This window comes from Achromobacter sp. (genome assembly GCF_050285585.1).
GTDB lineage: Bacteria > Pseudomonadota > Gammaproteobacteria > Burkholderiales > Burkholderiaceae_B > Achromobacter.
Genome location: NZ_JBLZXF010000022.1, coordinates 1 through 55,998 on the forward strand (window position 1 = coordinate 1; position 55,998 = coordinate 55,998).

49 protein-coding genes (1 of these 49 only partly in view) are annotated in these 55,998 nt (G+C 67.5%); 36 read left to right on the forward strand and 13 right to left on the reverse strand.

What is annotated here, in order from left to right; all coding sequences use genetic code 11:
* Positions 1-325: 325 nt before the first annotated feature.
* The 6 genes from ACN6PJ_RS22625 to ACN6PJ_RS22650 all read left to right on the forward strand — a co-directional run bounded on the left by ACN6PJ_RS22625 (position 326) and on the right by ACN6PJ_RS22650 (position 6,438).
* Positions 326-1,126, forward strand: coding sequence for an energy transducer TonB (locus ACN6PJ_RS22625; RefSeq protein ID WP_427998054.1), 801 nt, complete (start codon positions 326-328; stop codon positions 1,124-1,126).
* A 1-nt stretch (position 1,127) separates the two neighbouring features.
* Complete coding sequence (locus ACN6PJ_RS22630; protein ID WP_427998055.1) at positions 1,128-2,102, forward strand: MotA/TolQ/ExbB proton channel family protein; 975 nt, start codon at positions 1,128-1,130, stop codon at positions 2,100-2,102.
* Positions 2,102-2,587 (forward strand): ExbD/TolR family protein, encoded by a 486-nt coding sequence (locus ACN6PJ_RS22635; RefSeq protein ID WP_427998056.1) that lies wholly within the window; start codon positions 2,102-2,104, stop codon positions 2,585-2,587. Before ACN6PJ_RS22630 ends, ACN6PJ_RS22635 begins: the two co-directional genes overlap by 1 nt.
* A gap of 65 nt (positions 2,588-2,652) precedes the next feature.
* The gene (locus ACN6PJ_RS22640) at positions 2,653-3,324 is read left to right on the forward strand and encodes a response regulator transcription factor (protein ID WP_043544263.1); all 672 of its coding nucleotides are present in this window, start codon (positions 2,653-2,655) and stop codon (positions 3,322-3,324) included.
* 73 nt (positions 3,325-3,397) lie between these two features.
* Positions 3,398-4,513, forward strand: a complete 1,116-nt coding sequence (locus tag ACN6PJ_RS22645; RefSeq protein ID WP_427998057.1) for a sensor histidine kinase — start codon at positions 3,398-3,400, stop codon at positions 4,511-4,513.
* Positions 4,510-6,438: a potassium transporter Kup gene (locus tag ACN6PJ_RS22650; protein WP_427998058.1), complete on the forward strand. Its 1,929-nt coding sequence runs from the start codon at positions 4,510-4,512 to the stop codon at positions 6,436-6,438. The genes ACN6PJ_RS22645 and ACN6PJ_RS22650 overlap by 4 nt, the downstream gene beginning before the upstream one ends.
* A 267-nt stretch (positions 6,439-6,705) precedes the next feature.
* Here the strand turns inward: ACN6PJ_RS22650 and argG are convergent, their stop codons facing one another.
* Together argG and ACN6PJ_RS22660 are read right to left on the reverse strand one after the other, a co-directional pair.
* Positions 6,706-8,043 (reverse strand): argininosuccinate synthase, encoded by a 1,338-nt coding sequence (gene argG / locus ACN6PJ_RS22655; RefSeq protein WP_043544259.1) that lies wholly within the window; start codon positions 8,041-8,043, stop codon positions 6,706-6,708.
* An 82-nt stretch (positions 8,044-8,125) separates the two neighbouring features.
* On the reverse strand, positions 8,126-9,049 hold the full coding sequence (locus tag ACN6PJ_RS22660) for a LysR family transcriptional regulator (protein ID WP_427998059.1): 924 nt from the start codon (positions 9,047-9,049) through the stop codon (positions 8,126-8,128).
* 96 nt (positions 9,050-9,145) lie between these two features.
* Between ACN6PJ_RS22660 and ACN6PJ_RS22665 the strand changes: the two genes are divergently transcribed.
* The 4 genes from ACN6PJ_RS22665 (at position 9,146) to ACN6PJ_RS22680 (ending at position 12,144) form a co-directional block, all read left to right on the forward strand.
* A complete protein-coding gene (locus ACN6PJ_RS22665) occupies positions 9,146-10,012 on the forward strand; it encodes an amidohydrolase family protein (protein ID WP_427998122.1) in 867 nt (288 codons plus the stop codon).
* A gap of 70 nt (positions 10,013-10,082) precedes the next feature.
* Positions 10,083-11,036 (forward strand): Bug family tripartite tricarboxylate transporter substrate binding protein, encoded by a 954-nt coding sequence (locus ACN6PJ_RS22670; RefSeq protein WP_427998060.1) that lies wholly within the window; start codon positions 10,083-10,085, stop codon positions 11,034-11,036.
* A gap of 4 nt (positions 11,037-11,040) precedes the next feature.
* Complete coding sequence (locus ACN6PJ_RS22675; RefSeq protein WP_427998061.1) at positions 11,041-11,571, forward strand: carboxymuconolactone decarboxylase family protein; 531 nt, start codon at positions 11,041-11,043, stop codon at positions 11,569-11,571.
* A 12-nt stretch (positions 11,572-11,583) separates the two neighbouring features.
* Entirely contained in the window at positions 11,584-12,144 is a 561-nt protein-coding gene (locus tag ACN6PJ_RS22680) for a hypothetical protein (RefSeq protein ID WP_427998062.1), read from the forward strand.
* 181 nt (positions 12,145-12,325) lie between these two features.
* Here ACN6PJ_RS22680 and argF read toward each other — a convergent pair whose 3' ends face one another.
* The gene (gene argF / locus ACN6PJ_RS22685) at positions 12,326-13,264 is read right to left on the reverse strand and encodes an ornithine carbamoyltransferase (protein ID WP_427998123.1); all 939 of its coding nucleotides are present in this window, start codon (positions 13,262-13,264) and stop codon (positions 12,326-12,328) included.
* A 56-nt stretch (positions 13,265-13,320) separates the two neighbouring features.
* Positions 13,321-14,502, reverse strand: coding sequence for an aspartate aminotransferase family protein (locus tag ACN6PJ_RS22690; protein WP_427998063.1), 1,182 nt, complete (start codon positions 14,500-14,502; stop codon positions 13,321-13,323).
* Positions 14,503-14,700: 198 nt separating this feature from the next.
* Between ACN6PJ_RS22690 and ACN6PJ_RS22695 the strand changes: the two genes are divergently transcribed.
* Positions 14,701-14,991: a DUF3579 domain-containing protein gene (locus ACN6PJ_RS22695; protein WP_013392635.1), complete on the forward strand. Its 291-nt coding sequence runs from the start codon at positions 14,701-14,703 to the stop codon at positions 14,989-14,991.
* Positions 14,992-15,070: 79 nt separating this feature from the next.
* Here ACN6PJ_RS22695 and ACN6PJ_RS22700 read toward each other — a convergent pair whose 3' ends face one another.
* Positions 15,071-15,790, reverse strand: a complete 720-nt coding sequence (locus ACN6PJ_RS22700; RefSeq protein WP_427998064.1) for a GntR family transcriptional regulator — start codon at positions 15,788-15,790, stop codon at positions 15,071-15,073.
* 248 nt (positions 15,791-16,038) lie between these two features.
* On the opposite strand from ACN6PJ_RS22700, the gene ACN6PJ_RS22705 reads away from it, so the two are divergent.
* From ACN6PJ_RS22705 to ACN6PJ_RS22740, 8 genes are all read left to right on the forward strand, one after another.
* Complete coding sequence (locus tag ACN6PJ_RS22705; RefSeq protein ID WP_427998065.1) at positions 16,039-16,776, forward strand: aspartate/glutamate racemase family protein; 738 nt, start codon at positions 16,039-16,041, stop codon at positions 16,774-16,776.
* Positions 16,777-16,865: 89 nt separating this feature from the next.
* The gene (locus ACN6PJ_RS22710) at positions 16,866-18,443 is read left to right on the forward strand and encodes an ABC transporter substrate-binding protein (RefSeq protein WP_427998066.1); all 1,578 of its coding nucleotides are present in this window, start codon (positions 16,866-16,868) and stop codon (positions 18,441-18,443) included.
* 84 nt (positions 18,444-18,527) lie between these two features.
* Positions 18,528-19,520, forward strand: a complete 993-nt coding sequence (locus ACN6PJ_RS22715; RefSeq protein ID WP_427998067.1) for an ABC transporter permease — start codon at positions 18,528-18,530, stop codon at positions 19,518-19,520.
* A complete protein-coding gene (locus tag ACN6PJ_RS22720) occupies positions 19,510-20,451 on the forward strand; it encodes an ABC transporter permease (RefSeq protein ID WP_427998068.1) in 942 nt (313 codons plus the stop codon). Before ACN6PJ_RS22715 ends, ACN6PJ_RS22720 begins: the two co-directional genes overlap by 11 nt.
* Before the next feature lie 24 nt (positions 20,452-20,475).
* Positions 20,476-21,669, forward strand: coding sequence for an amidohydrolase family protein (locus tag ACN6PJ_RS22725; protein WP_427998069.1), 1,194 nt, complete (start codon positions 20,476-20,478; stop codon positions 21,667-21,669).
* Positions 21,669-23,156, forward strand: a complete 1,488-nt coding sequence (locus ACN6PJ_RS22730; RefSeq protein ID WP_427998070.1) for an amidohydrolase family protein — start codon at positions 21,669-21,671, stop codon at positions 23,154-23,156. Before ACN6PJ_RS22725 ends, ACN6PJ_RS22730 begins: the two co-directional genes overlap by 1 nt.
* Positions 23,153-24,193: an ABC transporter ATP-binding protein gene (locus tag ACN6PJ_RS22735; RefSeq protein ID WP_427998071.1), complete on the forward strand. Its 1,041-nt coding sequence runs from the start codon at positions 23,153-23,155 to the stop codon at positions 24,191-24,193. The genes ACN6PJ_RS22730 and ACN6PJ_RS22735 overlap by 4 nt, the downstream gene beginning before the upstream one ends.
* Entirely contained in the window at positions 24,183-25,169 is a 987-nt protein-coding gene (locus ACN6PJ_RS22740; RefSeq protein ID WP_427998072.1) for an ABC transporter ATP-binding protein, read from the forward strand. The genes ACN6PJ_RS22735 and ACN6PJ_RS22740 overlap by 11 nt, the downstream gene beginning before the upstream one ends.
* Positions 25,170-25,711: 542 nt before the next feature.
* On the opposite strand, the gene ACN6PJ_RS22745 is transcribed toward ACN6PJ_RS22740, so the two are convergent.
* The 3 genes from ACN6PJ_RS22745 to ACN6PJ_RS22755 form a co-directional block, all read right to left on the reverse strand.
* Positions 25,712-26,989, reverse strand: coding sequence for a TRAP transporter large permease (locus tag ACN6PJ_RS22745; protein ID WP_427998073.1), 1,278 nt, complete (start codon positions 26,987-26,989; stop codon positions 25,712-25,714).
* A 34-nt stretch (positions 26,990-27,023) separates the two neighbouring features.
* Entirely contained in the window at positions 27,024-27,524 is a 501-nt protein-coding gene (locus ACN6PJ_RS22750) for a TRAP transporter small permease (protein ID WP_427998074.1), read from the reverse strand.
* Positions 27,525-27,627: 103 nt separating this feature from the next.
* The gene (locus tag ACN6PJ_RS22755) at positions 27,628-28,602 is read right to left on the reverse strand and encodes a TRAP transporter substrate-binding protein (protein ID WP_427998075.1); all 975 of its coding nucleotides are present in this window, start codon (positions 28,600-28,602) and stop codon (positions 27,628-27,630) included.
* A gap of 107 nt (positions 28,603-28,709) precedes the next feature.
* On the opposite strand from ACN6PJ_RS22755, the gene ACN6PJ_RS22760 reads away from it, so the two are divergent.
* From ACN6PJ_RS22760 to ACN6PJ_RS22800, 9 genes are all read left to right on the forward strand, one after another.
* The gene (locus ACN6PJ_RS22760) at positions 28,710-31,241 is read left to right on the forward strand and encodes an ABC transporter permease (RefSeq protein WP_427998076.1); all 2,532 of its coding nucleotides are present in this window, start codon (positions 28,710-28,712) and stop codon (positions 31,239-31,241) included.
* Positions 31,241-31,663 carry a group II truncated hemoglobin gene (locus ACN6PJ_RS22765; RefSeq protein ID WP_427998077.1) on the forward strand — a complete coding sequence of 141 codons (423 nt, stop codon included), beginning with the start codon at positions 31,241-31,243 and terminating at the stop codon, positions 31,661-31,663. The genes ACN6PJ_RS22760 and ACN6PJ_RS22765 overlap by 1 nt, the downstream gene beginning before the upstream one ends.
* A 58-nt stretch (positions 31,664-31,721) precedes the next feature.
* Entirely contained in the window at positions 31,722-32,390 is a 669-nt protein-coding gene (locus ACN6PJ_RS22770) for a 3-deoxy-D-manno-octulosonic acid kinase (RefSeq protein WP_427998124.1), read from the forward strand.
* 123 nt (positions 32,391-32,513) lie between these two features.
* A complete protein-coding gene (locus ACN6PJ_RS22775; protein ID WP_427998078.1) occupies positions 32,514-33,617 on the forward strand; it encodes a polyamine ABC transporter substrate-binding protein in 1,104 nt (367 codons plus the stop codon).
* 5 nt (positions 33,618-33,622) lie between these two features.
* Complete coding sequence (locus ACN6PJ_RS22780; protein WP_043544232.1) at positions 33,623-34,750, forward strand: ABC transporter ATP-binding protein; 1,128 nt, start codon at positions 33,623-33,625, stop codon at positions 34,748-34,750.
* Entirely contained in the window at positions 34,747-35,667 is a 921-nt protein-coding gene (locus ACN6PJ_RS22785) for an ABC transporter permease subunit (protein WP_427998079.1), read from the forward strand. Before ACN6PJ_RS22780 ends, ACN6PJ_RS22785 begins: the two co-directional genes overlap by 4 nt.
* Positions 35,664-36,473 (forward strand): ABC transporter permease subunit, encoded by an 810-nt coding sequence (locus ACN6PJ_RS22790; protein WP_043544230.1) that lies wholly within the window; start codon positions 35,664-35,666, stop codon positions 36,471-36,473. Before ACN6PJ_RS22785 ends, ACN6PJ_RS22790 begins: the two co-directional genes overlap by 4 nt.
* Positions 36,470-36,826, forward strand: a complete 357-nt coding sequence (locus ACN6PJ_RS22795) for an arsenate reductase (RefSeq protein WP_427998080.1) — start codon at positions 36,470-36,472, stop codon at positions 36,824-36,826. The genes ACN6PJ_RS22790 and ACN6PJ_RS22795 overlap by 4 nt, the downstream gene beginning before the upstream one ends.
* A gap of 1 nt (position 36,827) precedes the next feature.
* Positions 36,828-37,556 carry a DNA-3-methyladenine glycosylase gene (locus tag ACN6PJ_RS22800; RefSeq protein ID WP_427998081.1) on the forward strand — a complete coding sequence of 243 codons (729 nt, stop codon included), beginning with the start codon at positions 36,828-36,830 and terminating at the stop codon, positions 37,554-37,556.
* On the opposite strand, the gene ACN6PJ_RS22805 is transcribed toward ACN6PJ_RS22800, so the two are convergent.
* Positions 37,553-38,251 (reverse strand): PhoP regulatory network YrbL family protein, encoded by a 699-nt coding sequence (locus tag ACN6PJ_RS22805; RefSeq protein ID WP_427998082.1) that lies wholly within the window; start codon positions 38,249-38,251, stop codon positions 37,553-37,555. The two genes, ACN6PJ_RS22800 and ACN6PJ_RS22805, sit on opposite strands and share 4 nt — an antisense overlap.
* A gap of 143 nt (positions 38,252-38,394) precedes the next feature.
* Here ACN6PJ_RS22805 and rmuC point away from each other — a divergent pair, with 143 nt between their 5' ends.
* The 5 genes from rmuC to phoU all read left to right on the forward strand — a co-directional run bounded on the left by rmuC (position 38,395) and on the right by phoU (position 44,752).
* Positions 38,395-39,756 (forward strand): DNA recombination protein RmuC, encoded by a 1,362-nt coding sequence (gene rmuC / locus ACN6PJ_RS22810; protein ID WP_427998083.1) that lies wholly within the window; start codon positions 38,395-38,397, stop codon positions 39,754-39,756.
* A gap of 119 nt (positions 39,757-39,875) precedes the next feature.
* Positions 39,876-41,405 (forward strand): amidase, encoded by a 1,530-nt coding sequence (locus ACN6PJ_RS22815; RefSeq protein ID WP_427998084.1) that lies wholly within the window; start codon positions 39,876-39,878, stop codon positions 41,403-41,405.
* Positions 41,406-41,468: 63 nt separating this feature from the next.
* The gene (locus ACN6PJ_RS22820; RefSeq protein WP_427998085.1) at positions 41,469-43,130 is read left to right on the forward strand and encodes an isovaleryl-CoA dehydrogenase; all 1,662 of its coding nucleotides are present in this window, start codon (positions 41,469-41,471) and stop codon (positions 43,128-43,130) included.
* 39 nt (positions 43,131-43,169) lie between these two features.
* The gene (gene rpiA / locus ACN6PJ_RS22825) at positions 43,170-43,850 is read left to right on the forward strand and encodes a ribose-5-phosphate isomerase RpiA (protein WP_427998086.1); all 681 of its coding nucleotides are present in this window, start codon (positions 43,170-43,172) and stop codon (positions 43,848-43,850) included.
* A gap of 170 nt (positions 43,851-44,020) precedes the next feature.
* Positions 44,021-44,752, forward strand: a complete 732-nt coding sequence (phoU, locus tag ACN6PJ_RS22830; RefSeq protein WP_427998087.1) for a phosphate signaling complex protein PhoU — start codon at positions 44,021-44,023, stop codon at positions 44,750-44,752.
* Between the two features lie 59 nt (positions 44,753-44,811).
* Here the strand turns inward: phoU and ACN6PJ_RS22835 are convergent, their stop codons facing one another.
* Both ACN6PJ_RS22835 and ACN6PJ_RS22840 read right to left on the reverse strand, forming a co-directional pair.
* Positions 44,812-46,767 carry a phosphocholine-specific phospholipase C gene (locus ACN6PJ_RS22835; RefSeq protein WP_427998088.1) on the reverse strand — a complete coding sequence of 652 codons (1,956 nt, stop codon included), beginning with the start codon at positions 46,765-46,767 and terminating at the stop codon, positions 44,812-44,814.
* Positions 46,768-46,823: 56 nt separating this feature from the next.
* The gene (locus ACN6PJ_RS22840) at positions 46,824-47,807 is read right to left on the reverse strand and encodes a LysR family transcriptional regulator (RefSeq protein WP_427998089.1); all 984 of its coding nucleotides are present in this window, start codon (positions 47,805-47,807) and stop codon (positions 46,824-46,826) included.
* 177 nt (positions 47,808-47,984) lie between these two features.
* Between ACN6PJ_RS22840 and ACN6PJ_RS22845 the strand changes: the two genes are divergently transcribed.
* Positions 47,985-49,304: an MFS transporter gene (locus ACN6PJ_RS22845; protein WP_427998090.1), complete on the forward strand. Its 1,320-nt coding sequence runs from the start codon at positions 47,985-47,987 to the stop codon at positions 49,302-49,304.
* 40 nt (positions 49,305-49,344) lie between these two features.
* Positions 49,345-50,649, forward strand: coding sequence for an ArgE/DapE family deacylase (locus ACN6PJ_RS22850; RefSeq protein WP_427998091.1), 1,305 nt, complete (start codon positions 49,345-49,347; stop codon positions 50,647-50,649).
* 27 nt (positions 50,650-50,676) lie between these two features.
* On the opposite strand, the gene ACN6PJ_RS22855 is transcribed toward ACN6PJ_RS22850, so the two are convergent.
* Both ACN6PJ_RS22855 and argA read right to left on the reverse strand, forming a co-directional pair.
* Positions 50,677-50,949, reverse strand: coding sequence for an oxidative damage protection protein (locus ACN6PJ_RS22855; protein ID WP_043544209.1), 273 nt, complete (start codon positions 50,947-50,949; stop codon positions 50,677-50,679).
* 104 nt (positions 50,950-51,053) lie between these two features.
* The gene (argA, locus tag ACN6PJ_RS22860; protein ID WP_427998092.1) at positions 51,054-52,412 is read right to left on the reverse strand and encodes an amino-acid N-acetyltransferase; all 1,359 of its coding nucleotides are present in this window, start codon (positions 52,410-52,412) and stop codon (positions 51,054-51,056) included.
* 218 nt (positions 52,413-52,630) lie between these two features.
* On the opposite strand from argA, the gene hrpA reads away from it, so the two are divergent.
* Positions 52,631-55,998, forward strand: the 5' portion of a protein-coding gene (gene hrpA, locus ACN6PJ_RS22865) for an ATP-dependent RNA helicase HrpA (RefSeq protein ID WP_427998093.1). The gene runs 562 nt beyond the window's last position; only the first 3,368 of its 3,930 coding nucleotides appear in the window; the start codon lies at positions 52,631-52,633; the stop codon falls past the right edge of the window.

Sequence of the window (55,998 nt, forward strand, 5' to 3'; positions counted from 1 at the left end):
GCTCAGTTGGTAGAGCGGCGCCCTTACAAGGCGTAGGTCACAGGTTCGACCCCTGTAGCACCCACCAAAAGCACCGCACTCCGCAGAAAACCCGCACACGGCGCCGTGGCGGGTTTTTTGTTTTGCGCGTCCCTTTTTTTCGGGCGACCCAGTTCGGTCTTGCTTGATCCCGATCAGCATTGCCGCGCTCTTCCAGACGAAATAGGACGTGCGAATCATTCGCATTTAAGATATTATTATTGGCTTGTACCGGCCAGCCGGCGCCGCCCTGGCGCGCGCGTCTTGTTCCCGCAGGCCGGATAAGTCAATGCATCCTGGCTGATTCATGCCTAGTCTTCAACGCGGTTGGAATTCTTCGCGGACTTCGTTCGGTATACGCGCAGCCGCCGGCTTCGCGGTTCTCGCGCTTCATGCAGCGGTGATCGGCGCCATCTTCATGGCGCCCGAGAGCCGTCCCGAGCTGGAAGAACCCGAGGCGATCATGGTGAGCGTGGTGGACGCGCCCATCCCCCAGATCGCCAAGGCGGAACCCGCTCCCGAAGTGCCGCAGCCCGTCACGGAAACGCCGCCCGAACCGGAACCCGAAGTCGAGCCCGAACCCGAGCCGGAACCCGAGCTCAAGCCGGAGCCTGAACCGGAACCCGAGCCCGTGGTTGAAAAGCCGCCGGAGCCGGCGCCCAAGCCCAAACCGAAACCCAAGCCGAAACCCAAGCCCAAGCCCAAGCAAGAGGTCAAGCAGGAGGTCAAGCCCGAAACGCCGCCTCAGCAAACGCCGCCCAGCGGCGCGCCGGAAGGCACTCAGGCGCCCCAGGGGCCGCAGCAGGGGCCGCCGCCCGATCAGCCTGTGCTGGTTTCCAGCATCGAATTCCAGGGCGCGCGCCCGATGCCGAATTACCCCATGGCTTCCCGCCGCATGCGCGAAGAAGGCAGGGTGGTGGTGCTGGTGGAGATCAATACGCAGGGCCTGGTCGAACGCGCAACCATCGATGCGTCCTCGGGCTTCTCGCGCCTGGACGAGTCGGCGCTGGCGGCCGCCCGCAAGGGCCGTTTCAAGCCTTATACCCGTAATGGCGTGGCCTATCCCGCCAAAGCCAAAATTCCGTTCGATTTCGTAATGAGGAACTGAGATGTCCAACGCACTGCATAGCGCCACCCTGGTGGCGCAGGCGACTACCAGCCCGGCCGCGCCGGCTGCCGCCGCTGCGCCCGCCGCCGCCGCGCCCGCGCTTCCGCAAGCCGCCTCGGCGGTCGGCGAAGCGACTCAACAGGCCGCCGGCGCGCTCCAGCAGTCGGCCGACGCGCTGCACAGCGCCGCCGCCGCGCTGCCCGCGGCGCCCACTCCTGTCGCGCCCATCGCCACGCCCGACATGGGCTTCCTGCACTTCGTCGCGCAGAGCGACTTCGTGGGCAAGACCCTGTTCGTCATCCTGATTCTGATGTCGCTGGTGACCTGGTACCTGATCCTGGTCAAGGCCGCCAGCAACGTCGCCATGCGCAAGCGCGCGGCGGACTTCCTGAACAAATTCTGGAATGCCAGCTCCCTCGAACAGGTCGAAAACGAAATCGTGACGCACGGCGCGCGCGATCCGTTCTCGCACCTGGCCAGCCATGCCATGCACGCCCAGGCCCACCACAACAAGTTCGGCGCCACCAAGCTGGAAGAGTCGGGCAGCAACGCCGACTTCGTTACCCGCACCATGCGCAAGGTCATCGACGAAGAAACGGCCAAGCTGGAAAACGGCCTGACCGTGCTGGCCTCCGTGGGCTCGACGGCGCCTTTCGTGGGTCTCTTCGGCACGGTCTGGGGCGTGTACCACGCGCTGGTCGGCATCGGCCTGTCCGACGGCGTGACGATCAACCGCATCGCCGGCCCCGTGGGCGAGGCGCTGATCATGACGGGCCTGGGCCTGGCCGTTGCCATTCCCGCGGTGCTGGCGTACAACACCTTCGTGCGCAACAACCGCGTATTCCTGTCGCGCCTGGATGCCTTCGCGCATGATCTCTTCGCGTTCCTGACCACCGGCCAGCAAGTCGCGCTGTCCGACGGCAAGGTGCGCGCCCTGCGCCGCCAGCATGGCGGCGCCCAACGCGGGAGCGAATAATGGCCTTTGGCAGCTTCGAGGGCAAGGGATCCGGAAGCCATGCGGTCTCCGAGATCAACATGGTGCCCCTGATCGACGTGATGCTGGTGCTGCTGGTGATCTTCATCATCACCGCGCCGCTGCTGGCGCATTCGATCAAGATCAACATGCCCCAGGTGGCCGCCGAGCAGATCGAGGAAGAGCCCAAGACGGTCGACCTGGCCATCGACGCCGGCGGCGCGCTGTTCTGGGATGAAAAACCGGTCAATATCGACGACCTTCCCAACCGGTTCAAATCGATCGCCGGCACCAAGCCGCAACCCGAGATCCGCATCCGCGCCGATCAGAACACCCGTTACGAAACGCTGGCCAAGGTCATGGCTTCCGCGCGCCGTTCGGGCATGACGCGCATCGGGTTCGTCACCACCCCGCCTTCGGGCGGCGCGCCCACGGGCGAGGCGGCTCCCGCCGCGGCCGGGCCCGCCCCGGCGCCGTCCGCGCGCTGAACGAATTCCGGCCGGGGGGCGCACTTCGCGCCCCCATTGCGCCGGGATCGCGCTAGAATCGCGGCATGCGAGTTCTGGTAATCGAAGACGACACCACCCTGGGCCATGCGCTCCAGGAATTCCTGGCCGACCAGGGTTATGCGGTCGACTGGCTGACCGAAGGCGACCGTGTCCTGGGCGCCCTGGCGGGCCAGCCGTATGACCTCCTGCTGCTCGACCTCAACCTGCCCGGCATGAGCGGACTGGACGTCCTGCGGCAATTGCGCCAGGACGGCAACCAGGTTCCCGTGCTCATCCTCACCGCCCGCGACGGCCTCGACGACCGCGTCGCCGGCCTGGACGCGGGCGCGGACGATTACGTTACCAAGCCTTTCGAACTGCCCGAGTTGGCGGCGCGGGTGCGCGCCTTCGGCCGCCGCCGCGCCGGGCAGGCGCAGCCGCTGATCGAGGTCGGCCCCCTGGTGTTCGACACCGTCGGGCGCGAAGTCCGCGCCAACGGCCAGCGCCTGTCGCTGTCGGTGCGCGAGCTCTCCGTGCTTGAAATGCTGATGGCCCGCGTGGGCCGCGTCGTGACCAAGCGCCAGATCGTGAACTCGCTGTCCGCCTGGGACGCCGATTTCAGCGAAAACGCCGTGGAAGTCTACGTCTATCGCTTGCGCAAGCGCCTGGAAGGCACGGGCGCCAGCATCCAGACCGTGCGCGGCTTCGGCTACATGCTGGATGTCGAAACGGCCTGACGGCTTGACGGCCAGGCGGCGGCCGCCCCATGCCGGCCGAGCGCATCCCATCGCCTGACAAGGGCATCGCGCCATGACGCAGGAACGCACTCCCAACGCTCCCCCGGCTTCACGCCCCTTGCTTCCCTCGCGTTCGCTTGCGCGGCATCTGGTCGTCCGGCTGATGCCGCCCATCCTGCTGCTCGTCCTGCTGGACCTGGCGGCGACCTGGGTCATCACGCACAAGATCGACATGTCGCTCTGGATGCTCGAAGACTTCTTCTGGCTGATGGTGGTGGGGCAGGTCGCGCTGATCGCGCTGTTCACCTGGGTGGTAGTGCAGGGCGTGCGTTCGGGCCTGCGGTCGGTGAATCATCTGTCCGAGGAGATCCGGCAGCGCTCCATCGACGACATGCAACCGCTGGAGGTGGCGGGCGTTCCGGTGGAGATCGAGCCGCTGGTGACCCACACCAATGACCTGCTGCTGCGCCTGGACGCCTCGCTGGCGGCCCAGCGGCGTTTCATCGGCCATGCGGCGCACCAGTTGCGCACCCCCTTGTCCGGCCTGCGGCTGGAGTCGGAACTGATGCTGGCCCGGCCGCTGCCCGACGACGTGCGCGCCAGGGCGGAGCGCATCAAGGCGGTGAGCGATCGCATGATCCGGCTGGGCCAGCAGCTGCTGGTTCTGGCCCGCGCCGATCCCAACGCCCGCCCGCAGGACAGTTTCGTGCGCATCGACCTGTGCGAATGGGTCCGGGCGCATGGCGCCGAATGGTTTCCCCGCGTGCGCGAAGCGCACTATGAGCTGGACCTGGTGGCGCCGGACGCGCCCATCTGGATCGACGCCGATCCCCTGCTGCTGGCGGAACTGCTGGGCAACCTGATCGACAACGCCCTGCGCTACGGCAACGAGACGGGCCGCATCACGCTGATCGTGGGGGCCAATCCGCCGTCCCTGACCGTCGAGGACGACGGCCCGGGAATACCGCCGGAAGAGCGCGACCGCGTGTTCGAGGCGTTCTACCGTTCGCCGACGGTCACGGCCGGCGGCTCGGGCCTGGGGCTGGCCATCGTGCGTGAAATCGCGCACGCACACGGCGCCTGGTGGAAGCTCACCAGCCGCCCCGATTTTTCCGGCACACGGCTGTCCGTTGTGTTTCCCGGCCCGCGCAAGGGGGCCCAACTCACTCGTCAAGAACCCACATCATGAGCCAGGATACCGTCGGCGCTCCCACCCCGGGCGGCGCCCACGCAGCAGGCGCGCATGCGCCATCGTCGCGGGCCGCGCTCATCCTGGGGGCCCTGGGCGTGGTCTACGGAGACATCGGGACCAGCCCCCTGTACACGCTGCGCGCCTGCCTCACCGGCCTGAGCGTGCACACCGACCTGGAGCCGCCGCACCTGCTGGGCGTGCTGTCCATCCTGTTCTGGATGCTGATGGTGGTGGTGTCGTTCAAGTATGTGACGCTGGTGCTGCGCGCCGACAACCGGGGCGAAGGCGGCACGCTGGCGCTGCTGGAGCTGGCGGTGCGCGCTCGCGAAGGCAAGCTGCGCTGGGTGCTGATCGTGCTGGGGATCTTCGGGGCCGCGCTGTTCTATGGCGACAGCATGATCACCCCGGCGATTTCCGTGCTGTCGGCCCTGGAAGGGATCGGCATCGTGTCGCACCAGCTCGACGACTGGGTCGTGCCGATCGCGCTGGTGGTGCTGGTGGCGCTGTTCGTGATCCAGTCGCACGGCACGGGCGCCATGGGCAAACTCTTCGGCCCGGTGATGCTGCTTTGGTTCGGCACGCTGGCCGCGCTGGGCGGCTGGCAGATCTGGCAGACGCCGGAGGTGCTGGCGGCGCTGAATCCGATGTGGGGGCTGCGCTTCATCGTCGAGTTCCCCTGGATCAGCTTCGTGCTGCTGGGCGCCGTTGTGCTGGCGCTGACGGGCGCCGAGGCCCTGTACGCGGACATGGGCCATTTCGGCCGCCCGGCGATCCGCCGGGCCTGGTTCAGCATGGTGCTGCCGGCGCTGACGCTGTGCTATTTCGGCCAGGGGGCGCTGTTGCTGCGCGATCCCGAAGCCATCCGCAATCCGTTCTTCATGATGGCTCCCGACTGGGGGCTGGCGCCCCTGGTGGCGCTGGCCACCATCGCGACGATCGTGGCGTCGCAGGCGGTCATCTCGGGCGCATACTCGGTGACCCGCCAGGCGGTGCAACTGGGCTTCTGGCCGCGCATGCAGATCCTGCACACCTCGGCCATCGAGAAAGGGCAGATCTACCTGCCGCAGGTCAACGCGCTGCTGCTGTGCGCGGTGCTGGTCCTGGTGCTGCTGTTCCGCAACTCCGACAACCTGGCCGCCGCCTACGGTTTCGCGGTGACGGGCACCATGCTGACGACCTCGGTGCTGGCTTTCGCGGTGCTGCCGCGAGGCAGCACGGGCGTGAAGCGGATGGTGTGGTTCCTGGTGCTGGGCCTGCTGCTGCTGTTCGACGTGCTGCTGTTCTCGGCCAACGTGTTCAAGATTCACGAAGGCGGCTGGCTGCCGCTGGTGGTGGCGATCGTGGTGTTCACGCTGATGATGACGTGGCGTCGCGGCCGCCGGCTGCTGTCCGAGATGCAGCAGCGCGACCGCCAGCCCCTCAAGGAATTCATGGCGCAGCTGGAAGCGTATCCGCCGTCCCGCGTGCCCGGCACGGCCATCTTCATGACGATGAATTCCGGGAACGTGCCGCCGGCGCTGCTGCACAACCTGAAGCACAACAAGGTGCTGCACGACCACGTGCTGTTCCTGACCATCCTGGTGGCGGACGTGCCCTATGTGTCGCCCGAAGAGCGCTTCACGGTGCAAAAGATCAGCGCTTCCAGTTGGCAGGCCACGGTCAACTACGGGTTCAAGGAAGATCCCGACGTGCCGGAAGCGCTGCGCCTGGTGGCCGAGGCCTATCCGGAAATCGACCTGGAGCCGATGCGCACGTCGTACTTCCTGTCGCGCCAGACCGTGGTGGCGGCCAAGAAACCCGCACTGTGGCGCTGGCGCCGCGCAGTGTTCTCCTTCATGGCGCGCAATTCCACCCGCAGCACCAAGTTCTTCAAGATCCCGGCGAACCGGGTCGTCGAAATGGGGATGCAGGTCGAACTGTAGGATGGGTGCAGCGCGAGAGTTCTCAAGCCAGAACACCGCCCTCCAGCGCGCGGAACCCATGCTGTTGCGAGCAGACGGTGGTTGATGGCGGCCTGAAAACAGTCTTTCGCAACAGCATGGGTTTCGCGCGTTGGAGGGCGGCATTTTTGTGCGGAGGATCTCGCGCTGCACCCATCCTACGTTCCGCGAAATGGCTTTATCTTGGAGCACCCCAAAAAAAGCCCTCCGGAGCGGAAAGCTCCGGAGGGCTTTTTTCGAGGGAAGCGATTACTTCTTGTTGGCGTCCTTCAGCTGGGGCAGCGAGGTGCCCGACGAGGCCAGCAGGCCCGTCTTCACGTAGGTGAACAGCTTCTCGCGCGTGTCGACGATGTCGAGGTTGCGCATGGTCAGCTGGCCGATGCGGTCCGCCGGGGTGAAGGGGGCGTTTTCCACCTTCTCCATGGACAGGCGCTCGGGCGCGTACGTGAGGTTGGGCGATTCGGTGTTCAGCAGCGAGTAGTCGTTGCCGCGGCGCAGTTCGATCGTGACTTCGCCGGTGATGGCGCGGGCCACCCAGCGCTGCGCGGTTTCGCGCAGCATGATGGCCTGCGGATCGAACCAGCGGCCCTGGTACAGCAGGCGGCCCAGCTTGCGGCCGCTTTCGCGGTACTGCTCGATCGTGTCTTCGTTGTGGATGCCGGTGACCAGGCGCTCGTAGGCGATGAAGAGCAGGGCCAGGCCCGGGGCTTCATAGATGCCGCGGCTCTTGGCTTCGATGATGCGGTTCTCGATCTGGTCGCTCATGCCCAGTCCGTGGCGGCCGCCAATGCGGTTGGCTTCGAGCATCAGCTCGACCGGGTCGCTGTATTCCACGCCGTTCAGCGCCACGGGCTGGCCTTCCTCGAAGCGGACGGTAACTTCCTCGGCCTTGACGGCAACGTCGTCGCGCCAGAACGCCACGCCCATGATCGGCTTGACGATGCGGATGCCGGAGTTCAGGTGCTCCAGGTCCTTGGCTTCGTGGGTCGCGCCCAGCAGGTTGGAGTCGGTGGAATAGGCCTTCTCGGCCGACATCTTGTAGTCGAAGCCGGCCTGACGCATGTATTCCGACATTTCCGAACGGCCGCCGAGCTCATCGATGAAGCGCTGGTCGAGCCAGGGCTTGTAGATCTTCAGGTCCGGGTTGGTCAGCAGGCCGTAGCGGTAGAAGCGCTCGATGTCGTTGCCCTTGAAGGTGCTGCCGTCGCCCCAGATGTTGACGTCGTCTTCCTTCATGGCGGCCACCAGCATCGTGCCGGTGACGGCGCGGCCGATGGGCGTGGTGTTGAAGTAGGTGATGCCGGCGGTCGAGATGTGGAACGCGCCCGATTGCAGGGCGGCGATGCCTTCGGCGACCAGTTGCGCGCGGCAGTCGATCAGGCGGGCCTTTTCGGCGCCGTAAGCCATGGCCTTGCGGGGAATCTCATCGTAGTCGGATTCGTCCGGCTGGCCGAGGTTGGCCGTGTAGGCGTAGGGGACGACGCCGTTGTTGCGCATCCACAGGAGCGCTGCGCTGGTGTCGAGGCCGCCGGAGAAGGCGATGCCGACCTTCTGGCCGGTCGGAAGGTTCGGGAGGATAGTGGTCATTGTTCGAGGTGAGACGCCAACAGGACTTTGACAGCAGACTTTGACTGCAGCTAGCCGCCAAACAAGAAAAATCGGCCCTATTTTAACCCTTTTGGGCTGCGGCCCGGGGCGCGAACAGCGCGGGCACGTCCAGCTGGCGTATCAGCTGCGCGGTCGCCGCGGCCAGGCGCGTGGAGGGCCGGTGGCGGGCGCTGGCCAGCACCAGGTCGTTGGTGATGGCCGGACCGTGGATGTCGCACAGGGACAGTTCGTGCTCCGCTGCCGGGCCGCGCGCCGCCGAACGCGGCAGGATCGCGTAGGCGTCGCCTTGGGCGGCCAGTTCGACGATGGTCTGGACGGCGTCCACTTCGACGGCGATCGTCAGCCGCACGCCCTGGGCGCGGCACACGCTTTCGACCAGGGTGCGGATGGCGTTGGGCAAGCTGGGCACCACCAGCGGATAGTCCCCCAATTGCGCCACGGCGATCCGCGCGGGCAGGGGCGGGCGGTGCCCGGCCGCCGCCACCAGCACCAGGTCCTCGCGAAACAGCGATTCGTAGGCCAGCTGGGGCGAGGGGGCGGGGTCGTAGAGCAGGGCCAGGTCGACCCGGCCCGCCAGCAGCCACTCGCGCACCTGCGCGCTCAGCCCCTCGGCCACCGCGATGGAGGCATCGGGAAAGCCATGGCGGAAGGCCTGGACGAGCGGCGGGGTCAGGACCCGCGCGATGCGGGGCGGCAGACCCACCACGACTTTCCCGGTCGGGGTTTCGCGCAGGCTTTGCAGGTCTTCCTTGGCGCGTTCGGCAAGGGTCAGCAGCGCGCGGGCATGCTCCAGGAAGCGCAGGCCGGCCTCGGTGGGCTCGGCCCCGCGGCCGTTGCGATACAGCAGGTGCTGGCCGAGTTCCAGTTCCAGCAGGCGGACCTGGCGGCTGAGCGTGGGCTGCGCCACGTCCAGCATTTCGGCGGCGCGGGAGAAGCTGCGCCGCTCCGCCACCCGCAGGAAGTATTCGATCTGCTTCAGGTCCACTGGATATTCATTATTTCTATATCTGAAATCAAAGATATAGCATTGTTGGGCGGCCCGCAATCCGGGACCATGACGCTTTCCCCTAAGGAAGCCGCCGTGCCCGATTGCCGTCCTCCGCTTGCATCGCCGTCCCGTCCCCGCCATACCCTGCCGCCCGGGGCGTGCGACGCGCATTGCCACGTGTTCGGCCCCGCTGACGTGTTTCCGTATGCCGAGGGCCGGTCCTACACGCCGCCGGACGCGCCCTACGCGGCCATGGCCGCGCTGCATGAACGCCTGGGCGTGGAGCGCGCGGTGCTGGTGCAGGCGAATTGCCACGGCTCGGACCACCGGGCCTTGCTGCACGCGCTGGCCGCAAGCGGCGGCCGCTATCGCGGCGTGGCGCTGCTGGGGGCGGATGCCACCGAGGCGGACGTCGGGAGGCTGCACGAGGGCGGTGTGCGGGGAGCCCGGTTCAATTTCGTGCCCCACCTGGGCGGCGCGCCCGATCCCGCCGTTTTCGATCATGTGGCGGCGCTGATCGCGCCGCTGGGCTGGCACCTGTGCCTGCATCTGGACGGCGCGATGCTGCCGGAACTGTTGCCCCGGCTGAAGGCGCTGCCCGTGCCATTCGTGGTCGACCACATGGGCCGGCTCAAGGCGGCGGAGGGCCTGGATTCCCCGGCGATGCGCGCCTTGCTCGGCCTGGCCGCGGTGCCGCGGGCCTGGGTCAAGGTATCGGGCATCGACCGCATCGCGTCCGGCCGCCGCCCGTACGCCGAGGGCCTGCCCTTCGTGCGCGCCCTGGCGGAGGCCTTGCCCGAGCGCTGTCTGTGGGGCACGGACTGGCCGCACCCGAATGTGTCGGGAGACATGCCCGACGACGGCGAATTGGTGGACCTTTTGTTCCAGGCCTGCCCGGATGCGGCGCTGCGCCAGCGGATCCTGGTGGACAACCCGGCGCGGCTGTACGGATTTCAGTAGGCGGCGGTCCGCGCGGCCGCCAGTCGGCGGCGCGCAAACGATAAGCGCATTCCATAAACGAGGAGACATCATGTTCAAGAAAATGCTGTCGGCCGGCCTGCTGAGCCTGGCCGTCCTGGGCGCCGCCCAAGCCGAGGGGCCGGTGCGCCTCATCATCGCTTTTCCGCCGGGCGGCCCGGTGGATCTGGTGGGCCGCGTGCTGGCCGAGCAGCTGGGCCGCGAGCTCAAGCAGCAGGTCATCGTGGAAAACAAGGCGGGCGCCAACGGCAACATCGCCGCGGCCTACGTGGCCAAGGCGCCCGCCGACGGCTCGGTGCTATTCCTGACCAGCGTGGGCGCGGTCGCCATCAGCCCGGCGCTGTACAAGGACCTGCCGTACGACCCGGCGCGCGATTTTGCGCCGGTGTCCAAGGTGGTGAACAACGCCACGGTGTTCGTGGTGAATCCGTCCAACCCGGCGGCCGACGCGGCGGACTTCGTCAAGAAGTCGCAGGCGGCCGCGCAGTCGGTGGCGATCGGCTCTTCGGGCATCGGAAGCATTCCGCACCTGACGCTGGAAATGTTCGCCGACGCCAGCAAGGCGAACGTCATGCACGTGCCGTACAAGGGCGCGGCGCCCGTCATCAACGACGTGATGGGCAACCAGGTCTCGGGCTTTTTCGGGGACGTGCCCGGCCTGATCGGCCATATCCAGGGCGGCAAGCTGAAGGCCCTGGGGATCGCCGCGCCGGTGCGCCATCCGCTGCTGCCGGAGGTCAAGACGCTGGCCGAGCAGGGCATTGCCGGCGTGGAGTCCAACAATTGGTACGGCATCGTGGCGCCCGCCGCCACGCCGCCGGCCACCATCGCCAAACTCAACCAGGCCGTGCGCGCCGCGCTGGAAACGGAGAGCGTGCGCGCCCGCCTGGAAAAGTTCGGCGCCCAGGCCGCGCCCGGCAGTCCGCAGGAGCTGGCTGCGCTGATCGCGTCCGACCGCCAGAAATGGACCGCGCTGATCCAGCGCAAGAACATCCGTCCGGAGTGAACGTATGAGCGCAAGCCGAGTCGCGCCCGTCGTGCCGGGCACCCGCGGTGAACTGGCCGTGCTGGAAGAACGCATCGCCGCCGCCCGGGGACGCATTTCGCCGCTGTACCGGGTGCTGCTGAACAGTCCCGCCGTGGTCGAGGGCTGGGAGGCCATGCTGACCGCCATCCGCCAGAAGACCTCGCTGCCGCCGCGCCTGCGCGAGCTGATCATCCTGCGCGTGGCCACCCTGAACCGGGCGCCCTACGAGTTCGAGGCGCACGTGCCGCACGCGCTGGCCGCCGGCATGCCGCCGGCGCTGCTGGAAGCGCTGCGCGCCGGTCCGGCTTCCTCCGAGGTGCGGGGGCTGGCGCCGGGCGAGGCCGAGGTGCTGGCGCTGACCGACGCCATGACCCGAGACATCGAGGTGCCCGATGAGGTGTTCGCGCCGCTGCGGGCCCGCTACGATGACACTCAACTGGTCGAACTGGCGGCGACGGTGGGCGCCTACAACATGGTGTCGCGCTTCCTGGTGGCGTTGCGCGTCGGGCATTGAAAGGAGAGGGCTGTGCAGGAAACGGTATTGCTGGTGTCGCTGGGCGAACGCTTCGACGAAACGCGGATGCGCGAGCTGGGAGAACGCCTGACGCAGGGGCTGGCGGGCGCGAGCGTGAGCGCGTTCGCCGCGCTGGACGTGGAGGACACCTATGTCTATGTGCGGGGCGAGGGGATCCTGCCCGAGATCCAGGCCCGCGTGGCCGAGCTGCTGCCGGGAGCGCATGCCCGGGTGCTGCACCGGACCCTGGACCTGCCCGGCGCGTCGGCGGGGCACGACGCGCCCTGGCACTACATCGTCGAGACCGACGTGCTGCCCGAGGCCGAGGCGGACCTGAACGCCTGGTACGACCAGGAACACCTGCCGGGGCTGGCGGCGGTGCCGGGCACGGTGCGGGCGCTGCGCTACGAATGCCGGGACGAGTCGCCGCGCTACCTGGCCTGCTACGACCTGCGAACCCGCGAAACCTTCGGCAGCCCGCCGTGGCTGGCGGTGCGCGCGACCGACTGGAGCAGCCGCGTGCGCCCGTCGTTCAGGAACACGCGCCGCACGATGTTCCGCAGAGTTTTGTAGGATGGGTGGAGCGCGAGAGTTCTTAAGCTAGAACAGCGCTCTCCAGCGCGCGAAACCCATGCGGCCGTGGGCAGACTGTTTTTTTTCGGCCGATGCCGGGCACACAGTCTCCCACGGCCGCATGGGTTTCGCGCGTTGAGCACGTGAGTTCTTGCCCAGGAACTGCCGCGCTCCACCCATCCTACACCTGGCCGAGCAGCAGGAACTCCATCAGCGCCTTCTGCACGTGCAGGCGGTTTTCCGCTTCGTCCCAGACGACGCTTTGCGGGCCGTCGATGACTTCGCCCGTGACTTCCTCGCCGCGGTGGGCGGGCAGGCAGTGCATGAACACCGCGTCGTCGGCGGCGGTGGCCATCATGTCCGCGTCCACGCACCAGTCGGCGAAGGCGGCGCGGCGTTCCTCGTTCTCGGCCTCATAGCCCATGCTGGTCCACACGTCGGTGGTGACGAGGTGGGCGCCCTTGCAGGCTTCCATGGGATCCTTGAACTGGCGCAGCACCTTGTCGGATGGCGTGCCGATGCGCGAGGCTTCGAGCTCGTAGCCGGCCGGCGTGGACACGTGCAGCGTGAACCCCAGCATTTCGGCGGCCTGCAGCCAGGTGTAGGCCATGTTGTTGGCGTCGCCCACCCAGGCCACGGTCTTGCCGGCGATGGAGCCGCGGTGCTCGATGTAGGTGAAGATGTCCGCCAGGATCTGGCAGGGGTGGAATTCGTTGGTCAGGCCGTTGATCACGGGCACGCGCGAATGCGACGCGAAGCGCTCGATGCGGGTCTGCTCGAACGTGCGGATCATGACGATGTCGACCATGCGCGAGATCACGCGCGCGGTGTCTTCGATGGGCTCGGAGCGGCCGAGCTGCGAGTCGTTGGACGTCAGGTTGATGACCGAGCCGCCCATCTGGTACATGCCGGCCTCGAACGACACGCGGGTGCGCGTGCTGGCCTTTTCGAACACCATTGCCAGCGTGCGGTCGTGCAGCGGCATGTGGGGCTCATAGCGTTTGAACTTTTCCTTGATCAGGCGCGCGCGGTCCAGCACGTAGGCGATCTCGGCGGACGAGAAGTCCTTGAACTGCAGGAAGTGCCGCAAGGGGCCGTTTTGAGTCGTGGGAGGAGTCATGGTGATGTCGCAGGTCATGGGGCCCGGCCAGGCTCGTGGCCCGGGCGGGGCGTTGATTATGGTTGTTCGGCCAGGAATTCCCGGATGAGGGGAACCAGGATGGCGACGATCTGGTCGGCCTCTTCCCGGTTGAGGATCAGCGGCGGCAGCATGCGGATGACGCGGTCGCGCGTGACGTTGATGAGCAGGCCGGCTTCCATGGCGCGCAGGGCCAGGATGCCGCAGGGGCGGGCGAGCTCGATGCCCAGCATCAGGCCGCGGCCGCGGATGTCGGCGACGCCGGGCGTGCCGGCCAGTTCCCTGGCCAGCGCATCTTTCAGGTGGGCGCCCACGGCATGGGCGTTGTCCAGCAGTTTTTCGGATTCCAGGGCGTCCAGCACCGCGAGCCCGGCCGCGCAGACCAGGGGGCCGCCGCCGAAGGTCGTGCCGTGGCTGCCCGGGGTGAGGACGCCGGCGGCGGGACCGGCGGCCAGCATGGCGCCGATCGGCACGCCGCCCGCCAGGCCCTTGGCCAGGGTCATCACGTCGGGGCGGATGTCCGCCCACTGGTGGGCAAACCATTTGCCGGTGCGGCCGATGCCGGACTGGACCTCGTCGATCATCAGCAGCCAGCCGCGCTCCGTGCACAGGCGGCGCAGCGCCTGGAGGTAGGCGATGTCGGAGGGACGGATGCCGCCTTCGCCCTGGAGCACCTCCAGCAGCACGCCGACCGTGCGCGGCTCGGCGTCTCCGGCGGCGCGCACGGCGTCCAGCTGGTTGTGGGGCACCTGGATGAAGCCCGAGGGCAGGGGTTCGAAGCCCTTGCGCGCCTTGTCGCTGCCCGTGGCCGCCAGCGTGGCCAGGGTGCGTCCGTGCCAGGACGAGTCCATGGTGATGATGTGGGCGTGCTTGTTGCCCCGCTGGTAGGCGTAGTAGCGGGCCAGCTTGATCGCGGCCTCGTTGGCTTCGGAACCGCTGTTGTTGAACGCGACCTCCTGCATGCCGGAGAGCTCGGTCAGGCGGGCGGCCAGCGCGGTCTGCTGGGGGACTTCGTAGATGTTCGAGGTATGGATGACGCGGGCGGCCTGCTCGCTGATGGCGGCCACCAGTTTCGGGTGCGCGTGGCCCAGGCAGGAGACGCCGATCCCGGCCAGCGCGTCCAGGTACTTGCGGCCCTCGGCGTCCCAGAGCCAGACGCCCTGGCCGTGCGTGAACGACACCGGCAGCCGGGCATAGATATTGGCCAGAGGCGAGCTCATCGCGGATCCTCCTGGGGGTATGGCGGGTCGAGCCGGGGCAGGCTCTCAACCGGACCCTCTCGCAGGCGCGCTTCCCAGGGGAAAGCGCTGTTTGAAAGAGAGCAAAGGATCAATCATATACAATTCGCGGCGCAGGGCGCATGTTTGATCACGCCGAAGATCCGGCTTTCGTGAAAGGCGCGCTGTAGTGAAGAACTCATGGCAACTCGCGTCAGACAATTCGTAATTCATGGCGTTACCGAAAGCGGTAGCCGCTTCCGCCCCAGCGATTGGGCGGAACGGCTCGCCGGCGTAATGGCACAGTTCCGGCCCGCCGGCTGTGCCGGTAACCACCTCACCTATTCGCCCTATGTGCTGCCCGTCGTGATCGATGGCGTGCGCGGGATCGTGGTCGATCTGCGCTTGCGCGACCTGGAACCGCTCGCCTACAAGTTCGTCGTGGATTTCGCCCGCGACAACAACCTCAAGACGGAAGAACGCGAAATCTAGGCCCCCAGAATGAAAAAGCGCCCCGACCGGGCGCTTTTTCATTGGCGGCCCGCGCTTGCACGCGCGCGTTCAGGCGCGTTCAGGTGCCGTAGCGGTCTAGGATCTTGCGGATATCGCGCACTCCCGACCCGTCCGCGGTCAGCAGCGCGCGGGCGGTAACCGCCTCCAGGTGGTGCTCGAGCAGGTGGAGCACGTGTGTTTCGTCGCGCGCGCGCAGGCCGGCGACGATCTCGCGGTGCTCGCTCACCGCGCATTCGCTGGAATGCGGCCGGCCGTAGAGGGCCAGGATCAGCGAGCAGCGCGACACGATCTCGTTCACATAGCGCGCATACACCGCATTGCCCGACAGTTCGGCCATCAGGATGTGGAATTCGCCCGAGAGGCGGATGGATTCATTCGCGCTGTTGCGCTGGCGCGCTTCCTCTTCCTGGGTCACGTGCTGCTCCAGCCTGGCCAGCCCCGCCTCGGTGACGTGCTGCAGCAGCCGGCGGGCGACGTCCCTTTCCAGGCAGCGCCGGGCCTCGAAGATATCGTGCGCTTCTTCCAGGCTGGGGCGCGCCACCGCCGCCCCGCGATTCGGGCGCAGATCCACCAGCCCCTCGCTGAACAGCCGCGTCAACACGCCGCGCACGATGGTGCGGCTGACCCCGAAACGCTCGCCGATGATGTCTTCGGGCAGCTTGTCGCCCGGCAGCAGGGCCTGCTCGATGATGGCCCTGCGCAAATTTTTGTATACGATTTCGTTGCGGTTCAGGTCTTTCCTGGCGGGCGCATCTGCCGGCGGGGCGGGGGATGTCATTGTCTTGTCGGCTCCTATGCCAGCGCGCTTTTTCTGTAGGTAGGAATTGTCCGGCTTTCGGCGCCGGCGCGCATTTCTCTCTGTGCTGGCAAGGATACTACAACGACCGGTAAGGGTTAGCGATAGCTTGCCGTTCAGGCTGCACGGGGTACATTGTCGCCATAAATCGTATACAAATATTTATACAAAAATGTGAATCGCCCCGGAATGGAGGCATCAGGTTTGTATACACGAACAGAGGTCCGACCATGTCCGCAGTCCCCCACGCCCTCGTCAGTCCGTTGCCCGCCCTCGCTCCCTATCGGCTGCTGGTGGTCAATGGCAACACCACCACGGCGCTGACCGGCAGCCTGGCTGCCCAGGCCGAAATCTTCTTCGGCGATGCCGCCCGGATTCATGCCGTGACCGCCGGCTTCGGCCCCGCCTACATCGCCAGCCGGGCGGAAGCGGCCATTTCCGCCCATGCCGTGCTCGAGCTCGTGGAACGGGAGGCGGGGCAGGCGAGCGCCCCGTTCGACGCCTGCCTGCTTGCCTGTTTCGGCGAGCCGGGCATCGGCGCGGTGCGCGAGCGCCTGGGCGTGCCCGTCGTGGGCATGGCGGAGGCTTCCATCATGACCGCCATGCAACGCGGGGACCGCTACGCCATCGTCACGGTGGGGCGGCGCTGGCCCGGCATGCTGCGCGAGCAGATCCGCCAATTGGGAGTGGCGTCGCGCTGCGCCGGCATCCTGGCCCTGCCGGGCAACGCGCTGGACTACGTTTCACGTTCGCCGGAATCGGTGCTGCAGGTCAGCCTGGCCCTGGATGCGGCGGTCGAGCAGGGCGCGGACGTCGTGATCGTGGCCGGCGCGGCGCTGGCCGGCTACCTGCCCAGCCTGCCGCGCCTGCCGGACGTTCCCATCATCGATTCCTACCGCGCCGCCCTGGCGCAGGTGTTGGCGCTGGCGTCCCTGGAGCGGGCGCAGCGGCTGAGCCTCATCCGCTGATCCGCGCCGTCCGGGTTTTTCCGCCGTACCCATCGAGCCGGGCCCGATCCCGGCGAGTTCAGACCGATACACAAGGGAGAGTTGCCGCCATGAAGACTTTGTTCAAATGGGCCGCCGGGGCCGTGATCGCGCTATCGGCGGTGGCGGGGGCATCCGCCGCCAATACGCTGAAGTGGGGCGCTGCCCGGGACCTGGATTCGCTGGACCCGTATTCCTATGGCAGTACGTTCAACCTGGCGTTCCTGAACCATGTGTACGAGGCGCTGATCCGCTACGACGACAAGTTCAACATTACGCCCGCGCTGGCCGAGTCCTGGGAGGCCACCTCGCCCACGGTTCTGCGCTTCCGCCTGCGCCACGGCGTGAAGTTCCACAACGGCGCGCCGTTCTCGGCGGATGACGTGGTGGCGTCGATGACGCGGGTGTCGGACGACGCGTCGCCGCTCAAGGGCAACCTGCCGGCGTTCAAGGCCGTGCGCAAGGTGGACGACTACACGGTCGATATCGAGATGACGCACCCGTACCCGCTGATGCTCAACGACCTGACCAATATCTTCATCTTCAACCGCCAGTGGCTGGTGGACAACAACAGCCTCAAGCCCACGGACGCCGCGAAGAAGATCGAAGGCTACGCCACGCACCATGCCAACGGCACCGGCCCGTTCAAGGTGGAGTCGTACCGCCCCGACACCCGCACCGTGCTGGTGGTGAATCCGGATTGGTGGGACAAGCCGCGCCACAACCTGGACCGCATCGAGTTCACGCCGATTGCCTCCGCGCCGACGCGCGTGGCGGCCCTGCTGTCGGGCGACATCAATTTCACCGAGAACGCGCCGCTGCAGGACCTGGACCGTCTGCGCGCGGCCCCCAACGTGAAGGTGCTGGCGAGCACGGAACTGCGCACGCTGTACTTCGGCTTCAATCTGGGCGACAGGCTGGTCGGCTCCGACGTGAAGGACAGGAATCCGCTGAAGGACCTGAAGGTGCGGCAGGCGCTCTACATGGCGCTGTCGCCCGACCTCATCCAGAAGCGGGTGATGCGGGGGCTGTCGCGCACCACGGGCGCGCTGGTGGCGCCGTCCATCCCGGGCTACGACGCGAAACAGGAGGAACGCCTGCCGTTCGACGCGGCGCGCGCCAAGAAGCTGCTGGCCGAGGCCGGTTATCCGGACGGCTTCACCGTGTCGCTGCTGTGCTCGAACGACATGTTCGTCAATGAGGAAGAGATCTGCCAGGCAGCCGCCTCCATGTGGGCGCGCATCGGCGTGAAGGCGACGCTGGCCAGCGGCCCGCGCTCGCTGCAGAACCCGAAGCGTTCGCGCGGCGAGTTCGACGTCACCATCCATGGCTGGGCCAATGAGCCGCAGATCGACGCGCTGTCCATCCTGCTGCAGGTGATGCATACGCGCACGGGCCCGGCCGGCGTCTTCAACTGGGGGCAGTGGGGCGACGCGGCGCTGGACGCCCGCATCGACGCGGCCGCCGCGGAGATGGACCGGCCCAAGCGCGTCCGGATGATGCAGGACGTGCTGCAGACCCTGCACGACGAGGCGCGCTTCCTGCCGCTGCACCAGCAGCCGATGGCCTGGGCGGTCGGCGACAAGGTGGGCGAGGTGCTGCAGATGCCGGACAACAAGGCGCGTTTGTGGACCGTGCGCATGCAGTAATGCCGGGAGGGCCCGCGCAGACCGCGGCGCCCGCCGCGGGCGGGGCGGGTCCGGGCCGGGAAGTGAATCCGATGGGAGGCGCACATGCTGGCGTTCATAGTTAGGCGGGTCTTCAACGCGGCTGGCGTCATGCTGGCGGTGGCGTTGCTGGCCTTCGTGATTTTCCGGTTCGTCGGCGATCCCGTCGACATGATGCTCAACGAGCAGGCCTCGCAGACGCAGCGCGACGAATTGCGCGAGCGCCTGGGGTTGAACGCGTCCGTGGGCATGCAGTTCGTGCACTTCGTGGCCAATGCGGCGCAGGGCGAGTTCGGCATTTCCTACCGCAACCAGCAGGACGTGTTCGCGCTGGTGGCCGAGCGTTTTCCGGCCACCTTCGAACTGGTGCTGATGGCGACGCTGCTGTCGCTCGTCATCGGCGTTCCGCTGGGCGTGCTGACCGCCATCCACCGCAAGTCGCGCGCGGCGCAGGCGCTGCAATTCGTTTCCATCCTGGGCATATCGCTGCCCAGCTTCGTCGTGGGGATCATGCTGATCCTGGTTTTCTCGGTCCAGCTGGGCTGGCTGCCCGGCTTCGGGCGCGGCGATACCGTGAAGATAGGCTGGTGGTCTACCGGGTTGCTCACGCCGTCGGGCCGCGCGGCGCTCGTGCTGCCGTCCATCACGCTGGCGCTGTTCCAGATCACGCTGATCATGCGGCTGGTGCGGGCGGAGATGCTGGAAACGCTGCGCACCGAGTTCATCAAATTCGCGCGCGCGCGTGGCCTGCCCGACCGCGTGGTGCATTTCCGGCTTGCGCTGCGCAACTGCCTGATGCCCGTGATTACGGTCACTGGCATGCAGATCGGCAACCTGATCGCCTTCGCGCTGATCACGGAAACGGTGTTCCAGTGGCCGGGCATGGGGCTGCTGTTCATTCAATCGGTCATGTTCGTGGACATTCCCGTCATGGCCGCCTATCTGGTGATCGTGTCCTTCATCTTCGTGGCGCTGAACACGCTGGTGGACATGATGTACGGCGTGGTGGATCCGCGCCTGCGCAGCCAGCACGTCAAGGGAGGCGCCAATGCTCACTAACCATCTGGCCGGGGCCGGCCGCGGCCGCTGCGCCCGCTTTCTGCAAAGCGACCTGTGGTGGAGCCTGAGGCAGGACTACGTGGCCATGGGGGCGGGCATCGTGCTCATCGCCGTGGTCCTGCTGGCCGTGTTCGCGCCGTGGATCGCGCCGCAGAACCCCTATGACCTGGCGCAGCTCGATCTGCTGAACGCGGAACTGCCGCCCGTGTGGGAGGAGGGATCGGACCCGCAGTTCCTGCTCGGGACGGACACTCAGGGCCGCGACGTATGGTCGGCCATCCTGTATGGCTCGCGCATGTCGCTCGTGATCGGCCTGGCCACGGTGGTGCTGTCGCTGGCGATCGGCCTGCTGGTCGGTCTGGCGGCGGGCTATTTCGGCGGCTGGATCGACAACGCGCTCATGCGCCTGGGCGACACGCTGCTGAGCATCCCGACCATCCTGGTGGCGATCCTGGTGACAGCGGTGTTCCGCCAGCTGCTGCCGCCCGGCCTGCGCGAGACCCTGTCGTCGGTGATCCTGATCCTGGCCATTTCCATGACCAACTGGGTGCAGTACGCGCGGACGGTGCGCGCCTCGGCCCTGGTGGAGCGCGGCAAGGAATACGTCCAGGCCGCGCGCCTGATCCGGGTGGGGCCGCTGCGCATCATGCTTACGCACATCCTGCCCAACACGCTGACGCCGGTCATGGTGACCGCCACCTTGAATCTCGGCCTGGCGATCCTGGTCGAGGCCACGCTGAGTTTCCTGGGCGTGGGCATGCCGCCCACGGAGCCCTCGCTGGGCACCTTGATCCGGCTGGGCAACCAGTTCCTGTTTTCGGGGCAGTGGTGGGTGGTGGTATTTCCCGCGCTCTACCTGAGCCTGATCGTGCTGGTGGTGAACCTGCTCGGCGACTGGCTGCGCGACGCCCTGAATCCCCGCCTGCGCTGAGCGCGGCCCTTCAAGAGTAGAACCATGGAAAACGCAACGCTGTATACCCGAGTCCGCCCCGCCGGCGGCGAGATGACTTCCGTACTGGTGCGTGACGGCCGCATCCAGGCGCTGGGCGTCCCGGCGCCCGAAGGCGTGCCGGTCGTGGATGGAGGCGGCGCGCTCCTGTTGCCGGGCCTGATCGATGCGCACGCGCACCTGGACAAGACCCTCTACGGCATGCCCTGGTACCGCAATGAGGTGGGGCCGCGCCTGATCGATAAGATCGAAAACGAACGGAACGCGAAGCGCGTGCTGGGCATCGACCCGTACCGGCAGTCGGCCCGCCAGCTCGTGATGTCGATCGCGGACGGCACCAGCCACATCCGTTCCCATGTGGACGTGGACACCGACATCGGCCTGGCGGCCATCGAAGGGGTGATGCGCGCGCGCGAGCAATACCGCGACGAGATCGACGTGGAGATCGTGGCCTTCCCGCAAAGCGGCCTGCTGATCCGCCCGGGGACGCTGGAACTCATGGACGAAGCGCTGCGCATGGGCGCCGAGGTGGTGGGCGGGCTGGACCCGGCGGGCATGGACCGCGATCCCAAGGGCCACCTGGACGCCATCTTCGGCCTGGCGCAAAAGCACGGCAAGCCCATCGACATCCACCTGCACGAAGCGGGCGAACTGGGCGCTTTCTCGATGCAGATGACCATAGAACGCGTGCTGGCGCTGGGCATGCAGGGCAAGGTCACGCTGTCGCATTCCTTCTGTTTGGGCATGCCCGACACGCAGGCGGTGCAGGGCCTGATCGACGGGCTGCTGGTAGCGGGCGTGCACATCATGACCACGGGTTCCGCGTCGCGGCCCGTGCCCAGCGTGGCGCGGCTGCATGCCGCCGGCGTCACCGTCTGCACGGGCAACGACGGCATGCGCGACACCTGGGGCCCCTACGGCAAGCCCGACATGCTGGAGCGCACCATGCTGGTGGGCCTGCGCAACAACTTCCGCCGCGACGATGAACTGGAACTGGCGCTGCGCGTGGCCACCTACGGCAATGCGCGGGTCATGGGGCTGCGCGACTACGGGCTGGCGCCGGGCTGCCACGCGGATTTCGTGCTGGTGGAGGCCGAGACCGTGGCCGAGGCCATCGTTTCGCGGCCGGTGCGCAAGCTGGTGGTCAAGCGCGGCCGGGTGGTCGCCCGCGACGGCCGCGCGCTGGCGGAGGCGCCGTGATGAGCGCCGTCCAGGGGCCCGTGCTGCTGACCGCCCGCTGGGTGGTCGGCCACGAGAACGGCCGCCATTGCCTGTATGAGAACGGCGAGGTGGTGTTCGAGGGTGACCGCATCGTCTACGTCGGCTACCGCTATCCGGGGCAGGTCGCGCAGCGCCGCGATTACGGCCGGGCGCTGATCGGCCCGGGTTTCGTGGACCTGGACGCGCTGTCCGACCTGGATACGACCATCCTGGGCTTCGACAACTCGCCCGCCTGGAAGAAAGGCCGCATCTGGCCCGAAAGCTATATGCGGCAGGGGCCGTACGAGATGTACACGGCGGCCGAGCTGGCTTTCCAGAAGCGCTATGCCTTCGCCCAGCTGATCAGGAACGGCATTACGACGGCGCTGCCGATCGCCTCGCTGTTCTATCGGGTGTGGGGCGAGACCCGCGACGAATTCCTGTCGGCCGCCAACGCCGCGGGCGAACTTGGCCTGCGCGTGTACCTGGGGCCGGCCTACCGCAGCGGCCACACCTACGTGGCGGCGGATGGCAGGATCCGCTGCCACTATGACGAGCCGCGCGGCATGGCGGGCCTGGCCGAAGCGCTGGCCTTCGGCGAGGAGATCGAAGGGCGGCATAACGGCCGGGTGCGCGCGATGCTGTCGCCCGACCGGATCGAAACCTGCACGCCGGCGCTGCTGCGCGCGTCCGCCGCCGCCGCGCGCGAGCGCAACATCCCGATCCGCCTGCATTGCTGCCAATCGCGCCTGGAATACGACCTGGTGCTGGCGCAGCACGGCATGAGCCCGCCGGAATGGCTGCAAAGCCTGGATTTCCTGTCCGAGCGCGCCTTGCTGCCGCACGGTACCTACGTATCGGGCTCGCGCCATATCGACCGGCCGGGGCGCGACCTGGAGATCATCCGCGATTCCGGCGCCAGCATCGTGCATTGCCCGCTGGTGTCGGGGCGCCACGGCGCCACGCTGGAATCGTTTGCGCGCTATCGCAAGCTGGGCATGAACATCGGCATGGGCACCGATACCTGGCCGCCCGACATGGTGCTCAACATGCAGGTGGGCATGATGCTGTGCCGCGTGGCTGACGCTTCGGCCGAAGCGGTGCGGTCCGAGGACTATTACGACGCCGCCACGGTGGGCGGTGCGGACGCGCTGGGGCGGCCCGACCTGGGCCGGCTGGCCGCGGGCGCCAAGGCGGACATCGTCGTCTTCGATTTTTCGCACGACCGCAACGGCCAGATGATCGACCCGATCCAGACGCTGATGGTGAGCGGCAGCGGGCGCGACGTGTCGCAGGTCATCATCGACGGCCGCTTCGTCATGGTGGACGGACGGATTCCCGGTTTCGACGCGCGCCTGGCGCAAGAGCAGGCGCAGACGCAATTCGACGGGCTGATCGCCCGCTATCCCGACCGCACCTGGGGACATCCCCCGGTGGATCGGATCTTTTCCTCCAGCTATCCGCGTCCCGCAAGGAGTCCGTCATGATGGCAGTCGTCCCCAGCACCGCGCCGCCGCCGGCCGCCTCTGGCGCCAGCGCCGCGCCGACCTTGTCCGTGCGCGGCGTGTCGGTCGAGTTCCCCACGCGCCACGGCGTCCTGGTCGCCACCCGCGACATCAGCTTCGACATTCTTCCGGGCGAAATCCTCGGCATGGTCGGCGAGTCCGGCGCCGGTAAATCGCTGACCGGCATGGCCGTGATCGGCCTGCTGGAGCCGCCCGGCCGGCTGGGCGGCGGAGAGATCCATCTGGCGGGCCGGCGCATCGATGATCTGCCGCCCAAGGCGCGGCAGCGCCTGCGCGGCAAGGAGATCGGCGCCATCTTCCAGGATCCGCTGACCAGCCTGCATCCGCTGTTCACGGTCGGCGACCAACTGGTCGAAACGATCCGCCACCACGACAAGGTATCGGCGGCGGCGGCGCGCGCGCGGGCGCTGGAGCTGTTGCTGGCCGTGGGCATTCCGGCGGCGGACCGGCGCATCGACCACTACCCGCACCAGTTCTCCGGCGGCATGCGCCAGCGCGTGGTGATCGCGCTGGCCCTGGCCGCCAGGCCCGCGCTCATCATCGCCGACGAACCCACGACCGCGCTGGACGTGTCCGTGCAGGCGCAGATCACCGCGCTGTTGCGCCGCCTCTGCCGCGAACAGGGCACCTCGGTGCTGCTGGTGACACACGACATGGGCGTGATCGCCGAGACCGCCGACCGGGTGGCGGTGATGTACGCGGGCCGCATCGTCGAGATCGGGCCGGTGCTGGACGTGCTGCGCCGGCCCGGCCACCCCTACACGCAGGGCCTGATGAACGCCATTCCCAGCCTGCGCCATCGCGCGGCCCGCTTGAACCAGATTGACGGCGCGATGCCGCGCCTGCACGCCATGCCGGAAGGCTGCGCCTTCCATCCGCGCTGCGCGATGGCGGGACCGCGCTGCGGACAGGCGCGGCCGCCGCTGGCCGCGTCCGCGGCAGGGGCCACCGTCAGCGCCTGCTGGCTGCACCAAGGAGGAGTCGCTCATGCCGCCTGACGACGATGTGCTGTTGAAGGCCGATGACCTGGCCTGCTGGTTCGACGTTTCCCCGCCCTGGCTGGAGCGCACGCTGTCGCGGCAGCCCGCGCAGACCCTGAAGGCGGTGGACGGCGTGTCGCTGTCCGTGCCGCGCGGCGCCACGCTGAGTATCGTCGGCGAATCGGGCTGCGGCAAGTCCACGCTGGCCAAGCTGCTGGTGGGCCTGGTGGCGCCAACGCGGGGAACCCTGCGCTACGGACGCGGCCGCAAGGGCGGGGTGCTGCATCCGCAAATGATCTTCCAGGACCCGTACGCCAGTCTGAACCCGCGCTGGCGCGTCGGCAATATCGTGGCCGAGCCCATTCGCACGCTGGGCCTGCGCGCCACGCCCGCCGAAACGCGGCGCCGGGTGGACGAGCTGCTGGAACTGGTGGGCCTGTCGGCCAGCGACGCCGGCCGCTACCCGCACGAGTTCTCCGGCGGCCAGCGCCAGCGCATCTCGATCGCGCGGGCGTTGGCGATGGAGGCGGAGTTCCTGGTATGCGACGAACCGACCTCCGCGCTGGACGTATCGGTGCAGGCGCAGATCCTGAACCTGATGGGCGATCTGCAGAAGGAGTTCGGGCTGACGTATGTGTTCATCAGCCACAACCTGTCGGTGGTGCGGCATGTGTCGGACAGCGTGGCGGTGATGTACCTGGGGCGGGTGGTTGAGCAGGCGCCGGCCGATCAACTGTTCGAATCGCCGCGGCATCCCTATACGCGGATGCTGCTGGATACGATTCCAGACCTGGACGATCCGCGGCGGGATCGGGAGCCGATGGGGGGAGAGGTGCCGAATCCGATTCAACCGCCGTCCGGGTGTACGTTTCATCCGCGTTGTCCGGTGGCGCGGGAGCAATGCAAGAAGGAGGCGCCGGCTGCCGTCAGCGTTGGAGGCGGGCGGCAAGTCCGTTGCCATGCCGTGACTTGGGAGGCGGCGCAGGCGGCATGAGGTTTTTGTCATGCCTAGGTGAGGGTTCTTAAGACGCCTGTCGCGGCGGGGGCCTGGGGTGCGGGGGTCAACGATTGCGGTCCGGAGCCTTCGCTCCGGACTTCCCCCTTGTCATCCTCGTCCTCGCCTGCGGCGACTCCTTCGGATTCCCTCGGGCTTATCGACTCCCCGCGCACCCCAGGCCCCCGCCGCGCCAGGCTCCAACGGCACCAATCTTCGGCCAGCGGGGAGGGCAGGGTTCTTGAGGTTCTTGCCGCCGGGGGTGAGGTGGTGGAGCATCTTGCGGGGCCCGCTCCCGGCCGGCCGCGCGGGCGGCCTCTGGGAGCTTACGCGGCGTCTTGCGTCGTGATGATGCCGCTCCCGCGCCCACCCCCACGCGTTGGCGGAGCCCATAGCAAACCACTCCCCACCTGCGCGCAACGGGCAGTGCCCCGACGCCCAGACGCACGTATGCCGATTCCGGCCTACGAAGCTACGAAACGACGCAGCAACGCAACCCGCCCCTCAGCACAAAGCAAAAATTACATAAGTGATAAACAAAACTACTTAGCGTAAACCAGATCACGTAACCCCAACGACAACCCGGGCCAATACGTAATCACGATCAAGCAAACAATCACCACCCCGACAAACGGAATCAACGGCTTGATCAACCTCTCCAGCGGCTGCTTGGCAACCGCGCATGCCGCGAAAAGATTCACCCCGAACGGCGGCGTGATCATCCCCAGCGCCAGGTTCACCACCATGATGATCCCGAAGTGCACCGGCTCCACGCCGAACTTCAGCGCCACCGGCAGCAGCAAGGGGGCCAGCACCACGATGGAGGCCGAGGTTTCGATGAACATGCCGATCACGAACAGCGCCGCGTTCACGCCCATCAGGAAGGTGAACTTGGTGTCGAAGATCTGCGACAGCCACACGCCCAGCGCATCCGGAATGCCCGCGCGGTTGAGCAGGAAGCTGAAGATGCCGGCGTTGGCGATCACGAACATGATGACCGCGGTGGAGACCACCGACTTGTGCAGCGTGTCGGACAATTGCTTGAAGGTCAGGCGGCGGTAGATGAACTTGCCCACGAACACCGCGTACATGACCGCGACCACCGAGGCTTCCGTCGGCGTGAAGATGCCGCCGTAGATGCCGCCCAGGATGATGACCGGCATCAGCAGCGCCAGCCAGGCGTTCTTGAACGCGGGCCACAGCGGCAGGCGGCCTTCGCCGTCGCGCTTGCCCAGGTGGTTGCGCTTGGCGTAGAGCCACACATACAGCATCAGCGCCGCGCCGATCAGAATGCCGGGCATGACGCCGGCGATGAACAGCTCGCCGGTCGAGGTGTCGGTGGACACGGCGAACAGAATCATCGGGATGGACGGCGGGATGATCACGCCCAGTTCGGCGGCGCTGGCCTGCAGCGAGGCGGCGAAGGGCGCGGGGTAGCCGTGCCGGACCATGGCGGGGATGAGGATCGCGCCGACGGCGAAGGTGGTCGCCACGCTGGATCCCGCGACGGCGGCGAAGATCATGCAGGTCAGCACGCAGGTGCAGGCCAGCCCGCCCTGGATGCCGCCCACCACGCTCTTGGCGAATTCCACCATGCGTTCGGAGATGCCGCCGGCCTCCATCAGGTTGCCGGCGAGGATGAAGAAAGGGATCGCGACGAGCGGGTACTTGTCCAGCGCGGCGAACAGCTGCTGGGCGACCACCAGCCAGGGCAGGCCGGCGGCGCCGACTCCCGCCAGGCTGGCCAGGCCGATCGACACGGCGACCGGCACGGACAGCCCGAAGAAAATCAGCATCGAGACAATCATTAGTTGTGACATGGCGATATCTGCTGCTTGTGTTCTATGGGGCGGCTCAGCCTTGCGCGTCGTTGCGCACCGGCACGTCTTCTTCCTCGCCGGCGCACCAGCGGGCCAGCACGGCGATGGCGGCCAGCGTGGCGCCCACGGGGATGGCGAGGTAGATCCAGGAAATCGAGATGTCCAGGCTGGGGACGGTCTGGAAGCGCACGCGATAGGTCATGTTGCCGCCGATCCAGGCCAGAAAGCCCAGGAAACCGGCGCAGATCAGGCCGATGACGGCCTCGAGCACGCGGCGGCGCGTGCCGCCCAGCAGATTGCGCAGCAGCTCCACGCTGATCATGGCGCCGTGGCGGAAGGCCAGCGCCACGCCCAGCAGCACGGTCCAGATCAGGAGGGCGCGGGTCAGCACTTCGCTCCAGTCGGCGGGCGAATGCAGCACGAAGCGGGCAATGACCTGGTAGAAGGCGGCGGCCGCGGCGGCCACCAGCAGGAGTTGGGCAAAGACCGAAACCAGCTTGAACAGGCCGCGGTCGAAGGCGCAGAGCAAACGCATGATGTATCCCGTTGGCGAGGTACGCGAAGGGTGGGGACGAAAAACGGCGGGACGTGAATCCCGCCGCGATGGGCGACGCGCCCCGGGTAGGGGCGGGACCCGCTTACTTGGTGTCGCGGATCGATTCGATCAGCTTCTTGTCGAACTTCTTGTAGTACTCGGGGTAGGCGGGCTCCACGGCGGCGGCGAAGGCGGCGCGGTCCACCTCGGACACCTGCATGCCTTCCTTCTTCAGCTGTTCGACGCCCGTCTTCTCGATGTTGTCCACATAGGCGCGCATGGCCTGGGCGGATTCTTTGCCGGCGCGGTCGAAGTTGGCCTTGTCCGCCGCGGACAGGCCTTCATAGACGTTGGCCGACATCAGCACCAGGGCCGGACCGTAGACGTGGCCGGTCAGGGACAGGTATTTCTGCATCTGCGACAGCTTGGCCGAGGTGATCACCGACAGGGGATTTTCCTGGCCGTCGATCGTGCCCTGCTGCAGGGCGGTGGCCACTTCAGGCCAGGCCATGGGCGTGGGCAGGATGCCGATCTGGCGGAAGGCCGTGATGTGGATGGGGTTTTCCGTGGTGCGGATCTTCAGGCCCTTGGCGTCGGCCGGGGTCTTCACCGGACGCACGTTATTGGTCAGGTGGCGGAAGCCCTGTTCGCCCCAGGCCAGCGCAATGATGCCGCGGCTGGGGAACTTGGCCAGCATGTCCTGGCCGATCTTGCTGTCCAGCACCTTGCGGGCGTGGTCCAGGTCGCGCAGCAGGAAGGGAATATCGAAAACCCCGGTTTCGGGAACAAAATTCAGGGTAGCCCCTGTCGAAACGATGGCCAGGTCGATCGTGCCGATCTGCAGGCCCTCGATCACCTCGCGCTCGCCGCCCAGCGCGCTGTTGGCGAATTGCTGTACCTTGTACTTGCCGTTGGTGGAAGCTTCGACGGATTTCGCCAGGGCGTCGGCGCCGGCGCCATAGTGCGACGACGTGGACAGGGCGTAGGCCATCTTCAGGGTGGTCTGGGCCACGGAGGGCAGGGAGGTTGCGGCCGCGCAGGCGGCCAGAATCGTGGCGGCAAGCCAGGATTTACGCATTGTCTTCTCCAGGGGTGTGAGTCTTGATCTGTTGGGCGGCATTGCCTCCCGCCCCGGGATGATATCGGGATTCGGCCCCTGTTTCGGCCGTTGGTTAACATTGTGGAATGATGGATTTCCCTGATATGTCACGGGCCGAGCGCCCCGGTTTCTGGTCCACCCTGCGCCTGGGCGCCAGGATGATGATGCGCGACGCCCGCGCCGGCGAGCTGCGGCTGCTGGTGCTGGCGCTCGTCGTGGCGGTGGCCGCGGTGACCAGCGTGGGCTTCCTGGCCGACCGGGTCGGCCGGGCGCTGGAGCGCGATGCGGGGCAGATGCTGGGCGCCGACCTGGTGCTGGACGCCGACGAGCCCGTGCCGCCGGCCTTCCTGGACCAGGCCCGCGAGCGCGGCCTGGCCGTCTCCAGCACCTGGCAGTTCCCCTCCATGGTGGGGGCGGGCGACGGCGCGCAGCTGGCCGCGCTGAAGGCCGTCGAGCCGGGCTATCCGCTGCGCGGCGCCCTGCGGGTGGCCGACGCGCCGTTCGCGCCCGATGCCGCCACCCGCGAGGTCCCGCCCGAGGGCGCGGTATGGGTGGACGGGCAACTGCTGTCCCTGCTGAACCTGAAGGTGGGCGACAGCCTGAACGTGGGCGACGCCCGCCTGCGCATCGACCGCGTGATCACCTATGAACCCGACCGCGGGATGCAGTTCGTCAACGTGGCGCCGCGGGTGCTGCTGCGGGCCAGCGATCTTCCCGCCACCGGCCTGATCGCGCCGGGCAGCCGCGTCGGCTATGCCTTGCTGGTCGCCGGCCAGCCCGACGCCGTGGCCGGTTACTCGGCCTGGCTCAAGCAGAATCTGAAACGGGGCCAGAAGGTGGCCACGCTGGAATCCGGCCGGCCGGAGGTGCGTCGCACCCTGGACCGCGCGCAGCGTTTCCTCTCGCTGGTCGCCTTGCTGGCCGTGCTGATTTCGGCCGTGGCCGTGGCGCTGGCGGCCGGCCGCTACATGGCGCGCCATCGCGACGGGGTGGCGGTCATGCGCTGCCTGGGCGCGGTGCAGTCGCAGGTGTCGCGCATGCTGACGCTGGAATTCACGCTGGTGGGCCTGTTCTCGTCGGCGGCGGGCTGCCTGCTGGGCTACGCGGTGCACCAGGTGCTGGTCATGCTCCTGGGCACGGTGATCGACACCGTCCTGCCCGCTCCGTCCGCGATTCCGGCCCTGCAGGGCCTCCTGACGGGCCTGCTGCTGTTGCTGGGCTTCGCCTTGCCCGCGCTGGCCCAGCTGCGCCACGTGCCTCCCGCCCGGGTGCTGCGGCGCGATGCGGACGCGCTGAGCGCGCGCAGCGCCTTCGGCTACGTGGTGGGCGCCACGGGGTTCGCCCTGCTGATATGGTGGTTCGCCGGGGACGCCAAGCTGGGCGCCGTCGTGGCGGGCGGGTTCCTCGGCGCCTTCGCGGTCTTCGCGCTGGTGGCCTGGCTGTGCATCCTGGGGCTGGCGCGCATCCGGAAGCTGGCCGCCGGCCTGCCCGCGCTGCGCTTTGCGCTGGCCGGCGTGGTGCGCCGGCGCGCGGCAACCATCACCCAGGTATGCGCGCTGGCCGTGGGCCTGATGGCGCTGCTGCTGCTGACGATGACGCGCACCGACCTGATCCAGGGCTGGCAGCGGACCCTGCCGCCCGACGCGCCCAACCGCTTCCTGATCAACGTTCAGCCCGACCAGCGCCAGGCGGTGACCGACGCGCTCACCCGCGAAGGGTTGGGCCGCATCGCGCTGTTCCCGATGGTGCGCGGCCGGCTCATCGCCATCAACGGCCGCGCCGTGGGCCCCGACGACTACGAGGAGCCCCGCGCCAAGCGCCTGGTGGACCGCGAGTTCAACCTGTCCTATGGGGACGAACTACCGTCCTCCAACCGGATCGAGCAAGGCCGCTGGCTGGCCCCCGGTTCGGCGGAGGTGTCGCTGGAGTCCGGCCTGGCCAAGACTCTGGGGATCAAGCTGGGCGACAACATGACGTTCGACGTGGCGGGCCAGCAGGTGGAGGTGACCGTGTCAGGCACCCGACGGGTGGACTGGGATACGATGCGGGTCAATTTTTTCGCCATCCTGACCCCCGCCTCGCTGGCCGACATGCCCCAAAGCTGGATCACCTCGTTCTACCTTCCTCCCGAAAAGGCGGGGGTGCTGCCTGCGCTGGTGCGGGAATTCCCCAACCTGACGGTCTTCGACGTGGGCGCCATCCTGCAACAGTTGCAGTCCGTGCTGAACGAGGTGGGCCGCGCGGTGCAGCTTCTGTTCCTGTTCACGCTGGCGGCTGGCGTGCTGGTGCTGTCGGCGGCGCTGACCGCCACGCGCGACGAGCGCTTGCGGGAGGCCGCGGTGCTGCGCGCGCTGGGCGCGACCCGCAGCCAGCTGGCCCGGGCGCAGCGCATCGAATTGTGGGCCGTGGGCGGCCTGGCCGGCCTGCTGGCCGCAGCGGGCGCCACGGCGATCGCTTGGGCTTTGTCAACCCAGGTCTTTGATTTCACGATTACTCTTAGCCTCTGGCCATGGCTGGCAGGCATCGGCGCGGGCATGCTCGGCGCCTGGGCGGGCGGCGCGCTCGCTTTGCGCGGCGTATTGCGCACGCCGCCCCTGGTCACCCTTCGAGAAACCTGATGACGTCCCGCGTCCATTCCATTACCGAACCCGTGGAAAACTCCCACAGCATTTTCGATCTGCTCGGCGGCGAGCCCGGCGTGCGCGCCCTCGTCGACCGTTTCTATGACCTGATGGACACGGAGCCCGACCTGAAGGAGCTGCGGGCCGCCCACGGCCCCAGCCTGGACTCGGCGCGCGACAAGCTGTTCTGGTTCCTGTGCGGCTATTTCGGCGGCCCGGACCACTATATAGAACGCTTCGGCCATCCCCGGCTGCGCGCAAGGCACCTGCCGTTCTCGATCGGCGAGGCCGAGCGCGACCAATGGGTGGCCTGCATCGGACGCGCCATGGAAGACCAGGAGATCGAACCGGCCCTGGTGGACCGGCTGCTGGAGTCGTTCTACGGCGTGGCCGACTGGATGCGCAACCGTGAAGGTTGAGGACGACCTGCGTTCGGGCGCGCGGCGCCAGGCATGGTCCGGCCCGTTGGCCGGGGCCATGCTGAGCGACGCCTCGCGGCTGCCCGAGGCCGGGCCGGAACTGTTCAATCCGGGCTACTACGGCGACGGCGCCCGCCCGGTGGACGCCGGCGGACGCCAGGCGGCCTGGTTCGTCCAGGGCCAGGGTTGGCAGGGCGTGCTGCGGCGCTACCGCCGCGGCGGGATGATCGCGCGCGTCAGCCGCGACGCCTATCTCTGGAACGGCGAAGACCGCACGCGCAGCTTCCGCGAATACCGGCTGCTGGCCGCCATGCGCGCCCAGGGCCTGGACGTGCCCGCGCCGCTGGCCGCCGCGTACTGGCGGCAGGGGCCGGTCTATCGCGCCGCCATCGTGGTCGAGCGCATCCCCGGCGTGCGGCCCCTGGCCCAGGCGCTGGCGGAACCGCTCTGGCAGGCGGCGGCCGAGGCCATCGTCCGCATGCACCGGGCGGGGGTGTGGCACGCGGACCTCAACGCGTTCAACATCCTGGTCGGCGGCGACGGCCGGATCTGGCTGATCGACTTCGACCGCGGCACGCAAGGCGCCTTGTCCGAACGGCAGCGCCAGGGCAACCTGGACCGCTTGCGCCGCTCGCTGCGCAAGGTGGCGGGAGACGACGGCGAACGTTTCTGGCTGCGTCTGCGCGACAGTTACTGGACGGGCTGGGGCGTCGGCATCCAGCCCTGACGGCCGCCAGGCCGTATTCGCGTCAACTACCCCCCAAAGTTGGGCAGGTCATCGCTAAAAAGCTTTATCATTTCGCCTTTTGGTACTCCTGTCACATACGGCATAACGCAAGGGGGGCTGGTAATGAAACTACGGGCGGGTATGCGCTGGGCGCTTGGGGCGATGTTGGCCGCGGCGGCGACATCGGCGGCGGTCGCGCAGAACAAGGTCGTCAACGTCTACAACTGGGCCGAATACACGGCGCCGGACACGATTCCCGGTTTTGAAAAGGAAACCGGCATCAAGGTCCGCTATGACGTCTACGACAGCAACGACACCCTGCAGGCCAAGCTGCTGGCCGGCAAATCGGGCTATGACGTCGTTGTCCCGTCCACGCATTACGCCTCGCGCCAGATCGAGGCCGGCCTGTTCCAGAAGCTGGACAAGTCCAAGATCCCGAACTGGAAATACCTGGATCCGGAGATCATGGCGCTGGTCGCTTCCGTCGATCCCGGCAACGAGTACGCCATCCCGTGGGGCTACGGCACCAACGGCCTGGGCTACAACGTCACCAAGGTCAAGCAGATCATGGGCGACGGCGTCGATCTCGCAAGCTGGGACATGATCTTCAAGCCCGAGAACGCCGCCAAGCTGAAGGAATGCGGCATCTCCATGCTGGACGAGGCCGCGCAGGTGTTTCCCGCCGTGCTGAAGTACCTGGGCAAGGATCCCAACAGCACCAACACGGACGACTACAAGGCCGCGCTGGACGTGCTGATGAAGATCCGCCCGTACATCCGCCAGTTCAGTTCGTCGGGCTATATCGATGAACTCGCCGTGGGCGACCTGTGCATGGTCTATGGCTTCTCGGGCGACGTGATGATCGCCCGCAAGCGCGCCCAGGAGGCCAAGAAGTCCTACGAAGTGAACTACTTCATTCCGAAGGGCGGCGCGCCCGCGTGGTTCGACCTGATGGTCATTCCCAAGGATGCCCCGCATCCCGAGGAAGCGCTGGCGTTCATCAACTACATCGAAACGCCGAAGGTGCACGCGGCCATCACCAACACGATGTTCTACCCCAACGCCAACAAAGAGGCGCGGCAGTACGTGGTGAAGGACGTGGCCGAGAACCCCATGATCTACCCGCCGGCGGAGGTCTCCAAGACCTTGTACGTGATCAAGGCGCTGCCCTTGAACATCCAGCGCCTGCAAAACCGGATGTGGTCCGAGCTGAAGTCTGGAAGATAGTCATCATGAGCGAAAGCCGTTACTCGGCGCAGCATTCGACGGATCCGGACGAGTTCGTCCGGATCTCCGATGTCGTAAAGATCTTCGGCGATGTGGTCGCCGTCCGTTCCGTCAATCTGTCGGTCAAGCGCAACGAGATCTTTGCCCTGCTGGGCAGCTCGGGCAGCGGCAAGTCCACGCTGCTGCGCATGCTGGCGGGGTTCGAAGAGGCCACCTCGGGCCAGATCCTGCTGGACGGCGAGGACATCACCCACGTGCCGCCGTACCGGCGGCCCGTGAACATGATGTTCCAGTCCTACGCGCTGTTTCCGCACATGACGGTCGAGGCCAACGTGGCTTTCGGCCTGAAGCAGGAAGGCGTGGACCGCGCCGAAATCCATGACCGCGTATTCGAGGCGCTGGACCTGGTCCAGATGGCCGGCTATTCGCGCCGCAAGCCCAGCCAGCTGTCGGGCGGCCAGCAGCAGCGCGTGGCCCTGGCGCGCAGCCTGGTCAAGCGTCCCAAGCTGCTGCTGCTGGACGAGCCCATGTCCGCGCTGGACAAGCAGATCCGCCAGAAAACGCAGATCGAGCTGGTGAAGATCCTGGAGCAGGTCGGCGTGACCTGCATCATGGTCACGCACGACCAGGAAGAGGCCATGACCATGGCGCACCGGCTGGCCGTCATGACCGAAGGCCAGATCGTCCAATGCGGCTCGCCGCAGGACGTCTATGCCTTCCCGAATTCCCGCTTCGTCGCCAGCTTCATCGGGTCGACCAATATGTTCACCGGCACCATCGTGGTCGATGAGCCCGACCACGTCGCGATCGAATGCGACGAGCTGACCCGGCCGCTCTTCGTCAACCATGGCGTCAGCGAACCGCTGGGAATGGAGGTGCACGTCTCCATCCGCCCCGAGCGGCTGGTCGTTTCGCGCGAGCAGCCCGAGGGCGAATACAACTGGGCGCACGGCATGGTCAGCCACATGGCGTGGATGGGCAGCTACGCGCTCTATCAGATCCGTCTCGATTCGGGCAAGACAGTGGAGGCCAGCGTGCCCAGCCAACTGCTCATCCAGATGGATGCGCCCGGCATCGATGAGGAAATCTTCGTCAGCTGGGACGCTGACAGCGCGACGGTGCTGGCGTCATGATCCGCATTTCGCCCCGTGACTGGCTGCCGTCGGGCCGGACGCTGGCGGTGGTTCCGCCGTTCGCCTGGCTGGTGCTGTTCCTGCTGGTGCCGTTCCTGCTGGTCTTCAAGATCAGCTTCGCCGAGCTCAAGTTCGGCATTCCGCCGTATACCTCGCTGGCGGAATTCAAGGACGAGGCGGTGCAGTTCAGCCTGCACCTGCGCGGCTACATCCTGCTGTTCACCGACAGCCTGTACTTCGCCACCTACCTGAACTCGGTGAAGATCGCCGCCGTCACCACGCTGTGCTGCGTGCTGATCGGCTATCCCATCGCCTACTACATCGCGCGTTCGTCGCCCTCGGTGCGCAACCTGCTGCTCCTGGGCGTGATCCTGCCGTTCTGGACCTCGCTGCTGCTGCGCGTGTACGCGTGGGTGGGCATCCTGCGCAACGACGGCCTGCTCAACAACCTGCTGCAGGGCCTGGGCATCATTTCCAGTCCGCTGGAAATCTACCGCACCGATGTCGCCGTCTATATCGGCATGGTCTATGCCTATCTGCCGTTCTTCATCCTGCCGCTCTACGCCACGCTGGTGAAGATGGACCTGCGCCTGCTGGAAGCCGCGTATGACCTGGGCGCCAAGCCCTGGCAGGCCTTTTGGCAGATCACCGTGCCGCTGTCGCGCCAGGGCGTGATCGCGGGTTCCATGCTGGTGTTCATCCCGGCTGTCGGTGAGTACGTGATTCCGGAAATGCTGGGCGGCGCCAACACACTCATGATGGGCCGCGTCATGTGGAACGAGTTCTTCAACAACGCCGACTGGCCCATGGCTTCGGCGGTGACCTGCGTGATGGTGCTGCTGTTGCTCGTGCCGCTGGTGTACTTCCAGTACAACCAGGTCAAGCAGCAGGAGCAGGCCGGCGGAGGGCGCAAATGAACGGGCCCAACAAGACATTGCGCGGCATCGTGCTGGGGCTGGGGTACTTCTTCCTGTACGTGCCCATCATCAGCCTGATGGTGTTCTCGTTCAACGAATCGCCCACCGTCACGTCCTGGACCGGGCTGTCGTTCCGCTGGTACCACTCGCTCTTCAATGATGACGCGCTGCTGCGCGCGGCGTGGCTGTCGTTCCGCATCGCCGCCATGACCGCCACGGCCGCGGTCATCATCGGCACCTGGGCGGGCTACGTGCTGGGGCGCATGGGCCGCTTCCGCGGCTTCGCGCTGTACGTGGGCATGCTAAGCGCGCCGCTGGTCATTCCGGAAGTGGTGCTGGGCATTTCCCTTTTGCTGATGTTCGTGGAACTGCGCGGCAGCCTGGGCTGGCCCGCCGAGAACGGCATTTTCACCATCTGGGTGGGCCACGTGACCCTCTGCATGGCCTTCGTCGCGGTCATCATCCAGACGCGCATCCGCGACCTGGACCGCTCGCTGGAAGAGGCCGCCCTGGACCTGGGCGCCACTCCCATCACCGTGTTCTTCAAGATTACGCTGCCTCTCATCGCTCCGGCGCTGGCATCGGCCTGGCTGCTGTCCTTTACGCTGTCGCTGGACGACGTCGTGCTGGCCTCGTTCCTGTCGGGCCCCAGCTCCAGCACGCTGCCGATGGAGGTTTTTTCGCGGGTGCGCCTGGGCCTGAAACCCGAGATCAACGCGCTGGCCACCCTGTTCATCCTGGCGGTGGGCACGTGCGTGATCCTGGCCAACCGCATGCAATGGCGCAAGGAGTCCGAACCCAAATGAAGCAAACCACCCTGTATGGCCTGACCAAGTGCAGCACCTGCGTCAAGGCGCGCGACTGGCTGGCCGGGCACGGCGTCGACCACGCCTTCGTGGACTACCGCGACAATCCCGTCCCTGCCGCCACCCTGAAGTCCTGGGCGGACAAGGTCGGCGGCTGGGAAAAGCTGGTCAACCGTACCTCCATGACCTGGCGCAACCTGCCTGAAGAGCGCAAGACGGCGCATACCGATGCCCAGTGGAGCCAGCTGATTGCCGAGTATCCGGCGCTGGTGCGCCGGCCGGTCACGGTGACCCCGGATGGCGAGGTGAGCGTTGGCTTCAGCGAAAAACGCTACGGCGAGCGCTTCGCCTGAAGTGGCGGCCGGCTCAGGCGCGGCCGGCCAGGCGCTGCCCGATGCGTTCTTCGACCGCGATGCGGCCCAGCTGGCGCGCGAATTGCTGGGCAAGGTCATCCGGCATCGCGTCGGGCGCCTGTGGCTGTCGGCCCGGATCATCGAAACGGAAGCCTATTACCTGGAAGAGAAGGGCAGCCACGCCTCGCTGGGCTATACCCACAAGCGCCGCGCGCTGTTCATGGATGGTGGCACCGTCTACATGTACTACGCCCGCGGCGGAGACTCGCTGAACTTCAGCGCGGCCGGCCCCGGCAACGCGGTGCTGATCAAATCCGGCTACCCCTGGACGGATGTGCTGTCCGGGCCGAAATCGCTGGCCCGCATGCAGGAATTGAATCCCGATGCGCAAGGGCGGCCGAGGCCGCCCGCCAGCCTGTGCGCCGGCCAGACGCTGCTGTGCAAGGCGTTGGGCCTGAAGGTGCCCGACTGGGACGCGCGCCGCTTCGATCCCCGCGCCCTCTATGTGGAAGACGTGGGGGAAGCGCCGGCCGCGCTGATCTGCACCACGCGCCTCGGCATTCCCCTGGGCCGGGACGAACACCTCAGCTACCGCTTCGTGGATCCTTCCTACGCCGCCTTCTGCACGCGCAATCCGCTGCGGCGCGGGCAGCGCGCGGGGCATGACTACGTGTGGGTGGACCGGCAGGGCATCGTGCTGCCCGAAGCGCCCGAGGCCGGCGCGCGCTAGGCGGCCGGCAGGCCGAAACGCTGGGCAAGCGATGCGCGCATCCTGGCATACTTGCGCTGGATGCGCCGGCGGTTCAGGCGCTTGCTCCAGGCATACAGCGGAATGAGCGGCAGCACCCCGAAGCCGTCGATCAGGTACAGGCCCTGCTTGCCGTCGGCATTGAGCCCACAGGCGACATTGCTGGCGGAAATGTCGTGCAGGACGACATGCGCATCGGCCAGGTCGTCGAAGAACTCGTCGAGCTGTTCGCTCAGCGCCGCGTCGAACCTGCCCTGCCGCGCCAGGTCGGCGACGGTGGGGGCGATATTGCCCGCCTCGTCGCAGATCTTCTCGACCACCAGCCCCAGGCCCAGCGTGGTTTGCGCCAGGCCCAGGATGCGCGCCATGGGCACCTGCCATACGCCGGAGGGCCGGGTGGTGGTGGTGACGTACTCCGAGATTTCGTTCAGATAGACCCGGTACGCGCTTTCGCGCTGGTACTGCTTGTACCAGCGCTTGAAGGGGCGCGCCTCCAGGTAGACGGCGCGAGCCTGCATGTCCATGACTTTGACGAGCAGGGACGGCATGTGGGGATGCTGGAAGATGTGTCGGTCGCCGCCGATGGCAAGCGGCACCTCGGCATCCAGGTTCAATGGGCCGAATACGGCCTGGAACGATGCCGCGGGCTTGCCGGAGGATGGATCAGCTGGGTTCAATGGGGGTGCGATGCCGGTTTGGATGGGCGAGAGTTTAATCCGCTTGTTTCCCGGCGGGCAGCCGGGCAACTCCGTAGCCGGCTTTTTTTCGGGGCGAAGGCCGGGGCCGGGGTCCTACAATCCAGGGTTTGGAGACGCATCCGTTGAACGATATTCTGCTTTGGGTCGCCGCCGGCGGCGCCGTCCTCGCTTTTCTGGCTGCATTGCTGGCCTGGCTGCGCCCGTCCGCCAGCGACTCACGCCTGGACGCGATGCTGGAGGGGCTGGAAAGAACCGAACGGGCCCTGCGCGCCGATATGGCGGAAGGCCAGCGCGGCCTGCGCAGCGAATTCGCGGAATCCGCGCGCGCCCTGCGGGCGGAATCGGCGCGGTCCCAGGACGAGCTGCGTGCCGGCCTGTCGCGCGACGCCCAGGCCGCGCGCGCCGAGTCGGCGGAGTCGCTGGCGCGTTTCGCCGCGGGTTTCGCGGAGCAACTGCAGGGCCTCATCCAGATCAATGAACGGCGCTTGATGGAAGTGCGCGCCACCGTGGACCAGCGCCTGCAATCGTTGCAAACCGACAACAGCGCCAAGCTGGATGAAATGCGGCGGACGGTGGACGAGAAACTGCACGCCACGCTGGAGCAGCGCCTGGGCGAATCCTTCAAGCTGGTGTCGGACCGTCTCGAGGCCGTGCACAAGGGACTGGGCGAAATGCAGGCCCTGGCCGCGGGCGTGGGCGACCTGAAGCGGGTGCTGACCAATGTGAAATCGCGCGGCACCTGGGGCGAGGTGCAGCTGGCCCGGCTGATCGAAGACAACATGACGCCGGACCAGTACGCCAGCAACATCAAGCCCGTGCCGGGCAGCGAGGCGGTGGTCGAGTTCGCCATCCGCCTGCCTGGGCGAGGCGACGGCGCCGGCCCCGTCTGGCTGCCCATCGACGCCAAGTTCCCCAAGGAGGAATACGAGCGCCTGATGGACGCGCAGGAGGCGGCGGACGCGGAAGGCGTCAGGAACGCCGGGGCCGCGCTGGGGCGGGCCGTCGAATTGCAGGCGCGTTCGATCGCGTCCAAGTACGTCGCGCCGCCGCACACGACCGACTTCGCCATCATGTTCCTGCCCACGGAAAGCCTGTACGCCGAGGTGCTGCGCCGGCCGGGCCTGCTCGACAAACTGCACGACCTGCGCGTCAACGTGGCGGGCCCCAGCAACCTCGCGGCGCTGCTGAACAGCCTGCAGATGGGTTTTCGCACCCTGGCTATCGAACAGCGCTCGTCCGAGGTCTGGCAGGTGCTGCGCGCCGTCAAGACGGAATTCGGCAAGTTCGGAGATGCGTTGGCCAGCGTCAAGAAGACGCTGGACACCGCCAGCAACAAGATCGGCCAGACCGAGGTGCGCACGCGCGCCATGCTGCGCAACCTGAAGGACGTGGAAGCGTTGCCCGAAGCCGATGCCAGGCTGCTGCTGGGCGAAGCCGGCGAGGATGCCGGCGAGCCGCCAGCGCCGCCTCCCGGCGCCGGCTGATCCGCGCGGCGGGGACGGAGCAGGGCGCCCGCGTTCCCGCCTGAGCTTGTTGCCCGGTCCGACAGCCGATATCCTGACGTTTGCGGCAATTCGCCGTCGATACCTGGAGCATCGCTAGCATGAGCACCGCTGAACGCCATGATTCCTCTCCCCTCGACGCGACGGCGCTGGGCGCCGACATCGCGCAAGGGGTCACTACCGCGCTTGCCGCAATGCAGCAGGCGGTGGACAGGGTGGAGGCGCGCAATCCCGCGATCAACGCGGCTTGCGGCATGCAGGCGGAGCTTGGCCTGCGCCTGGCGCAGGCGCTGGACGACGAGTTGGCCAAGCTGTCGCCCGAACAACGCCTGGCGCAACTGCAGCGGCGTCCGTTCCTGGGCGTGCCCACCTTGCTCAAGGACCTGGGCACCGCCGCGCTGGGCCTGCCCAGCGCCATGGGGTCCGTGCTTTATGGCCAGGTCGAATGGAATGTCGACGCCGAGATCGTCAAGCGGTACCGCCGAGCCGGCCTGATCCCGTTCGGCCGCACGACCAGCGCGGAACTCGGCCTGAGTCCCACCACGGAGTCGCCCGTCTATGGTCCGGCCACGCAGAACCCCTGGAAGGCCGGCCACAGCGCGGGCGGTTCCAGCGGAGGCGCCGGGGCGGCGCTGGCCAGCGGCATGGTGCGCATCGCGCACGGCAGCGATGGCGGCGGATCGATCCGTATCCCATCGTCCTGCTGCGGCGTGCTCGGCCTGAAGCCGTCGCGCGGCCTGATGCCGCTCGGCCCGCTCAAGGGCGAGGGCTGGGGCGGGCTGGCCACGGAACACATGATGACCCTGTCGGTGCGCGACTGCGCGGCGTCCCTGGACATCAGCGCCGGCGCCGACGTGGGCGCGCCCTACGCGGCCCCCGTCCAGCCGGCGGAGTCGTATCGCGGCGTCGTGGCGCGCGTGGCGGCCGATCCGCAGGCGGCGGCGCGCCGCCGCATCGCCTTCGTCAACACCACCTACGAGGGCGAGGCGATCCATCCGGAAGTCGCGGCCACGGTGGACGAGGCCGCCCGGTTCTTCGCTTCGCTTGGCCATGAGCTGGTGCCCGCCGCGCCGCCCGTGGGGTCCGAGGAAGTGTTGTCGCCCATGTTGCCGCTGATCGCCAGCGCGGCGGCCAACGCGATCGATTCCTTCGTCGGCGCGCGCGGCCGCCGTCTCGCCGCCGATGAGTTGCAGCCCACCACGCTGGGCGCGCGCGAATATGCCCGCGCGATTTCGGGCGCGCAGTACGTGGCCTGCGTGGACACCTGCCACGACATCACGCGCCGCATCGGCCGTTTCCTGGAGCGCGACGGCGCGCAGGGGCACGACCTGTTCCTGAGCCCGGTGCTGGCGCAGCCGCCGGCGGCCATTGGCCGCTACGCCATGGACAACGCCGACTATCTGGCCTACCGTCTGGGGAAGAAGGGCGTCATCGGCTACTCGCCCTTTGCGCCGCTGGCCAACCTGACCGGCATGCCCGCGATCTCCATTCCCTTCGGCATGTCGTCCGACGGCTTGCCCATCGGCATCCAGCTGATGGGGCCGCTGGGCAGCGAAGCCATGCTGCTGGAGTTGGCCGCGCAGGTCGAGGCGCTGCGGCCCTGGGTCCTGGTGGCGCCCATGGCGCGCTGAGGCGGCGGGGCCGATGCGCCGGACGGGCCGGCGGCGCATCAGTGGATGCATCAGGGAGTTGCCATGTCATCGTTTGAGACGCACACCGTGTTCAACCAGGTTCCGCCCCTGGAAGACTATTCCCTGTACGAGACCGATCCGGCGCTGCGTGACGCGGTAAGCCGGGAGGGCGCGCAGGCCTGGGCGGGCGAACTGGCCGCGCACGGCGCCTGGCTGGGCCGCGCGCAGACGCTGGAGGCCGGCGCGCAGGTCAATCGGTGCCTGCCGCGGCTGCTCAATTACGACCGCGTCGGCCACCGCATCGACCACATCGATTTTCATCCGTCCTGGAACCTGCTCATGGAGGGCATCGTGGCGCGCGGCCTGCACAGCCGCGCCTGGGCGCAGCCCGGACCGGGCGCGCAGGTGGCGCGCGCCGCCGCCTACGTGATGCAGGGCCAGGTCGAGGCCGGCACGCTGTGCCCCACGACCATGACCTTCGCCGCGGTGCCCCTGTTGCAGCGCGAGCCGGCTGGCGCCGTGGATTTCGCCGGCCAGTGGCTGACGGCGCTGTATTCGCGCGAATTCGACGGGGCGGATGCCCCGCTGTCGGCCAAGCGCGGGGCCCTGATCGGCATGGGGTTGACCGAAAAGCAGGGAGGCTCCGACCTGCGCGCGGTCAGCACGCGCGCCGTGCCGCTAGATGTCGCGGGCCGGGGCCATCCCTACCGCCTGGTGGGGCATAAATGGTTTCTCTCGGTGCCGCACGCGGACGCGCATCTGGTGCTGGCGCAGACGGACGAAGGGCTCGGCTGCTTCTTCGTGCCGCGCTGGATACCGGACGGCCCGCGCAATGCCGTCCGCCTGCGGCGGCTGAAGGACAAGCTGGGCAACTGCAGCAACGCCAGCGCCGAAGTCGAATTCGAGGATGCCTGGGGCGTCCTGCTGGGCGAGCCCGGCAGGGGGCTTGCGGCGCTGCTCGAAATGGCGGCGACCACCCGGCTGGACTGCGTGCTGGGCAGCACGGCGCTGTTGCGGCAGGCGCTGGTGCAATCGGTTCATCACGCGCGCCATCGGCATGCCTTCGGCAAGGCCTTGATCGAACAGCCGCTGATGCGCAACGTGCTGGCCGACCTGGCGCTGGAAAGCGAGGCCTCGATGGCACTGGCGCTGCGCCTGGCGCGCGCCGTGGACGAGCGCGCCGATGCGCAGGCCCGCGCCCTGGTCCGCGTGGGCACGCCCGCCGCCAAGCTCTGGGTGTGCAAGCGCGCCGTCGCCGCGGTGGCGGAGTGCATGGAAGTCTGGGGCGGCAATGGCTACGTGGAAGAAGGCCCGATGTCCAGGCTCTACCGCGAAACCCCGGTCAATTCCATCTGGGAGGGTTCGGGCAGCGTGATGGCGCTGGATGTGCTGAGGGCCTTGCAGCGCGAGCCCGAGGCGCTGCCCGCGTTGGAGCGCGAGTTCGCCCTGGCCAAGGGGCAGAACCGGGACTTCGACGATGCGCTGGCGCGTTGGCACGCACTGCTGGCCGATGGCGCGCAGGCCGAGTTCCAGGCGCGGCGCATCGCCGGCGGCCTGGCCCGGCTGTGGCAGGCGGCCTTGCTGATCCAGCATGCCCCGGACGCCGTGGGGCGGGCATTCGCCGCCAGCCGCTTGCGCGCGGACGGGGGCATCTTCGGCGAACTGGCCGCGGGGACGGATACCCAGGCCATCCTCGCCCGCGCCTGGCCCGCCGCCGCGTGCTAAATTTCCCGGCTCGACAAACCATTTCCGCATTTTCCCGCCATGCTCTCCCAGCAAGAACTCAAGCAGCAAGCCGCCGACGCGGCCCTGGAATTCGTTGAACAGGTCGCCGGCCCGGACGTCATCATCGGCGTGGGCACGGGTTCCACGGCCGACCTGTTCATCGATGGCCTCGCCCGTTTCAAGGGCCGTATCGGAGGCACGGTGGCCAGCTCGGAGCGCAGCGCCGCCCGGCTCGCCGGCCATGGGCTGAAGGTGCTGGACCTGAACGACGTCGCCACCATGCCGATCTACGTGGACGGCGCGGACGAGATCGACGCCAACCTGCACATGATCAAGGGCGGCGGCGGCGCGCTGACGCGGGAGAAGATCGTGGCCTCGGTGGCCGAACGCTTCATCTGCATCGCCGACGAATCCAAGCTGGTGCAGACCATGGGCAAGTTTCCGCTGCCGATCGAAGTCATTCCGATGGCCCGCGAATCGGTGGCGCGCGCCATGGCGGCGCTGGGCGGCCAGCCCCGGCTGCGCGAGGGTTTCGTGACCGACAACGGCAACATCATCCTGGACGTTTCGGGCCTGTCCATCACGGACGCCCGGGGCCTGGAAGCCCGCGTGAACAACCTGCCGGGCGTGGTCACCTGCGGCCTGTTCGCGCTTGCCGGCGCCGACGTCGCGCTGCTGGCCACCCAGAACGGCATCCGCCGCCTCGATCGCCAGGGCTGAGGCGCTTCCCGTGGCGCATTGCCCCTTGCCGGCCCGCCTTGCGGGCGGCAGGGGCCCGATTCATAATCCTGTCACACTTGGGTCATAACCTTGCGGGTTGTGCAGGCCCATCTCGTAACACTCTTTAATTTCGGGGCATTGCAATGAGATCAACCACGCAGGGAGCCCGGATGTCGGAGCACACAAACAAACAGTTCGACGCGGATCTGGAAAGCGTCCGTTCGCAGTTCTTGCAAATGGGCGGCTTGGTGGAAGCCATGATCCAGGAGGCCATCGATGCGTTGGCCAGCGGGGACCTGTCGCTGGTTGAGAAGGTTCGCGAGCGCGAAAAGGAAGTGAACCGCCACGAAGTCGAGATCGACGAGAGCATCAGCCGGATCCTGGCGCGGCACCAGCCCACCGCCATCGACTTGCGCATGCTGATGGCCGTGTCCAAGATGCTGACCGACATGGAGCGTTCCGGCGACGAGGCCGAGAAGGTCGCAACGGTTGCGCGGCGCATCCACGAGGCCGAACTGCGCCACATCCCGGTGATCGAGCTGCGCCACATGGCCGCCAATGTGCGCACCATGCTGCACCAGGCGCTGGACGCCTTCGCCCGCCTCGACCCCATCCTGGCCGCCGCCGTCGTGCGCAGCGACAAGGAAGTGGACAAGGAATGGAAGGGCGCGCTGCGTCACCTCATTACCTACATGATCGAAGACCCGCGAACCATCTCGCGCGCCATCGACATGATCTTCATCGCCCGCGCGCTCGAACGCATCGGCGATCACGCCAAGAATATGTCCGAACGCGTGATCTACATGGTCAAGGGCGCGGACGTGCGTCACACCGGCGTGAAGAACACCGAACGCCAGGCGCGCGGCGACGTGGACTCGGACGAGCCGCCGCAGGACCAGTAGTCCGCGGCGGGTATGTCGGGCGCCACTTCGGGGCGACGGCATACCCGCCCCTAAACCCCTCAGTTTTCGGGCAGCGTCGCTCCCGGATCCAGGCGCGGATCCGGCGTGCCCGGCGCGCCGGCGTCGATGCGGCCGGCAAGCCTGCGGCCGAAAGCCGGCAGGGCCGGGGAAACCAGATCCAGGTCGTACCAGCCCTCGCAACCCGCGTACTCGATGTCCAGCGCGCCGCCGGCCGGCACCTGCGTCGTGGCGCACCAGCCATCTCCCATGCGCGACGCCAGTTCCACGGGCAGCGCGGCGCGGCCGTTGTTGACCAGGCGTAGCCGCACTCCCGCCGCGGCCGGCGCCCGATGCGCCTCCAGGCATCCGGCGTCCCGGGCGTCGCCGCGGAACTGCCGGTGCAAGCCGTCGGGACCCAGCAGCCACAAATCATAGGCGCCGCCATCGGCCAGCCGCCAGCCGTCTTCCAGGCGGTCGCCGGCGCCCACCGTGTAGCGGCGGGGCGCCCGTTGCAGCGCAAGCCGGTCGTACACGTGCAGGACCGCGCCCGCCTTGCCGGGATTGCGCAACGTCAGCCGGTAGTGCAGGCCGTCCGCGGCCATTGCGCCTTCGGCCTCCAGCGCGTACGGCAGCGGGCACGCGCGGCGCTTGCCGGCTTCCGCCTGCGGCCCGCGACCCCCGGCGAAGTCGAAGGCGGAGGTCAGGTCTCCGGCGACCGCGCGCCGCCATGCGCTGATATTCGGTTCGGCCACGCCAAAACGGGCCTCCAGGAAGCGGATCACGGAGGTGTGATCGAACACTTGCGAGTTGACCCAGCCGCCGCGGCTCCAGGGCGAGACCACCAGCATCGGCACGCGCGGCCCCAGGCCGTAGCCGCGGCCGTGCAGGGCGGGGGGATCGTCCGGGGTGGAGGCGCTGGGGCCGCGCCGCGCATCGTGGTATTCGCCGTCCAGCTCGACGGTGGACAGTCCCCCCGACGTGCCGTCCTCGGTGCGCGCCGGCGGCGCGGGTGGCGGCATATGGTCGAAGAAGCAGTCGTTTTCGTCATAGGTGACGAAGAACACGCAGCGGCTCCAGGTGGCGGGGTCGCGCGTCAGGATGTCCAGCACGCGTTCGGTATAAGCGCCGCCCTGGCGGGGCGAAGAGACTTCCGGATGCTCCGAGTCGGCGGTGGGCGCGATGATCCACGACACTTGCGGCAGCGCGCCCTGGGCGATGTCGCGGGCCAGGTCGTCCAGCGTGTGCGTGGACAGGCCGCGATCGCGCAAGGGGGCGGATGCGCCGCCGTCGGCATGCTGCCGGCGATACTGTTTGAAGCCCGCCAGCGGGTTGTCGTGATAGTTGTCCGCCATGTCCTGGTAGATGCGCCAGTCCACGCCCGCGGCCTGCAGGCGTTCCGGATATGTAGTCCAGGCATAGCCTTCGGCGATGGGCCCCAGGCGGTCGAAGGTGTTGACGAGCGCGGGGCCGCCCGCCTGCCCCGAAGGATCGTTCGTCCCGGTCCACAGGAACAGGCGGTTCGGATTGGTGCCGGCATGTATCGAGCAATGATAGGCGTCGCACAGCGTGAAGGCGTTGGCCAGCGCCGTCTGGAACGGGATGTCGGCGCCATCGTAGGCGCCCATGCCCAGCCGGCTCTTGGCGGGCAGCCACTGATCCATGCGGCCATCGTTCCAGGCGCGCTGGGCGTCGTCCCAGGTGTGGGGCGTGATGTAGCCCACCGGCGTGCCGCTGGCGTATTCGGTCCGCAGGGCATAGGGCCGAACCCGCGCCTCGCCGTCCGCCTGGGTCAGCACGTCGCCCGTGGCGGTGGGCGCGGGCAGCGGATCCGCGAAGCCCCGTACCCCGGGCAGCGTGCCGAAATAATGATCGAAAGAGCGGTTTTCCTGCATCAGGATCACCACGTGACGCACGTCCTGCAGCGTGCCGGTCTGGCGGTCGGGCGCGATGGACAGGGCGCGTGCGATGGCGTCCGGAAGCCGGGCGGGGAAGGGCGGGCTCGATGCGTGGGTCATGACGGCTTTACGGTTGGCCGGCACGTTGCGGCCGGCGACAGGCGAATCTTAAGGCCTTACTGGGGCAGGGTCGCCAGCAGGCGCTGCGGCAAGGAGTAATTGTCGATGTGCTTGCGGAACGACGCAATGAACAGGTCCTCGGCCGCGCTGCGATGTGCGTCGCCGTGCCAAAGAAGATGGAGGTCGGCGGCGCACACGCCCTCGCCGGGCGGCAGGCGCCATAGCCTGCCCTCCGCGAGATCGGCCTGCACGCTGTGTTCCGGCAGGCAGCCTATGCCGAAACCGGCGACCAGCAGCCGTTTGACTTCGTCGTGCTGCGACGAGGTGGCGACGATTCTGCCCGAGAAACCGCGCTGGTCGCGGAAGATCGTCAAGGGCGACAGGCTGTCTCCCAGCGCATCGCTGGCGAAAGAGACGAAATCCTCTCCGAGCAGGTCCTCCATGCGGATGTCGGGGCGCCCGAACAAGGCGTGGTTCCTGCCGCAGAACAAGGCGTAGCGCTGTTGCAGGAACAGCTTGTGATCCAGGCGTTTCGGAATCTGCCGGCACAGCGCGATGCCTGCCGTGGCGCCCCGTTGCTGCACGACGCTGACGATCTCGCTGCTGGGAAGCACGTCCAGTTGCACTTCGATGCGCGGATGGGCGCGGTGAAAGCCCACCCAGAAGTCGTCGTAGACCGCCGAATGGATACGGCTGGCGACGAGCACGTGGATGCGTCCCACCGTCTGCTCTTCGGCCTGCGCCACGTCGTTGACGAGCTGGGACACGCTTCCATGGATGGCCTCGGCGGCCTGGCGCACTTCCTCGCCGGCCTGCGTGACCGCGAATCGGGCGTGATGCCGCTCGATCAGCCTGCGGTCGAGCTGCTGCTCCAGGCGGCGCAGGGCCTGGCTGACCGCGGACTGGGTGATATGAAGCTTGATAGCAGCTCCGCTAATGCTGCGCTCCTGAACGATCACCAGAAAGGTGCGCAACAGGTTCCAGTCCAGGCGGTCGATTTTGCGGGCCGTTGCCACGGGTGAAAGCGGATCTTGTTTCATAACGCGTTGATCGTTAAGAAGTATGCGGCAGGCCAGGCGTTGGCCGCAGGCAGGGGGCGTCTAACGTAACGACATTAATTTTACTTAACTTGGTGATTAGAAAACAGAAATTGACCGTATGTCGCGCGGCGGGCGATAAAGCGGCCATCAAAAGCAAAGACATCCCAAGGAGGAAATATGGCAGGCCCCGCCCATCCATCCGCCGCCAAGCAGCCGGTGCGCGCCGCCGCCGCCGCGTTCATCGGCACGACCATCGAGTGGTACGACTTCTACATCTATGCCACCGCGGCCGCGCTGGTCTTCGGCAAGGTCTTTTTCCCGGCGGCGGACCCCTTCGTCAGCACGATGGCGTCGTTCGGCACGTTCGCCGCCGGGTTCCTGGCCAGGCCCCTGGGCGGGTTGGTGTTCGGCCATCTGGGCGATCGGATCGGACGCAAGAATGCGTTGATGGCGACCTTGATCATCATGGGCGTGGCCACGGTGGGCATCGGCCTGCTTCCCGGCTACGAACAGGCCGGCCTGCTGGCGCCCGCGCTGCTGTTGCTGCTGCGCCTGGCGCAGGGCCTGGCGGTGGGCGGCGAATGGGGCGGAGCCGTGCTGATGGCGGGCGAGCACGCGTCGCAGCGCCGCCGCACGTTCGCGGCATCCTTCGCGCAGTTGGGCAGCCCCGCCGGGCTGATCCTCTCTTTGGTGGCCTTCCGCCTGATCACCACGCTGGACGAGGCCGATTTCCTGGCCTGGGGCTGGCGCATACCGTTCCTCGTGAGCGCCGTCCTGCTGGTGGTCGGCTATTTCATCAGGATCGGGGTGAGCGAATCGCCCGATTTCGCCAAGGTGCTCGCGCGCCAGGAGACGCTGGAGATCCCGGCCCGCGAAGTCATGCGCACGGCCTGGCGCACGGTGCTGCTGTGCATGGGGGTTTGCACCGTCGCCATCGGCGGCATCTACTTCACCAATACCTTCATGCTGGCGTACACCACGCAGACGCTGGGCCTGGACCGGGCGATGATCCTGGACTGCCTGTTCGCGGTTGCGATCATCCAGTTCTTCGTGCAGCCGCTGGCCGCGTGGTTCGCGGAGTCGCTGGGCACGGCGCGCGTGCTGATTGTCGCCGCCGCCTGCTCGGTGCTGGCGCCGTATCCGATGTTCGTGCTGGTCAGCCATGCCACGCCCCTGAGCATCGTGGCGGGTATCGCGATTGTGCTGGTGTTCATGGCGACGATTTATTCGGCCATGGCCGGTTTCATCAGTTCGGCCTTCGACACCCACGTGCGCTATTCGGGGATTTCGCTTTCCTACCAATTGTGCGGGGCGATAGCCGGCGGCTTCACGCCCCTGGTCGGCACGTGGCTGTCGCACCGTTACCCGGGGCAGTGGATGCCGCTGGCGCTGTTCTATTCCGGCCTTTCGCTCATCACCCTGGTTTCCATCTGGGGCCTGGCGGCGCACAAGCAGCGCGCCGACGGAGCCGCGACGGCTGCCACGCGCGCGGCCTGAGCCGTATCACGCCCATTTGTCCCATATTCAAGGAGATTGCATGGACAACACAACGGCGCCCGCCGCGCTGACTTCCGAACAAATCGGCCGCATCCTGCGGGCCGTCGACGAACGCTTCGATGCGCAGCTCGCCTTCACGCAGGACCTGGTGCGCTTTCCCTCGCTGCGCGAACAGGAGCACACGGCGCAGGACTTCCTGTACGAGGCGATGCGCCAGCGCGGCTTCGCGATGGACCGCTGGAAGATAGACGTCGAGGACATCAGCTCCCATCCGGGCTTCGGCCCCGTCACGGTGTCGTACGAAAACGCCTACAACGTGGTCGGCACCTACCGGCCCGCCGTCCAGACGGGCCGCTCCCTGATCCTCAACGGGCATATCGACGTGGTTCCCACCGGGCCTCAGGAGATGTGGAGCCGCTCGCCCTGGGATCCCGCCATCGTCGACGGCTGGATGTACGGCCGCGGCGCCGCCGACATGAAGGCCGGGCTGGCGGCCAACCTGTACGCCTACGATGCGCTGCGGGCGGCAGGCTATGCGCCGGGAGCGCCCATCTATTTCCAGTCGGTGGTTGAGGAGGAATGCACGGGCAACGGCGCGTTGGCGGCCCTGCTGCGGGGGTACAAGGCCGACGCCGTCATCATCCCGGAGCCGGAAGAGAACATGCTGGTGCGCGCCAACGTGGGCGTTCTGTGGTTCAAGGTCCGCGTGCAGGGGCATCCCACGCACACGCGGGAAATGGCCAACGGCTTCAACGCAATCGACGCTGCCTACGCGGCCATAGAGGCGTTGCGCCGGGTGGAAGCGAAATGGAACGGACAGCACCATTGCCATCGGCACTTCGAGCACCTGGACCATCCCATCAACTTCAATATCGGCAAGATCGTGGGCGGCGACTGGCCGTCGACGGTGCCGCCGTGGTGCGAGTTCGATGTGCGCGCCGCCATCTATCCGGGCACCACGGCCGACGAGGCGCGGGCCGAGATCGACGCCTGCCTGCGCGAGGCCGTGTCGGATCCGCGCCTGGGGGGCACTGCGCCGCAGGTGACCTACACCGGGTTCTATGCCGAAGGCTATGTGCTGGAGGAAGGGTCGGACGCCGAGAACACGCTGCGCGATTGCCATCGGCAGGCGTTCCAGAGCGAATTGCAGAGTTTTACGACGCCTGGCTACCTGGACGCTCGCGTGTTCGTGATCTATGGAGATATGCCGACGCTGGTGTATGGCCCCAAATCGCTGGATATCCATGGTTTCGACGAGCGCGTCCACCTGGAATCGCTGCGCCTGATCACCAAGACGATTGCGCTTTTCATCGCGCAATGGTGCGGTTTGCAGGCGCCGGCATAAGGGCCGCGGGGCGCGGCCGTTCGGGGATCAGGCCGAAGGCGGAACGTAGCCCTGGGCCTCGACGCTGCCGTCTTCGAACAGGAAGCGCTCCATTTGCTGCTGCAGGTACTTGCGCGCGCGGGCGTCCGCCAGGTTCAGGCGGTTTTCATTGACCAGGCGCGTCTGGATAGCCTTCCATTCTTCCCAGGCTTCCTTCGAAATGCTTTGCCAGATGCGGGTGCCGAGTTCGCCGGGGTAGGGAGGAAAATCCAGCCCTTCGGCTTCACGCTTCAATTTCACACAGTTGACGATACGAGCCATGATTCGCTGCCGGAAAAATAAGTAAGCCGGTATTTTACCGGGCTTGGCCCCCTATGGACGCCAAGCCCCTTCAGCCTCTGCGGTAACCGTACCGCGGAGGACGGTTACAGCTTCTTGATGAAGACCAGGCTGTTGCGCGAACGGTTGTAGTTGTTCTGCTTTTCGCGGGGCAGGTCGGCGATGCCTCCCTGCACGAAGCCGCGCTTCATGAACCAGTGCGAGGTCCGGGTGGTCAGCACGAACAGCCGCTTGGCGCCCGCGGCGCGCGCGCGCGATTCCATGTGGCGCAGCAGGATTTCGCCTTCGCCCGAGCCTTGCCATTCCGGATGGACGATCAGGCAGGCCATTTCCGCCATCTGCTCTTCCGGGAACATGTGCAGGGTGGCGCAGCCGTAGATCACGGCGTCGTGCTCCAGCACCGTGAAGTTTTCGACGTCGCGCTCGACCACGCTGCGGGGACGGGGCACCAGGGTGCCGTCGGCCTCCAGCGGTTCGATCAGGCTGAGGATGGCGCCCACGTCGTCGATGGTGGCCGGGCGCAGATCGTCCAGCGTGTCCTCGACCACCATGGTGCCCACGCCGTCGTGGGTGAAGATCTCCAGCAGCACGCTGCCGTCCAGCGTGAAGGGCAGCAGGTGGGCGCGGGCCACGCCGCGCTTGACGGCCAGGGACGCGCAATGCAGGAAGGCGTGGGTGTCCTCGTCCAGCGTGCCGGCGGCCAGCAGCGCGTCGGCGTCCACGCGGGCCAGTTCGGTGTCCAGCGTGCCGTCGTCATTCATCACGCCCGGGGAGCCGGACAGGAAGATCAGCTTTTCGGCGCGCAGCGCCACGGCGACGCTGGTGGCCAGGTCTTCCATGGCCAGGTTGAAGGCGTCGCCGGTGGGAGAGAAGCCCAGGGGCGACAGCAGCACGACGGACGAGCCTTTCTCGATGGCGAACTTCAGCGCGTCGATGTCGATCTTGCGGACCTGGCCGGTGTGCTTGTAGTCCACGCCGTCGATCACCCCGGCGGGGCGGGCCGTGACGAAGTTGCCGGAAATGACGCGGATGTGCGAGTGCGACATGGGCGTGTTCGGCAGGCCCTGGCTGAAGGCGGCCTCGATATCCAGACGGATCTCGCCCGCGGCTTCCTTGGCGCATTCCAGGGCGGCGGCGTCGGTGGGGGACATGCCGCGGTCGAACTGCTGCGTAAAGCCCTTCAGGCGCAGTTGCTCATTGACCTGCGGGCGCGAGCCGTGCACCAGCACCAGGCGGATGCCCAGCGAGGACAGCAGCGACAGGTCCTGCACCAGCGCGTTCAGCGCGCCGGCCTGCACCAGTTCGCCGCCGAACGCCACCACGAACGTCTTGCCTCGGAACGCATGCACATGGGGCGCCACGTCTCGAAACCATCGGACGAACTGGGCGGGTGCGAATTCAGGGGCTTCGAGGGCGGAGACGGTGTCTGGTTCCAGGTCGGGCATGATGGGTGGAGGGATTCCTGAGAGTCGGTCAAAACGCGGCGCCATGCCGCGTCATAGCGCCGTCGCGCGGACGGCGTGGCGAAATTATATGGCCGCCGGGGGGCCGCCGCATGCGGAATACCGCGCGAATTCCGTGCCCGATCCTCCGGTTCCGGGCGCGGCCGCCCAGCGGGCGGCGCGCGGAAATTTATAATGTCGGCCTAACCGGACTATCGTACATGCCTGAATCCTCCAGCCCGCGGGCGCCCAAGACCGCGGACGCGGCGGCCCCGGCGGCGGCCGCTGCACAGAATACGCGCCGAGCGCCGCGCCCCGAGCGGCCCATTCCCGCGGTGACTTACCCCGAAGACCTGCCCGTCAGCGCGCGGCGCCAGGAGATCGCTCGCGCCATCGCCGGCCACCAGGTCGTGATCGTCAGCGGCGAGACCGGCTCGGGCAAGACCACGCAGCTGCCCAAGATCTGCCTGGAACTGGGCCGCGGCCGCCAGAAAATGATCGGCCACACCCAGCCGCGCCGCCTGGCGGCGACCTCGGTGGCCAAACGCATCGCCGAGGAACTGAATACGCCGATGGGCGAGGTGGTGGGCTACCAGGTGCGGTTCAACGACCGCACCGGCCCCAACGCGTCCATCAAGCTGATGACGGACGGCATCCTGCTGGCCGAGTCGCAGCGCGACCCGTTGCTGCGCCGCTACGACACCATCATCATCGACGAGGCGCACGAACGCAGCCTGAACATCGACTTCCTGCTGGGCTACCTGAAGCAGCTGCTGCCGCGCCGCCCGGACCTGAAGCTCATCATCACCTCGGCCACGATCGACGCCGAGCGCTTCGCCCGGCACTTCGCCCCGTCCGAGGACAAGCCCGCGCCGGTCATCGAGGTGTCTGGCCGCCTCTACCCCGTCGAAGTCCGCTATCGTCCCGTGCGCGAAGAGCCAGCGCAGGACGAGGCGCTGGCGGCGGGCAAGCCTGGCCGCGAACGCGAGCGCATGTCGGGCGACGAAGAACGCGACCAGATCGACGCCATCGTGGACGCCGTGGACGAATGCGCGCGGCATGGCCCTGGCGACGTGCTGGTCTTCCTGCCCGGCGAGCGCGAGATCCGCGAATCCGCCGAGGCGCTGCGCAAGCGGCATCCGGCGGGCACCGAGGTGCTGCCGCTCTATGCGCGGCTGTCGCAGGCCGAGCAGGAGCAGATTTTCCACCCGCGCACCAACGCCCGGCGCATCGTGCTGGCCACCAACGTGGCGGAAACCTCGCTGACCGTGCCCGGCATCCGTTTCGTGGTCGATAGCGGGCTGGCGCGCATCAAGCGGTATTCCTGGCGCAACAAGGTCGAACAGCTGCGCATCGAGCCGATCAGCCGCGCCTCGGCCAACCAGCGCGCCGGCCGCTGCGGCCGGGTGGGGCCGGGCGTCTGCATCCGGCTCTACGACGAGCTGGATTTCAACAACCGGGCGCCGTTCACCGATCCGGAAGTGCTGCGTTCCTCGCTTGCCTCGGTCATTCTGCGGATGAAGTCGCTGAAGCTGGATGACATCGAGCAGTTCCCCTTCGTCGAGGCGCCCCCCGGGCGCGCCGTGGCCGACGGCTACCACCTGCTGCAGGAGCTGGGCGCGATCGAACTGGCGTCCCCGTCCGGCGAGGACGCGGACGGCGCGCGCACCGGCGCCTCCTTCGCGCTGACGCGCACGGGGCACGAGCTGGCCAGGCTGCCCGTGGATCCGCGCATCGGCCGGATGATCCTGGCCGCGCGGGAACAGCAGTGCCTGGCGGAAATGCTGGTCATCGCCTCGGCCCTGTCGGTGCAGGATCCGCGCGATCGCCCCATGCAGGAGCGCGAGGCCGCCGAGGCCGCGCACGCCAAATTCGGCGACGACAAATCCGAGTTCATTTCCTTCCTGAAACTGTGGCGCTGGTATGGCGAACAGGTGCAGCACAAGGCGTCCCAGCGCAAGCTGGTGGCGCTGCTGCGCCAGAACTTCCTGTCGCCCATCCGGCTGCGGGAATGGCACGACGTGCACACCCAGCTGGCGGCCCTGGTGGGCGAGCAGGGCTGGCGCGTGAACCAGACGGAAGCCACCTATGAGCAGCTGCACCTGGCATTGCTGTCGGGGCTGCTGGGCAATATCGGCTTCAAGAGCGACGAGGGCGGCCACTACCAAGGGGCCCGCGAGATCCGCTTCCACATCCATCCGGGTTCGCGGCTGGTGAAGAAGGCGGGGCGCTGGATCGTCGCCGCCGAACTGGTCGAGACCACGCGGCTCTATGCGCGCTGCGTGGCGCGGATCGATCCCGCGTGGCTGGAAAAAGTGGCCGCGCACCTGATCCGCCGGAACTGGTCCGATCCCCGCTGGGAAAAGAAGGCAGGGCAGGTCGTGGCCAACGAGCGGGCCACGCTGTACGGGCTGGTCATCTATACCGGCCGGCGCATCCATTACGGCCGCGTCAATCCGGCGCACGCGCGCGAGCTCTTCATCCGCCAGGCCCTGGTGCCGGGCGAGATCGATACGCGCCTGGCCTTCGTGGCGCACAACCGCAAGCTGATCGCCGGCATCGAGAAGCTCGAACACCAGACCCGCCGGCCCGACATCCTGGTCGATGACGAGTTGATCTACGCCTTCTACGATCGCCAGCTGCCGGAAGGCATTTCGCAGACGGCCACGCTGGAGAAATGGGTGTCGGGCCTGGACAAGGCCGCGGCCGCCCAATTGCTGCTGACCCGCGACGAACTGATGCGGCACGAAGCGGCGGGCGTCACGACCGACGTGTTTCCCAAGAAGGTGGAATGGCAGGGCGTGTCCATGGCCCTGGACTACCATTTCGAGCCCGGTTCCGCGCGTGACGGCGTGACGCTGTCGGTGCCGCTGTTCGCCTTGAACCAGATCGATCCGGCGCGCTGCGAATGGCTGGTGCCCGGCATGCTCAAGGAAAAGGTGCATCTGCTCCTGAAGTCCCTGCCGCAGAAGCTGCGCCGCCATTGCGTGCCGCTGCCGGACTACGCCGCCGGGTTCTACGACCGCTGGTTCGACCGCCTGGGGGACCCGCAGCAGGGCCTGGTCGACGCCCTCATCGCCGATATGTGGAGCCAGGTCCAGGTCCGTCCGGCCGTGGCGGATTTCAAACTGGAAACCCTGCCGGCGCACCTGTTCATGAATTTCCGGGTGGTCGACGAGCATGGCCGCATGCTGGCCGCCGGCCGCAACCTGGCGCAGCTGCGCGCCGAATTCGGCAAGCAGGCCCAGGCCACTTTCCAGCAGCTCGCGGCCAGCGACACGCAGGTGGCCCAGGCGCTGGCGCACGAGAACCTGACGTCCTGGTCCTTCGGCCCGCTGCCGGAGATCATGGAGATCAAGCGGCGCGGGCAGTCCGTGATCGGCTACCCGGCGCTGGTGGACCGCGGCGCCCATTGCGACCTGGATGTGTTCGACGATCCGGACGAGGCCCGCAAGCACCATCGCGCCGGCCTGCTCAGGCTGTTTCGCCTGGGGCTGCGCGAGCAGGTGAAGTTCCTGGAAAAGAACCTGACGGACCTGACCCGCATCAGCATGCTCTACATGACGCTGGGCACGCAGGAAGAACTGCG

What these genes read in the sequence shown, in the direction of transcription:
- ACN6PJ_RS22625 (WP_427998054.1), top strand. Translation starts at nt 326, where the DNA reads ATGCCTAGTCTTCAACGCGGTTGGAATTCTTCGCGGACTTCGTTCGGT.
- ACN6PJ_RS22630 (WP_427998055.1), top strand. Translation starts at nt 1,128, where the DNA reads ATGTCCAACGCACTGCATAGCGCCACCCTGGTGGCGCAGGCGACTACC.
- ACN6PJ_RS22635 (WP_427998056.1), top strand. Translation starts at nt 2,102, where the DNA reads ATGGCCTTTGGCAGCTTCGAGGGCAAGGGATCCGGAAGCCATGCGGTC.
- ACN6PJ_RS22640 (WP_043544263.1), top strand. Translation starts at nt 2,653, where the DNA reads ATGCGAGTTCTGGTAATCGAAGACGACACCACCCTGGGCCATGCGCTC.
- ACN6PJ_RS22645 (WP_427998057.1), top strand. Translation starts at nt 3,398, where the DNA reads ATGACGCAGGAACGCACTCCCAACGCTCCCCCGGCTTCACGCCCCTTG.
- ACN6PJ_RS22650 (WP_427998058.1), top strand. Translation starts at nt 4,510, where the DNA reads ATGAGCCAGGATACCGTCGGCGCTCCCACCCCGGGCGGCGCCCACGCA.
- argG (WP_043544259.1), bottom strand. Translation starts at nt 8,043, where the DNA reads ATGACCACTATCCTCCCGAACCTTCCGACCGGCCAGAAGGTCGGCATC.
- ACN6PJ_RS22670 (WP_427998060.1), top strand. Translation starts at nt 10,083, where the DNA reads ATGTTCAAGAAAATGCTGTCGGCCGGCCTGCTGAGCCTGGCCGTCCTG.
- ACN6PJ_RS22675 (WP_427998061.1), top strand. Translation starts at nt 11,041, where the DNA reads ATGAGCGCAAGCCGAGTCGCGCCCGTCGTGCCGGGCACCCGCGGTGAA.
- argF (WP_427998123.1), bottom strand. Translation starts at nt 13,264, where the DNA reads ATGACTCCTCCCACGACTCAAAACGGCCCCTTGCGGCACTTCCTGCAG.
- ACN6PJ_RS22690 (WP_427998063.1), bottom strand. Translation starts at nt 14,502, where the DNA reads ATGAGCTCGCCTCTGGCCAATATCTATGCCCGGCTGCCGGTGTCGTTC.
- ACN6PJ_RS22695 (WP_013392635.1), top strand. Translation starts at nt 14,701, where the DNA reads ATGGCAACTCGCGTCAGACAATTCGTAATTCATGGCGTTACCGAAAGC.
- ACN6PJ_RS22700 (WP_427998064.1), bottom strand. Translation starts at nt 15,790, where the DNA reads ATGACATCCCCCGCCCCGCCGGCAGATGCGCCCGCCAGGAAAGACCTG.
- ACN6PJ_RS22705 (WP_427998065.1), top strand. Translation starts at nt 16,039, where the DNA reads ATGTCCGCAGTCCCCCACGCCCTCGTCAGTCCGTTGCCCGCCCTCGCT.
- ACN6PJ_RS22710 (WP_427998066.1), top strand. Translation starts at nt 16,866, where the DNA reads ATGAAGACTTTGTTCAAATGGGCCGCCGGGGCCGTGATCGCGCTATCG.
- ACN6PJ_RS22715 (WP_427998067.1), top strand. Translation starts at nt 18,528, where the DNA reads ATGCTGGCGTTCATAGTTAGGCGGGTCTTCAACGCGGCTGGCGTCATG.
- ACN6PJ_RS22720 (WP_427998068.1), top strand. Translation starts at nt 19,510, where the DNA reads ATGCTCACTAACCATCTGGCCGGGGCCGGCCGCGGCCGCTGCGCCCGC.
- ACN6PJ_RS22725 (WP_427998069.1), top strand. Translation starts at nt 20,476, where the DNA reads ATGGAAAACGCAACGCTGTATACCCGAGTCCGCCCCGCCGGCGGCGAG.
- ACN6PJ_RS22730 (WP_427998070.1), top strand. Translation starts at nt 21,669, where the DNA reads ATGAGCGCCGTCCAGGGGCCCGTGCTGCTGACCGCCCGCTGGGTGGTC.
- ACN6PJ_RS22735 (WP_427998071.1), top strand. Translation starts at nt 23,153, where the DNA reads ATGATGGCAGTCGTCCCCAGCACCGCGCCGCCGCCGGCCGCCTCTGGC.
- ACN6PJ_RS22740 (WP_427998072.1), top strand. Translation starts at nt 24,183, where the DNA reads ATGCCGCCTGACGACGATGTGCTGTTGAAGGCCGATGACCTGGCCTGC.
- ACN6PJ_RS22745 (WP_427998073.1), bottom strand. Translation starts at nt 26,989, where the DNA reads ATGTCACAACTAATGATTGTCTCGATGCTGATTTTCTTCGGGCTGTCC.
- ACN6PJ_RS22750 (WP_427998074.1), bottom strand. Translation starts at nt 27,524, where the DNA reads ATGCGTTTGCTCTGCGCCTTCGACCGCGGCCTGTTCAAGCTGGTTTCG.
- ACN6PJ_RS22755 (WP_427998075.1), bottom strand. Translation starts at nt 28,602, where the DNA reads ATGCGTAAATCCTGGCTTGCCGCCACGATTCTGGCCGCCTGCGCGGCC.
- ACN6PJ_RS22760 (WP_427998076.1), top strand. Translation starts at nt 28,710, where the DNA reads ATGATGGATTTCCCTGATATGTCACGGGCCGAGCGCCCCGGTTTCTGG.
- ACN6PJ_RS22765 (WP_427998077.1), top strand. Translation starts at nt 31,241, where the DNA reads ATGACGTCCCGCGTCCATTCCATTACCGAACCCGTGGAAAACTCCCAC.
- ACN6PJ_RS22770 (WP_427998124.1), top strand. Translation starts at nt 31,722, where the DNA reads ATGCTGAGCGACGCCTCGCGGCTGCCCGAGGCCGGGCCGGAACTGTTC.
- ACN6PJ_RS22775 (WP_427998078.1), top strand. Translation starts at nt 32,514, where the DNA reads ATGAAACTACGGGCGGGTATGCGCTGGGCGCTTGGGGCGATGTTGGCC.
- ACN6PJ_RS22780 (WP_043544232.1), top strand. Translation starts at nt 33,623, where the DNA reads ATGAGCGAAAGCCGTTACTCGGCGCAGCATTCGACGGATCCGGACGAG.
- ACN6PJ_RS22785 (WP_427998079.1), top strand. Translation starts at nt 34,747, where the DNA reads ATGATCCGCATTTCGCCCCGTGACTGGCTGCCGTCGGGCCGGACGCTG.
- ACN6PJ_RS22790 (WP_043544230.1), top strand. Translation starts at nt 35,664, where the DNA reads ATGAACGGGCCCAACAAGACATTGCGCGGCATCGTGCTGGGGCTGGGG.
- ACN6PJ_RS22795 (WP_427998080.1), top strand. Translation starts at nt 36,470, where the DNA reads ATGAAGCAAACCACCCTGTATGGCCTGACCAAGTGCAGCACCTGCGTC.
- ACN6PJ_RS22815 (WP_427998084.1), top strand. Translation starts at nt 39,876, where the DNA reads ATGAGCACCGCTGAACGCCATGATTCCTCTCCCCTCGACGCGACGGCG.
- ACN6PJ_RS22820 (WP_427998085.1), top strand. Translation starts at nt 41,469, where the DNA reads ATGTCATCGTTTGAGACGCACACCGTGTTCAACCAGGTTCCGCCCCTG.
- rpiA (WP_427998086.1), top strand. Translation starts at nt 43,170, where the DNA reads ATGCTCTCCCAGCAAGAACTCAAGCAGCAAGCCGCCGACGCGGCCCTG.
- phoU (WP_427998087.1), top strand. Translation starts at nt 44,021, where the DNA reads ATGTCGGAGCACACAAACAAACAGTTCGACGCGGATCTGGAAAGCGTC.
- ACN6PJ_RS22835 (WP_427998088.1), bottom strand. Translation starts at nt 46,767, where the DNA reads ATGACCCACGCATCGAGCCCGCCCTTCCCCGCCCGGCTTCCGGACGCC.
- ACN6PJ_RS22840 (WP_427998089.1), bottom strand. Translation starts at nt 47,807, where the DNA reads ATGAAACAAGATCCGCTTTCACCCGTGGCAACGGCCCGCAAAATCGAC.
- ACN6PJ_RS22845 (WP_427998090.1), top strand. Translation starts at nt 47,985, where the DNA reads ATGGCAGGCCCCGCCCATCCATCCGCCGCCAAGCAGCCGGTGCGCGCC.
- ACN6PJ_RS22850 (WP_427998091.1), top strand. Translation starts at nt 49,345, where the DNA reads ATGGACAACACAACGGCGCCCGCCGCGCTGACTTCCGAACAAATCGGC.
- ACN6PJ_RS22855 (WP_043544209.1), bottom strand. Translation starts at nt 50,949, where the DNA reads ATGGCTCGTATCGTCAACTGTGTGAAATTGAAGCGTGAAGCCGAAGGG.
- argA (WP_427998092.1), bottom strand. Translation starts at nt 52,412, where the DNA reads ATGCCCGACCTGGAACCAGACACCGTCTCCGCCCTCGAAGCCCCTGAA.